Origin of the sequence: Actinoplanes awajinensis subsp. mycoplanecinus (assembly GCF_001509495.1) — a bacterium.
GTDB classification, from domain to species: domain Bacteria; phylum Actinomycetota; class Actinomycetes; order Mycobacteriales; family Micromonosporaceae; genus Actinoplanes; species Actinoplanes palleronii.
On the sequence record NZ_LLZH01000318.1, the window covers coordinates 171,578 to 229,248 of the forward strand.

The 57,671-nt window shown below is 72.4% G+C and carries 47 protein-coding genes and 2 pseudogenes (2 of these 49 running past the window's edge); 21 read left to right on the forward strand and 28 right to left on the reverse strand.

Annotation, left to right across the window (positions count from 1 at the left end; translation table 11 throughout):
- On the forward strand, positions 1-656 hold the 3' portion of the coding sequence (locus tag ADL15_RS42270) for a TVP38/TMEM64 family protein (protein ID WP_083972435.1). 124 nt of this gene lie to the left of the window's left edge; only the last 656 of its 780 coding nucleotides appear in the window; its start codon lies beyond the left edge, outside the window; its stop codon occupies positions 654-656.
- A 192-nt stretch (positions 657-848) separates the two neighbouring features.
- Here ADL15_RS42270 and leuS read toward each other — a convergent pair whose 3' ends face one another.
- On the reverse strand, positions 849-3,644 hold the full coding sequence (gene leuS / locus ADL15_RS42275) for a leucine--tRNA ligase (RefSeq protein WP_083972455.1): 2,796 nt from the start codon (positions 3,642-3,644) through the stop codon (positions 849-851).
- Positions 3,645-4,071: 427 nt separating this feature from the next.
- Between leuS and ADL15_RS42280 the strand changes: the two genes are divergently transcribed.
- Genes ADL15_RS42280 through ADL15_RS42290 form a run of 3 tightly spaced genes read left to right on the forward strand, consistent with a single transcriptional unit; the run spans position 4,072 to position 8,881 of the window.
- Positions 4,072-5,112, forward strand: a complete 1,041-nt coding sequence (locus ADL15_RS42280; protein WP_067704497.1) for an AAA family ATPase — start codon at positions 4,072-4,074, stop codon at positions 5,110-5,112.
- Between the two features lie 2 nt (positions 5,113-5,114).
- Positions 5,115-6,413, forward strand: coding sequence for a DUF58 domain-containing protein (locus ADL15_RS42285; RefSeq protein WP_067704499.1), 1,299 nt, complete (start codon positions 5,115-5,117; stop codon positions 6,411-6,413).
- Complete coding sequence (locus tag ADL15_RS42290; RefSeq protein ID WP_067704502.1) at positions 6,410-8,881, forward strand: transglutaminaseTgpA domain-containing protein; 2,472 nt, start codon at positions 6,410-6,412, stop codon at positions 8,879-8,881. The genes ADL15_RS42285 and ADL15_RS42290 overlap by 4 nt, the downstream gene beginning before the upstream one ends.
- 507 nt (positions 8,882-9,388) lie before the next feature.
- On the opposite strand, the gene ADL15_RS42295 is transcribed toward ADL15_RS42290, so the two are convergent.
- From ADL15_RS42295 to ADL15_RS42335, 9 genes and pseudogenes are all read right to left on the reverse strand, one after another.
- Positions 9,389-9,781: a DUF3040 domain-containing protein gene (locus ADL15_RS42295; RefSeq protein ID WP_067704505.1), complete on the reverse strand. Its 393-nt coding sequence runs from the start codon at positions 9,779-9,781 to the stop codon at positions 9,389-9,391.
- A 251-nt stretch (positions 9,782-10,032) separates the two neighbouring features.
- Entirely contained in the window at positions 10,033-11,289 is a 1,257-nt protein-coding gene (locus tag ADL15_RS42300) for an alkaline phosphatase family protein (protein ID WP_083972436.1), read from the reverse strand.
- Complete coding sequence (locus ADL15_RS42305; RefSeq protein ID WP_067704508.1) at positions 11,286-12,020, reverse strand: methyltransferase domain-containing protein; 735 nt, start codon at positions 12,018-12,020, stop codon at positions 11,286-11,288. The genes ADL15_RS42300 and ADL15_RS42305 overlap by 4 nt, the downstream gene beginning before the upstream one ends.
- A gap of 59 nt (positions 12,021-12,079) precedes the next feature.
- A complete protein-coding gene (locus ADL15_RS42310; protein ID WP_067704510.1) occupies positions 12,080-12,457 on the reverse strand; it encodes an SSI family serine proteinase inhibitor in 378 nt (125 codons plus the stop codon).
- Positions 12,458-12,538: 81 nt separating this feature from the next.
- A complete protein-coding gene (locus ADL15_RS42315; protein ID WP_067704928.1) occupies positions 12,539-15,787 on the reverse strand; it encodes an error-prone DNA polymerase in 3,249 nt (1,082 codons plus the stop codon).
- A 291-nt stretch (positions 15,788-16,078) separates the two neighbouring features.
- Positions 16,079-18,238: a DNA polymerase Y family protein gene (locus ADL15_RS42320; protein WP_232344893.1), complete on the reverse strand. Its 2,160-nt coding sequence runs from the start codon at positions 18,236-18,238 to the stop codon at positions 16,079-16,081.
- 354 nt (positions 18,239-18,592) lie between these two features.
- Positions 18,593-19,352 (reverse strand): annotated as a pseudogene (locus tag ADL15_RS42325) (hypothetical protein); the annotation flags it as partial.
- Between the two features lie 324 nt (positions 19,353-19,676).
- On the reverse strand, positions 19,677-20,150 hold the full coding sequence (locus ADL15_RS42330; RefSeq protein WP_067704930.1) for an SAV_6107 family HEPN domain-containing protein: 474 nt from the start codon (positions 20,148-20,150) through the stop codon (positions 19,677-19,679).
- Between the two features lie 525 nt (positions 20,151-20,675).
- A complete protein-coding gene (locus ADL15_RS42335) occupies positions 20,676-21,647 on the reverse strand; it encodes a winged helix-turn-helix domain-containing protein (protein ID WP_067704932.1) in 972 nt (323 codons plus the stop codon).
- A 68-nt stretch (positions 21,648-21,715) separates the two neighbouring features.
- Here ADL15_RS42335 and ADL15_RS42340 point away from each other — a divergent pair, with 68 nt between their 5' ends.
- From ADL15_RS42340 to ADL15_RS42370, 7 genes and pseudogenes are all read left to right on the forward strand, one after another.
- Entirely contained in the window at positions 21,716-22,906 is a 1,191-nt protein-coding gene (locus ADL15_RS42340; protein WP_067704513.1) for an MFS transporter, read from the forward strand.
- Between the two features lie 235 nt (positions 22,907-23,141).
- Positions 23,142-23,957 (forward strand): SDR family NAD(P)-dependent oxidoreductase, encoded by an 816-nt coding sequence (locus ADL15_RS42345; protein ID WP_083972437.1) that lies wholly within the window; start codon positions 23,142-23,144, stop codon positions 23,955-23,957.
- 77 nt (positions 23,958-24,034) lie between these two features.
- Complete coding sequence (locus ADL15_RS42350) at positions 24,035-24,634, forward strand: monooxygenase (protein WP_232344905.1); 600 nt, start codon at positions 24,035-24,037, stop codon at positions 24,632-24,634.
- An 11-nt stretch (positions 24,635-24,645) separates the two neighbouring features.
- Complete coding sequence (locus ADL15_RS42355; RefSeq protein ID WP_067704520.1) at positions 24,646-25,224, forward strand: GNAT family N-acetyltransferase; 579 nt, start codon at positions 24,646-24,648, stop codon at positions 25,222-25,224.
- Between the two features lie 3 nt (positions 25,225-25,227).
- A complete protein-coding gene (locus ADL15_RS42360; RefSeq protein ID WP_067704523.1) occupies positions 25,228-25,980 on the forward strand; it encodes a carotenoid biosynthesis protein in 753 nt (250 codons plus the stop codon).
- On the forward strand, positions 25,977-27,065 hold the full coding sequence (locus ADL15_RS42365) for a glycosyltransferase (RefSeq protein ID WP_067704526.1): 1,089 nt from the start codon (positions 25,977-25,979) through the stop codon (positions 27,063-27,065). The genes ADL15_RS42360 and ADL15_RS42365 overlap by 4 nt, the downstream gene beginning before the upstream one ends.
- A gap of 53 nt (positions 27,066-27,118) precedes the next feature.
- Positions 27,119-28,525: pseudogene (locus ADL15_RS42370) on the forward strand (phytoene desaturase family protein).
- Between the two features lie 3 nt (positions 28,526-28,528).
- On the opposite strand, the gene ADL15_RS42375 reads toward ADL15_RS42370, so the two are convergent.
- From ADL15_RS42375 to ADL15_RS42385, 3 genes are all read right to left on the reverse strand, one after another.
- Positions 28,529-30,256, reverse strand: a complete 1,728-nt coding sequence (locus tag ADL15_RS42375) for a substrate-binding and VWA domain-containing protein (RefSeq protein ID WP_067704528.1) — start codon at positions 30,254-30,256, stop codon at positions 28,529-28,531.
- Positions 30,257-30,367: 111 nt separating this feature from the next.
- On the reverse strand, positions 30,368-31,123 hold the full coding sequence (locus ADL15_RS42380) for a class I SAM-dependent methyltransferase (RefSeq protein WP_067704531.1): 756 nt from the start codon (positions 31,121-31,123) through the stop codon (positions 30,368-30,370).
- Positions 31,124-31,177: 54 nt separating this feature from the next.
- Entirely contained in the window at positions 31,178-32,101 is a 924-nt protein-coding gene (locus tag ADL15_RS42385) for a LysR family transcriptional regulator (protein ID WP_083972439.1), read from the reverse strand.
- Positions 32,102-32,244: 143 nt separating this feature from the next.
- On the opposite strand from ADL15_RS42385, the gene ADL15_RS42390 reads away from it, so the two are divergent.
- Genes ADL15_RS42390 through ADL15_RS42400 form a run of 3 tightly spaced genes read left to right on the forward strand, consistent with a single transcriptional unit; the run spans position 32,245 to position 35,605 of the window.
- Positions 32,245-32,913 (forward strand): succinate dehydrogenase cytochrome b subunit, encoded by a 669-nt coding sequence (locus ADL15_RS42390; protein WP_269748434.1) that lies wholly within the window; start codon positions 32,245-32,247, stop codon positions 32,911-32,913.
- 2 nt (positions 32,914-32,915) lie between these two features.
- Positions 32,916-34,862: a fumarate reductase/succinate dehydrogenase flavoprotein subunit gene (locus ADL15_RS42395; RefSeq protein ID WP_067704536.1), complete on the forward strand. Its 1,947-nt coding sequence runs from the start codon at positions 32,916-32,918 to the stop codon at positions 34,860-34,862.
- On the forward strand, positions 34,862-35,605 hold the full coding sequence (locus ADL15_RS42400) for a succinate dehydrogenase/fumarate reductase iron-sulfur subunit (protein ID WP_067704538.1): 744 nt from the start codon (positions 34,862-34,864) through the stop codon (positions 35,603-35,605). The genes ADL15_RS42395 and ADL15_RS42400 overlap by 1 nt, the downstream gene beginning before the upstream one ends.
- A gap of 114 nt (positions 35,606-35,719) precedes the next feature.
- Here the strand turns inward: ADL15_RS42400 and ADL15_RS42405 are convergent, their stop codons facing one another.
- Entirely contained in the window at positions 35,720-36,124 is a 405-nt protein-coding gene (locus tag ADL15_RS42405; protein WP_067704541.1) for a nuclear transport factor 2 family protein, read from the reverse strand.
- 69 nt (positions 36,125-36,193) lie between these two features.
- Between ADL15_RS42405 and ADL15_RS42410 the strand changes: the two genes are divergently transcribed.
- On the forward strand, positions 36,194-36,763 hold the full coding sequence (locus tag ADL15_RS42410) for a TetR/AcrR family transcriptional regulator (protein ID WP_067704544.1): 570 nt from the start codon (positions 36,194-36,196) through the stop codon (positions 36,761-36,763).
- Positions 36,764-36,844: 81 nt separating this feature from the next.
- Here the strand turns inward: ADL15_RS42410 and ADL15_RS42415 are convergent, their stop codons facing one another.
- Positions 36,845-37,525 carry a TetR/AcrR family transcriptional regulator gene (locus ADL15_RS42415; RefSeq protein ID WP_083972457.1) on the reverse strand — a complete coding sequence of 227 codons (681 nt, stop codon included), beginning with the start codon at positions 37,523-37,525 and terminating at the stop codon, positions 36,845-36,847.
- A gap of 69 nt (positions 37,526-37,594) precedes the next feature.
- Here ADL15_RS42415 and ADL15_RS42420 point away from each other — a divergent pair, with 69 nt between their 5' ends.
- Positions 37,595-39,010, forward strand: a complete 1,416-nt coding sequence (locus ADL15_RS42420) for an FAD-dependent monooxygenase (protein ID WP_067704546.1) — start codon at positions 37,595-37,597, stop codon at positions 39,008-39,010.
- 400 nt (positions 39,011-39,410) lie between these two features.
- Here the strand turns inward: ADL15_RS42420 and ADL15_RS56100 are convergent, their stop codons facing one another.
- From ADL15_RS56100 to metF, 7 genes are all read right to left on the reverse strand, one after another.
- Complete coding sequence (locus ADL15_RS56100) at positions 39,411-40,799, reverse strand: MFS transporter (RefSeq protein ID WP_232344894.1); 1,389 nt, start codon at positions 40,797-40,799, stop codon at positions 39,411-39,413.
- A 123-nt stretch (positions 40,800-40,922) separates the two neighbouring features.
- Positions 40,923-41,615 (reverse strand): hypothetical protein, encoded by a 693-nt coding sequence (locus ADL15_RS54725; protein WP_198171258.1) that lies wholly within the window; start codon positions 41,613-41,615, stop codon positions 40,923-40,925.
- A 662-nt stretch (positions 41,616-42,277) separates the two neighbouring features.
- The gene (locus ADL15_RS42440) at positions 42,278-43,876 is read right to left on the reverse strand and encodes an MFS transporter (protein ID WP_083972441.1); all 1,599 of its coding nucleotides are present in this window, start codon (positions 43,874-43,876) and stop codon (positions 42,278-42,280) included.
- 50 nt (positions 43,877-43,926) lie between these two features.
- Complete coding sequence (locus tag ADL15_RS42445; RefSeq protein WP_067704556.1) at positions 43,927-44,397, reverse strand: MarR family winged helix-turn-helix transcriptional regulator; 471 nt, start codon at positions 44,395-44,397, stop codon at positions 43,927-43,929.
- A gap of 97 nt (positions 44,398-44,494) precedes the next feature.
- Positions 44,495-44,932: an HNH endonuclease gene (locus ADL15_RS42450; protein WP_067704559.1), complete on the reverse strand. Its 438-nt coding sequence runs from the start codon at positions 44,930-44,932 to the stop codon at positions 44,495-44,497.
- A 112-nt stretch (positions 44,933-45,044) separates the two neighbouring features.
- Positions 45,045-45,674: a CDP-alcohol phosphatidyltransferase family protein gene (locus tag ADL15_RS42455; RefSeq protein ID WP_083972442.1), complete on the reverse strand. Its 630-nt coding sequence runs from the start codon at positions 45,672-45,674 to the stop codon at positions 45,045-45,047.
- Positions 45,671-46,594, reverse strand: a complete 924-nt coding sequence (metF, locus tag ADL15_RS42460; RefSeq protein WP_067704565.1) for a methylenetetrahydrofolate reductase [NAD(P)H] — start codon at positions 46,592-46,594, stop codon at positions 45,671-45,673. The genes ADL15_RS42455 and metF overlap by 4 nt, the downstream gene beginning before the upstream one ends.
- A 60-nt stretch (positions 46,595-46,654) precedes the next feature.
- On the opposite strand from metF, the gene ADL15_RS42465 reads away from it, so the two are divergent.
- Positions 46,655-47,725 carry a polyprenyl synthetase family protein gene (locus ADL15_RS42465; RefSeq protein WP_067704569.1) on the forward strand — a complete coding sequence of 357 codons (1,071 nt, stop codon included), beginning with the start codon at positions 46,655-46,657 and terminating at the stop codon, positions 47,723-47,725.
- Here ADL15_RS42465 and ADL15_RS42470 read toward each other — a convergent pair.
- From ADL15_RS42470 to ADL15_RS42480, 3 genes are read right to left on the reverse strand one after another with little or no spacing between them, the layout of a single operon-like run.
- Positions 47,706-48,065 carry a lycopene cyclase domain-containing protein gene (locus ADL15_RS42470; RefSeq protein ID WP_067704573.1) on the reverse strand — a complete coding sequence of 120 codons (360 nt, stop codon included), beginning with the start codon at positions 48,063-48,065 and terminating at the stop codon, positions 47,706-47,708. The two genes, ADL15_RS42465 and ADL15_RS42470, sit on opposite strands and share 20 nt — an antisense overlap.
- Entirely contained in the window at positions 48,062-48,388 is a 327-nt protein-coding gene (locus ADL15_RS42475; RefSeq protein ID WP_067704576.1) for a lycopene cyclase domain-containing protein, read from the reverse strand. Before ADL15_RS42475 ends, ADL15_RS42470 begins: the two co-directional genes overlap by 4 nt.
- A 4-nt stretch (positions 48,389-48,392) precedes the next feature.
- A complete protein-coding gene (locus tag ADL15_RS42480; protein WP_083972443.1) occupies positions 48,393-48,743 on the reverse strand; it encodes an Rv2175c family DNA-binding protein in 351 nt (116 codons plus the stop codon).
- A 37-nt stretch (positions 48,744-48,780) separates the two neighbouring features.
- Between ADL15_RS42480 and ADL15_RS42485 the strand changes: the two genes are divergently transcribed.
- The 4 genes from ADL15_RS42485 (at position 48,781) to ADL15_RS42500 (ending at position 54,309) form a co-directional block, all read left to right on the forward strand.
- Complete coding sequence (locus ADL15_RS42485) at positions 48,781-49,524, forward strand: hypothetical protein (RefSeq protein WP_067704577.1); 744 nt, start codon at positions 48,781-48,783, stop codon at positions 49,522-49,524.
- A 123-nt stretch (positions 49,525-49,647) separates the two neighbouring features.
- Complete coding sequence (pknB, locus tag ADL15_RS42490) at positions 49,648-51,654, forward strand: Stk1 family PASTA domain-containing Ser/Thr kinase (RefSeq protein ID WP_067704580.1); 2,007 nt, start codon at positions 49,648-49,650, stop codon at positions 51,652-51,654.
- Positions 51,645-52,508 (forward strand): deoxyribonuclease IV, encoded by an 864-nt coding sequence (locus ADL15_RS42495; protein WP_198171259.1) that lies wholly within the window; start codon positions 51,645-51,647, stop codon positions 52,506-52,508. The genes pknB and ADL15_RS42495 overlap by 10 nt, the downstream gene beginning before the upstream one ends.
- 121 nt (positions 52,509-52,629) lie before the next feature.
- Positions 52,630-54,309, forward strand: coding sequence for a LamG-like jellyroll fold domain-containing protein (locus ADL15_RS42500; protein ID WP_067704583.1), 1,680 nt, complete (start codon positions 52,630-52,632; stop codon positions 54,307-54,309).
- 61 nt (positions 54,310-54,370) lie between these two features.
- On the opposite strand, the gene ADL15_RS42505 is transcribed toward ADL15_RS42500, so the two are convergent.
- The 3 genes from ADL15_RS42505 to ADL15_RS42515 form a co-directional block, all read right to left on the reverse strand.
- Positions 54,371-55,621, reverse strand: a complete 1,251-nt coding sequence (locus ADL15_RS42505) for an IPT/TIG domain-containing protein (RefSeq protein ID WP_157441955.1) — start codon at positions 55,619-55,621, stop codon at positions 54,371-54,373.
- Positions 55,622-55,635: 14 nt separating this feature from the next.
- Complete coding sequence (locus ADL15_RS42510; RefSeq protein ID WP_198171260.1) at positions 55,636-57,072, reverse strand: IPT/TIG domain-containing protein; 1,437 nt, start codon at positions 57,070-57,072, stop codon at positions 55,636-55,638.
- Between the two features lie 115 nt (positions 57,073-57,187).
- A protein-coding gene (locus tag ADL15_RS42515) for a threonine aldolase family protein (RefSeq protein ID WP_067704592.1) crosses the window boundary here: on the reverse strand, positions 57,188-57,671 show its final stretch. 536 nt of this gene lie beyond the right edge of the window; only the last 484 of its 1,020 coding nucleotides appear in the window; its start codon lies off the right edge, out of view — the gene reads right to left on this strand; it ends in the stop codon at positions 57,188-57,190.

Consider the following 57,671-nt stretch of genomic DNA (forward strand, 5'->3'; position numbering starts at 1 on the left):
GCCGGTTCGCCCGGCTCGGCCTGCTGGCCGCGGCGATCACCGGCCTCGCCGTCGCCGCCGCCACCCTCCCGCTGCGCGACATCGGTGACGCCGTGGTCGCACTCGGCCCCGGCGCGGCCGTCGCCGTCGCCGTACTGGGTGGTCTGCTCCTGTCGGTCCTGGTCCCGCGGACCGCGGTGACCGTCGCCTGCGGTGCCCTGCTGGGCGCCGCGACCGGTATGGTCGCCGCCCTGGCCGCCGCGGTGATCGCCGCGATCGCCACCTACTACGCGGGCCGCTGGGCCGGGCGCGGTGCGCTGCAGGCCAAGGCCGGTGGCCGGCTGGCCCGGCTGGACGGCTGGCTGAACCGCCGCGGGCTGGCCGCGGTGCTGCTGGTCCGCTTCCTCCCGCTGGCACCGTTCGGGCTGGTCGGCTACGCCTACGGCACCACCAGCGTGTGCCGCAAGCGCTACCTGCTCGGCACCACGATCGCCGCCATCCCGTCGACGGTCACCTACGCCGTGATCGGTGCCGCGGTCGCCTCCCCCGGCAAGATGAGCCCGGTCACCATGGCCCCCGCCGTGATCGGCTTCCTGCTCTCCACCGCGATCGTCCTGCGCTGGCGCCAGACCTCCCGCCGCGCCGCGGCTGCCGCGGTCGTCCCGGCCGCTGCCTGACCCCGCGCGTCCGGACCGCTTCCCTCCAGGTCAGTTCACCATCCTTCGGTACGACCAGAGCGCACACCCCGCAGCCGACTTCTTCGCGGCCGCCACCCGGTGAGCGCGGACGGGGCTCCCCGTCGTACCAAAAAAGGGGTAAGCGCGACGGAGCCGCCGGCCTGGACCGGCGGCTCCTCGGTGTTCCGTGTGTCAGACGACGACGCTGACCAGGCGGCCCTTCACCACGATGACCTTCTTCGGGGTGCGGCCGTCCAGCGCGTCGGCGACAGCGGCCAGCGCGGCCTCGCGCACCTCGGCCTCCCCGGTCTCCGGGCTGACCTCGACCCGGCCACGGACCTTGCCGTTGATCTGCACCGGGTAGGTGATCGAGTCGGCGACCAGCTGGGCCGGGTCGGCCTGCGGGAAGTCGGCGTAGGCCAGCGTCCCCTGGTGGCCCAGCCGGCCCCACAGCTCCTCGGCCAGGTGCGGCGCGAACGGCGACATCATCAGCACCAGCGGCTCGACCGCCTCACGGGACACCCGGGGCAGCGGGGTCAGCGTGTTGGTCAGCTCGATCAGCTTGGCGATCGCGGTGTTGAAGCGCAGCTCGCCCATGTCCTCGCGGACCCCGGCGATGACCTTGTGCAGCACCTTGCGGGACTTCGGGTCCAGCGGCTCGTCGGTGACCCGGTTCTGCCCGGTCTCCTCGTCGACCACCAGGCGCCAGGCGCGCTGCAGGAAGCGCTGCGAGCCGATCACCGCGCGGGTGTCCCAGGGACGGGACACGTCCAGCGGGCCCATCGCCATCTCGTAGACCCGGAACGTGTCGGCGCCGTACTGGTCACACATCTCGTCCGGGGTGACGACGTTCTTCAGCGACTTGCCCATCTTGCCGTACTCGCGGTTGACCTTCTGGTCGCCGTAGTACCAGGCGCCGTCACGCTCGACGACCTCCTCGGCCGGGACGATCACGCCGCGGGCGTCACGGAACGCGTACGCCTGGATGTAGCCCTGGTTGAACAGCTTGTGGAACGGCTCGAAGGACGAGACGTGCCCCAGGTCGAACAGCACCTTGTGCCAGAAGCGGGCGTACAGCAGGTGCAGCACGGCGTGCTCGACACCGCCGACGTACAGGTCGACGCCGCCGGAGCCGCCGGGCTCGCGGGGGCCCATCCAGTAGGCCTCGTTGGCCGGGTCGACCAGCTCCTGCTCGTTGTGCGGGTCCAGGTAGCGCAGCTCGTACCAGCAGGAACCGGCCCACTGCGGCATGGTGTTGGTCTCGCGGGTGTAGGTCTTCAGCCCGTCGCCCAGGTCCAGCTCGACCTCGACCCAGTCCTTCTTGCGGGACAGCGGGGTCTCCGGCTCGGACTCGGCGTCGTCCGGGTCGAAGGTGCGCGGCGCGAAGTCGTCGGTGTCCGGCAGCACCACCGGCAGCATCGCGTCGGGCAGCGCGATCGGCAGGCCGGTCTCGTCGTAGACGATCGGGAACGGCTCGCCCCAGTACCGCTGCCGGCTGAACAGCCAGTCGCGCAGCCGGTAGGTGGTGGCGCCGGAGCCCTTGCCCTGCTCCTCCAGCCAGGTGATCATCGCGGCCTTGGCGTCGACCTTGGTCAGCCCGTCCAGGAAGCCGGAGTTGATCACAGCGCCGTCGCCCGTGTAGGCACCCTCGACGCCCTCGGGCGTCTCGATGGTGCGGACCACCGGCAGCGCGAACGCGGTGGCGAAGTCGAAGTCCCGCTCGTCGTGCGCGGGCACCGCCATGATCGCGCCGGTGCCGTACCCGGCCAGCACGTAGTCGGCGATGAAGACCGGGACGCGCTCGCCGTTGACCGGGTTGGTCGCGTAGGCGCCGGTGAAGACACCGGTCTTCACCTTGCCGTCGGCGGTCCGCTCCTCCTCGGTCTTGGCCGCGGCCGTCGCTCGATAGGCGGTGACCGCCTCGGCCGGGCTCGCGTGCCCGCCGGTCCAGACGTCCGGCACACCGGCCGGCCAGGCGGCCGGGATGATCGACTCGACCAGATCGTGCTCCGGGGCCAGCACCATGTAGGTCGCGCCGAACAGCGTGTCCGGGCGGGTGGTGAAGACCCGGATGTGGTCGTCACCGATCGGGAAGTCGACGTGCGCGCCCTGCGAGCGGCCGATCCAGTTGCGCTGCATCAGCTTGACCGGCTCCGGCCAGTCCAGCGTGTCCAGGTCCTCGACCAGGCGGTCGCAGTACGCGGTGATCCGCATCATCCACTGCTTCAGGCTGCGCTTGAAGACCGGGAAGTTGCCCCGCTCGGAGCGGCCGTCCGGGGTGACCTCCTCGTTCGACAGCACGGTGCCCAGGCCCGGGCACCAGTTGACCGGGGCCTCGCTCATGTACGCCAGCCGGTGGTCGTCGATCAGCTGACGCTTTTCCGTGGCCGACATAGCGGTCCATGCCGGATTTGTCGGACGGGAACCGGACTCGAACTCGGCGATCAGCTCCGTGATCGGCCGCGCCTTCTTCAGCTCCGGGTCGAACCAGGAGTTGAAGACCTGCAGGAAGATCCACTGGGTCCAGCGGTAGTACTCCGGGTCGGTGGTGGAGAACGAGCGGCGCTCGTCGTAGGCCAGGCCCAGCCGGCGCAGCTGCTGGCGGTAGCGCTCCACGTTCGCCGCGGTGGTCACGGCCGGGTGGGTGCCGGTCTGCACCGCGTACTGCTCGGCGGGCAGGCCGAAGGCGTCGAAGCCCATCGGGTGCAGGACGTTGAAGCCGTTCATCCGCTGGAAGCGGGTATAGCAGTCGGTGCCGATGTAGCCCAGCGGGTGACCGACGTGCAGGCCGGCGCCGGACGGGTACGGGAACATGTCCTGCACGTGCAGCTTCGGCGCGCCGGCGCGCGGGTGGTCCGGGTCGGCCAGCTCGCCGACCGGGTTCGGCGCGTGGAACGTCCCGTTCTCCGCCCAGTACTGCTGCCAGCGCAGCTCCATCTCGCCGGCCAGCGCGGCGGTGTAGCGGAACGGATTCTCGGTCTCGCTCATCTTCAACACCATCTCGTCTACGTCATGTGGGCTGGGGTCACGCGCTCCGGGCATAAAAAAGCCCCTCACGCAGGAGGGGGCGCCGTGCTGTCACCGATGCGTGATCAGCACGGCCGGCTAAGGAGCAGAACACGCCGAGCCATGCGCGCCATGATACCCGGCCGTCGTCACGCACGGCGACCGGTATGCGCTCGTAGTACCGATCGAGTCCGGAACCTGATCACCGTCGGTAAATGGACCATGTTCGTCCCGTTTTCTCGAAAGCCTTGGTCGTTCCGGCCTTTCGGAGGGGTGTACAGACGGGGATAACCTGTCAGGACGGGCGGCGAGCGCCGGAGGTTCACGGACCGCTGGGCGCCCGCAAACTTGGGGTGCCCTGACGGTGGGTAAGCCGTCACCGGGGGTACGTATTACTGGGAGGAAGCCCGTGACAACGCCGACCTGGGGCGAGCCGACAGGGCCGCTGCCGAGCGCCGAATTCCGCGCCGCTACACAAGCCATCATGGCCAACATCGAGCAGGTCATCGAGGGCAAGAGCGCGACGGTACGCCTGGCCGTGGCCGTACTGCTGGCGGAGGGGCACCTGCTCATCGAGGATGTGCCAGGCGTCGGCAAGACCAAGCTCGCCAAGGCGCTGGCCCGATCGATCGACTGCTCGGTGCGCCGGATCCAGTTCACCCCCGACCTGTTGCCCAGCGACGTCACCGGGGTGAGCGTCTACAACCAGGAGACCCGCGACTTCGAGTTCAAGCCGGGTGCCGTGTTCGCCAACCTGGTGGTCGGCGACGAGATCAACCGGGCCTCGCCGAAGACCCAGTCCGCCCTCCTGGAGTGCATGGAGGAGCGGCAGGTCACCGTCGACGGGACGACCTACGAGCTGCAGGCGCCGTTCATGGTGGTGGCCACGCAGAACCCGATCGAGATGGAGGGGACCTATCCGCTGCCGGAGGCGCAGCGCGACCGGTTCACCGCCCGGATCGCGATGGGATACCCGGACCCCAGGGCCGAGCTCGCGATGCTGAGCGGCCAGAGCGACCACGACCCGCTGAACGACCTGCGTGCGGTGGCCGACGCCGCGATGGTCCGCCGGCTGATCGAGACGGCGCGCGCCGTACACGCCGCCGACGCCGTCCAGCAGTACGCGATCGCCCTGGTCACCGCGACCCGGGAGTCCCCGGAGATCCGCCTCGGCGCGTCACCGCGGTCCACCCTGCAGCTGATGCGCACCGCCAAGGCGGTCGCCGCGCTGGAGGGCCGGGACTACGTGCTCCCGGACGACCTGCAGGCCCTGGCGGTGCCGGTGTTCGCCCACCGGATCATCCCGACCGCGGACGCGCAGCTGGCCCGCCGGACCACCGACACCATCGTGTCCGAGATCGTTCACCGGCTGCCACTCCCGGTCGCGAACCGCAATCCGTACGACGCACCCCGGGACGGCCGCGCGCCGTACGAGTCCCGGGGGCGGTGACCATGCGGGAGGCGCTTCGGGGTCTCACCACGCGCGGGCGCTCGTTCCTGGCCGCCGCGATCGCCGCCGGCATCTCCGCGCTCATCCTGGGCGAGCGGGACCTGCTGCGGGTCGCCGTGCTGCTGGCCGCGCTGCCGTTGCTGGCCGCGGCGTACGTCGGGCGGAGCCGCTACAAGCTGGCGTGCACCCGTTCGCTGGAGCCGGGCCGGGCGCCGGTCGGTTCCAGCGCGCGGGTCATCCTGCGCCTGCAGAACCTGTCCCGGCTGCCCACCGGCACCATGCTGCTCGAGGACCGGCTGCCGTACGCGCTGGGCAGCCGGCCCCGGGTGGTGCTGGAACGGCTCGGCGCGCACCAGGCCAGCTCGGTGGCGTACACGGTGCGCGCCGACGTGCGCGGCCGGTACCCGATCGGCCCGCTGGTGATCCGGCTGACCGACCCGTTCGGGCTGTGCGAGCTGACCCGCTCGTTCCCCAGCGTCGACCAGCTCACCGTGATCCCGCAGGTCCTGCCGCTCCCCCGGGTGCGGCTGGCCGGGGAGTACGCCGGTTCCGGCGACAGCCGGGCCCGCTCGGTGGCGGTGCACGGCGAGGACGACGCGGCGACCCGGGAGTACCGGCGCGGCGACGACCTGCGCCGGGTGCACTGGCGGTCCACCGCCCGTACCGGTGAGCTGATGGTCCGCCGCGAGGAGCAGCCCTGGGAGAGCCGGGCCACCGTGGTCCTGGACACCCGGCTGAACGCGCACCGCGGCGAGGGCCCGACGGCCAGCTTCGAGTGGGCGGTCTCGGCGGCCGCCAGCATCGCGGTGCACCTGCGCGAGGCCGGGTACAAGGTGCGCCTGGTGACCGGCGGCGGCACCGACATCGACGCGTCCGAGGGCGGCGGCGAGGGCCTGATCCTGGACACCCTGGCCGACGTGAAACTCGCCGCCACCAGCGACGTGGCGGCCCTGGTCGAGCACGTCCGGCGGCGGTCCGACGGCGGTCTGGTGATCGGCCTGTTCGGCTCGCTCACCACCGCCGAGGCGCACCTGCTCAGCGGGCTGCGCGGCAACGGCGCGACCTGCCTGGCGTTCGCCGTCGACAGCGCCACCTGGGTGCCGATGACGGCCGGCGACCGGCAGGACTCCGATCAGGAGCACGCGGCCGCGTCGCTGGCCCTGGTCCGCAGCGGCTGGCGGTCGGTGCGGGTGTCGCACGGTGAGACGTTGCCGGCGCTCTGGCCCACGGTGGGCCGCGGGGCGCAGGGCTTCGCGTACCGCGCGGCGATGGCCGAGACGGTCAGCGGGGTGACCCGATGACCGGCCGCCGTCGTCTCGGCATGGTCGCGGCCGGCGCCACGCTGCTCGGCTCGGCGCCGCTGACCGCGATCTTCGACTCGTGGACCTGGCTGCTGCAGGTGCTGCTCACCATCGTCATGATCGCCGGGGCGGCGGTGCTCACCCGGACGCTGCGGTTCCCGAGCTGGGCGCAGGCGCTGGGCATGGTGGTGGCCCTGGTCGTCACGCTGACCTGGATCTTCCCGAGCGGGCACGAGACGCTGGTGCCGATGCCGGCCACCTTCGCCCACTTCGCCGAGCTGATCAAGCAGGCCGGCGAGGACACCCGGGCGTACGCGGTGCCGGTGCCGGACCGGGACGGCCTGCTCTTCGTCGCGGCCCTCGGGCTGGGCGTGGTGGCCATCGTGATCGACCTGCTCACCGCGGTGTTCCGGCGGCCGGCGCTGGCCGGTCTGCCACTGCTGGCGATCTACTCCATCCCGGTGGCGGTCTACCTGGACAGCGTGCCGGTGACCCCGTTCGTCGTGGCCGCCTGCGGCTACCTCTGGCTCCTGGTCGCCGACAACGTCGACCGGGTCCGCCGGTTCGGCCGCCGGTTCACCGGCGACGGCCGGGACGTGGACGTCTGGGAGCCGTCCCCGCTGGCCGCGGCGGGTCGGCGGCTCGGCCTGGCCGGCGTGATCGTGGCCGTGCTGCTGCCGCTGGCCGTGCCGACCGTCACCGGCGGCCTGCTGTCCCAGCTGACCCAGAACGGCCCCGGTGCCGGTGGCGGGCTGGGCACCGGCGGCGGCGGGAAGATCAACCTGTTCGCCTCGCTGAGCGGTCAGCTGAACCAGACCGCGACGGTCAACCTGCTGACCGTGAAGACCACCGAGAAGGACCCGTTCTACCTGCGGTTCGGTGTCGCCGACCTGCTCACCTCCGAGGGTTTCGGCAACCAGCCGCCGGGCGGGACCCCGCTCAACCGGGGCAGCCTGCCGGACCCGCAGCGCGAGGGCGCCAGCAGCCAGGCCCGGTACCAGCGGTACCACGCCGACATCCAGGTCTCCGACGCGCTGCGGCAGAACATGGCGCCGGTCTACTCGTACCTGGTCGGGATCGACAACATCTCCGGCAGCTGGGCGTACGACCCGAACCAGCTGGTGCTGTTCTCCAGCCGGAGCACCACCCGCAAGCAGAAGTACTCGATCGACTATCTGCGGCCGCAGTACACGCCGACCGAGCTGCGCAGCGCCCCGTCGCTGCCGAAGGACGACCCGGTCCGGCAGATGTATACGAGCGTCCCGGACAACGCCTACGTCGAGACCCAGGTCGCCAAACTGATCAAGGGCAAGCGCACCGATTACGACAAGGTGCGGGCGATCTACGACTTCTTCTCGGTGAAGAACAACTTCGCGTACAGCCTGTCGACCCAGTCCGACGGCGGCCTCTCCGCCATCGAGTCGTTCCTGCGGAACAAGATCGGGTACTGCCAGCAGTACGCGGCCGCGATGGCGTGGATGGCCCGGGTCGCCGGTGTTCCGGCCCGGGTGGCGTTCGGCTTCACCCGGGGCACCGCGGACGGTGACTCGTACGTGATCACCAACCGCAACGCGCACGCCTGGACCGAGGTCTACCTGCAGGGCTTCGGCTGGGTGCCGTTCGACGCCACGCCGACCACCGGGGTGGCCGGTTCGGCCCGCGGCAACTCGGACTGGGCGCCGGACACCGACCGGGCCACGACGCCGACCGCCTCGTCCTCGGCCGCCCCCGCTCCCGGTATCGGCTCCTCCGCCTCACCGGGCCTGAACAACCGGCCCGAGGCGGGGAACGACGGGGACAACTCGGCACTGGCCGACCCGGCAAGCGCCGACACGCAGAACTGGACCGGCCTGCTGATCTTCGGCGTGATCGCCACGTTGATCGCGTTGCTGCTGGTCCCGGCGTTGCGCCGGGTCCTGCTGCGCCGCCGTCGGCACGCGGCGACGGCAGGTCCGCCACCGGTCCTGGCCACGGCCGACCCGACCGAACCGGGGCCGGCCGGCGCGATCACCGCGATCGCGGTGAGCACCGAGACCGTGCAGGCCCGCGCGGATGCGCACGCGGCCTGGGACGAGCTGGTCGACACGATGGTCGACTATCGGATCACGATCGATCCGACGGAGACCCCTCGGGTCACCGCGCAGCGTCTGGTGAAGGAGGCCCTGCTCGGTCCGGAGCCGGCCACGGCGGTCGAGTTGCTCGGCACCGCCGAGGAGCGCGCCCGGTATGCCCGGCAGCCGATGCAGGGCGCCGAGCTGACCTCGGCGCTGCATCAGGTCCGGGCCGGGCTGTCCCACTCGGCGACGCTGCGCAACCGGCTGCGGGCCGTGCTGTTCCCGCCGTCGATCCTGCTCGAGTGGCGCCTGGCGATCTCCGAGGCGTCCACCCGGATGATGGAGGCGGCGACCCGGCTCCGGGACGGCATGACCCGGTTCAACCCGCGCCGGCTGCTGACCAAGAGCCGCTGATCAGACGAAAGGGCCGCTGCTCCTCGGTGTCGAGGAACAGCGGCCCTTTCCCTGTCCCGCAGAACCCGGCCCGCGGCGGGGGCGGGGTGGGGTGGCTGGTTCTCAGGGGTGCCTCACCGGCGTTGAGGCACCCCTCAGCACCAGCCGCGCTCCGCACCGGCGCAACGGGCCCGCGGCGTGCCGCGACGCCAGGCGTGGTGGCTGGCTTTCAGGGGTGCCTCAACCGGGTTGAGGCACCCCTGAAAGCCAGCCACGCTCCGAGCCAGCCACGCTCCGAGTGGGCCCGCACGCGCGCGGAGCAGACGCACGCGCGGAGCAGACGCACGCGTGAAAGAGACGCACGCGTGAAAGAGACGCACGCGTGGAACGGGGCGCACGCGTGGAACGGGGCGCGCAAGAACGGTGGGAGGGCAGCACGAGAGAACGCGCGACCGCTATCGCGGCCGCGTCAGACAAACGACGACGGCGGCCGTCGGCCGCCGTTCGTCTCCGCGTCGGCCGGGGCCGTCAGCGATGCCCTTCCGGCCGCTGCTTCCAGCGGTCTTCCAGGCGGTCCAGGAAACCGCCGTTACCGCGGCGCCCCTGACGTGTCCGCCGTGCGGCGGTCCCGCCGACCGACCTGAGGTCGGGGGCCTGACCGCGCTTTCGTGACTGCATCGCGAAGGCTGCCGATCCGAGCATCACGACGAAACCGGCGACGCCGAGCAGCGTGTTGCTCGCCACCGTCCCGTACACGACGAGAGCCAGACCAAGCACGATCACGAACGCGGCGATGATGAGCCGGCGCCGTGCATGGAAACGCGGGTCGCTGGCCCGCACAGCCGAGGCGAATTTGGGGTCCTCGGCAAGCGACCGCTCGATCTGATCGAACAGCCGCTGCTCGTGGTCCGAGAGCGGCACGGCTTTCCTCCCCGGGCGCATGTCCGACCCACGTGGGGCCGGGGCAGCCGTCGGCTGCCTTACCACGCAAGTCTACGAGGGGGTCGGCGGGTCGGAAAGCGGGACGACGGCTGAGTGCGGGTGATTTTCCATGTCCGGAAGATCGTTTCGTCCGAAAAGCCCGGCTCACCAGGCCAGTTACCCCTGGTAGAACATTCGAACACAGCGCGCGCACAGCGAAGAAAACATCGAAGGATCCGGATGCGCGTCGGTCAGCGGGCGATCAGCAGCGGCACGGTCATCTCGGCTGCGGTCGCCGAGCCGTGATATGCCACCAGCTGTCCCGCCTTGACCGGTTCCCACCCAGAAGCAACCGATATCGTACGACCCCAGCAGATCACCACCACGTCACCGATGCGGTCGGCGTGCCCGGCCGGCACCGGCCCGAACCAGCCCGCGCCGATCGCCTCCTCGCGGGTCAGCACCGAGGCCTCGTGGCCGAACACGCCCCGCCAGTTGGCCAGCACGTCGTCCCGGGCGCCGTCCTCGGCGTAGAGATAGCGGACCCGCGGCTCGCCGGCCACCCCGATCACGCCGTCGCGCAGCTCGGCGATCTCGGCCATGTCCCGGCGGCCCTCGAGCGGCACGTTGAGCTGCCCGTGGTCGGCGACCACCAGCAGCGCGGACCGTGGTGGCAGCCCGTGCACCACCCGGTCGAGCAGCTTGTCGACCCCGCGGGCGGCCTCCCGCCAGCTCTCCGAGTCGACACCGTCCTCGTGGCCGAAGTGGTCGAGGTCCGGGTGGTAGCCGTAGACCAGCGCCCTGCCGTCCGCCTCGCGCAGCGCGGCCAGCATCCCGTCGGCGACCGCCGTGCCGTCCGCGGCGCCGCGGTACGTGCCACCCCGGTTCGCGGCGAGCGAGAGGCCACTGCCCTCGAACTGCGGACGGCTGACCACCGTGGTGCGTACCCCGGCCGCGGCCGCCAGCTCCAGCCGGGTCGGCACCGGCTGCCACTCGCGCGGGTCGGGGTCGTCGCCCCAGGAGATGTGGGTGAGCGGGCGGCCGTCCGGGCGGCGCACGGTGAAACCGAGCACGCCGTGCGCGCCGGGCGGCACCCCGGCGCCCAGGGTGACCAGGCTGACCGGGGTGGTGGACGGGAACCCGGCGGTCAGCGTGCCGGCGTGCCCGCGGCCACCGGAGGCCAGGTCGGCGAGGACCGGGGCGTGCGGTGCGGCCACCGGCAGCTGGTACGCGCCGAGCCCGTCCACCAGCAGCACGGCGATCTTGTCGACGCCGTCGAGGCGGGCGCCGAGGCCGAGCACGTCGGCCGCGCCCGGGACCCCGAGCACCGCGCTCGCACTGGGCAGCAGGTCGGCCAGGCTGCCGGTGCCATAGGCGGGATGCACCCGGTGAAACGCGTCCGGGTGCAGGCGATCATCCGGGAACGGGACCGGCCCGCTCGCCGCGGACGGCAACGGGTCCGGGCCGCCGGCCGAGGCCGAGGACGAGGACGGGGACGCCGAGGTCATGGGCGGCGGGCGAACAGGTGCAGCTGGGAGGCGATGTCCCGGAACGGGAGCTGTGCGCTCAGCGCGAGCTCCAGGTCGAGCACCGCCTGCGGGTCCTGCTCGACGACGGTGGCCGGCAGCAGGTCGGTCACCACTCGTACCCCATGGGTCTCCTCGACCTGGAGCCCGGCGGCGCTGAGCAGGTCAGCGGCGGTCTCCGCGTCGTATCGTCGGCGCAGCGTGTCGCGCGGCCCCGAGCGGCCCTCCGGGTCGGTGACCAGCGCGGACGCCGCCCGAAGGTGGCCGTTGACGGCTCGCGCCAGGATCGCGGCCGCGCGGCTGGCGACCAGCAGGCTGACCGCGCCGCCGGGCCGGAGCGCGGTGGCGATCGCGGCGACCACCCCGGACGGGTCGTCCACCACCTCGAGCACGGCGTGGCACAGGATCAGGTCGGCGCTGCCCGGCTCGACCAGGCCGGCGAGCGCGTCGCCGTCGCCCTGCACGGCGTGCACCCGCTCGGCCACGCCCGCGTCGGCGGCGCGGCGGGTCAATGCGGCCAGCGCGTCCGGGCTGGCGTCGATCACGGTGACGGTGTGCCCGGCCTCGGCCAGCGGCACGGCGAACCCGCCGGTGCCACCGCCCACGTCGAGGACGGTCAGCGTCCGGCCGGCGTTCCGGTCCAGCTCGCGGCGCAGGACCGCCCAGACCGCCGCGGTGCGGGCGGTGACGTGCGGGCGGCCGGTTCGTGCCATTGCGGTGTCCACCCGGGCAGCCTATCGGCCGGGTCGAGTCCTGACCCGGAACGGCATCCTCAGAACGCGAACAGGACGCCGGTGGCGCGGTTCATCTCGCAGCTGTTGCCGTAGGTGTGCGTCCATTTCACCGTGCGTCCCCGCCAGGTGCCGCTGAGCCGCGCGGTGATCGGCTTGTAGAGCAGGAAGCAGTAGCGGTCGGCCGGCTTGAGCCGGGCCGGGTTCGCCCCGGTCCGGGTGAGCGCGGCGCAGGCCTGCACCGGTTGCGGGTGGGCGCCGCCGGCCGGGTCGCAGGTGAGTTTGACCGCCGTCGCGTATCCGGCTTCGGCCGTGTAGGTGAGTACGACGCGTGAACCGCCGGCGGCGGCCAGGACAGGTGAACCGGTGGCCAGGACCGCGGTGGCGGCGGCCAGACCGGTGCAGATCCGGAACAACATGATGCGCTCCCCCGATGGTTGTTCGGTTGCGCACCCTATGCCACTAAGCCCCCGATATCCGGCATTTCCGAAAAAGCCACTTCAGCGGAAGTCCCGGGACGCCGGCGTCACCGGCGGCGTGATCGCCTCCAACCGGTCCGCCACCAGGTTCACCACACCCTCCACCTTCTCCAGCTTTCCCCGCACCAGCAGCGCCGCACTGCTCCGCGCCACCCGCCGGTACCGCGCCCACAACCCCGGCGAGCAGGTCACGTTCAACATCCCGGTCTCGTCCTCCAGGTTCACGAACGTCACCCCGCCCGCGGTCGCCGGCCGCTGCCGGTGCGTGACGATCCCGCCGACCAGCACCCGGGAACCCGCCTCCACCTCCGGCAGCGAGGCGATGGTCACCGCACCGGCCCGCTCCATCCGGTCGCGGATGAACCGCGCCGGATGCGTCTCCGGCGACAGCCCGGTCGCCCAGACGTCCGCGATCAGCACGTCCACCTCGCTCATCCCGGGCAGCATCGGCGCCTCGGTGCCGGTCACCGTCCCCGGCAGCCGGTCCGGTTTGTCCTGTGAGGCCGCGCCGGCGGCCCAGAGCGCCTCGCGGCGGGACAGGCCGAAGGCCGCGAAGGCGTCCGCGGTGGCGAGGGCCTCCAGGTGGGCGGTCGAACATCCGGTCCGCCGTGCGAGATCGGTCATCGACCGATACGACCCATGGGTTCGCCGTTCGCTCTCGATCCGCTCGGCAAGTTCCATTCCGATGGTACGAACGGAGCACAGCCCCTGGCGCACCGCCGGACCGCCCAGGCCCCACACCTGCGGCGACTCACCGGCGCCCGCCTTGAGCCGGCTCTCCGGTGTGGTCTCCAACGTGGCCATCGCGTCGCTGCGGTTGATGTCCGGGCGGCGCACCTCGACCCCGTGCCGGCGCGCGTCGTCGACCAGGGTCTGCGGCGAGTAGAAGCCCATCGGCTGCGCGTTCAGCAGCGCCGCGCAGAACGCCGCCGGGTGGTACCGCTTCAGCCAGGCGCTCGCGTAGACCAGGTAGGCGAAGCTCATCGCGTGGCTCTCCGGGAAGCCGTAGCTGGCGAACGCGGAGAGCTTGTGGAACAGGTCGTCGGCCAGTTCCCCGGTGATCCCGTTGCCGGCCATGCCCGCGTAGAGCCGCTGCCGGATCCGCTCCATCTTCTCCACGGAGCGTTTGGAGCCCATCGCGCGCCGCAGCTGATCGGCCTCGGACGGATCAAAACCGGCCACGTCGATCGCCAGCTGCATCAGCTGCTCCTGGAAGAGCGGCACACCCAGCGTCTTGGCCAGCGCGTTCTCCATCAGCGGGTGCGGCACGCTCGGTTTCTCCAGGCCGTTCTTGCGCCGGATGTACGGGTGCACCGACCCGCCCTGGATCGGCCCCGGCCGGATCAGCGCCACCTCGATCACCAGGTCGTAGAAGGTGTCCGGCTTGAGCCGGGGCAGCGTCGCCATCTGGGCCCGGCTCTCCACCTGGAACACCCCGACCGAGTCGGCCCGGCAGAGCATCGCGTAGACCTCGGGGTCGTCGAGCGGCATCGTCCCGATGTCCAGCTCGTCGTCGATCATGTCGTACGCGTAGTGCAGCGCGGACAGCATGCCGAGCCCGAGCAGGTCGAACTTGACCAGGTCGACGGCGGCGCAGTCGTCCTTGTCCCACTGCAGCACGCTGCGGCCCGGCATCCGGCCCCACTCGACCGGGCAGACCTCGATGATCGGCCGGTCGCAGATCACCATGCCGCCGGAGTGGATGCCCAGGTGGCGGGGGAAGTTCTGGACCGCATTGGCGAATTCGATCACTTGCTCGGGCATGTCGCCGTCGCCGGTGGCCACGTCACCCCAGCGGTCGATCTGCTTGCTCCAGGCGTCCTGCTGGCCCGCCGAGAAACCGAACGCCCGGGCCATGTCCCGCACCGCCGACCGCGGCCGGTAGGAGATCACGTTGGCGACCTGGGCGGTGTGCTCCCGACCGTACTTCGTATAGACGTGCTGGATCACCTCCTCGCGGCGGTCCGACTCGATGTCCACGTCGATGTCCGGCGGGCCGTCCCGCTCCGGGGCGAGGAACCGTTCGAAGAGCAGGTTGTAGCGCACCGCGTCGACGTTGGTGATCCGCAGCGCGTAACAGACCGCCGAGTTGGCCGCCGAGCCCCGGCCCTGGCAGTAGATCTTCTCCTGGACGCAGAACCGCACGATGTCGTAGACGACCAGGAAGTAGCCGGGGAAGCCGAGCTCCTCGATCATCCGCAGCTCGTGCTCCAGCTGGGCGTACGCCTTCGGGTGGTGGTCGCCGTAGCGGTCCCGGGCGCCGCGCATGGTCAGCTCGCGCAGCCAGCTCATCTCGGTGTGACCGGGCGGCACGTCGTAGTCCGGCAGCCGGGGGGCGACCAGGTTCAGGTCGAAGGCGAGGCCGTGGCCGTACATCGCGGCGTTCTCCACCGCGCCCGGGTAGTCCGCGAAACGGCGGGCCATCTCGGCGCCGCTGCGCAGGTGGGCGGTGCCCGCCGCGGGCAGCCAGCCGTCCATCTCGTCCAGGCTGCGACGGGCCCGGACGGCGGCGAGCGCGGTGGCCAGCCGACGGCGGGCCGGCGTCGCGTAGTGGACGTTTCCGGTCGCCACCACCTCGAGGCCGCGCCGGTGCGCCAGGGTGAACAGGGCGTCGTTGCGGTCACCGTCGTACGGGTCGCCGTGATCGGTCAGCTCGACCGCCACGTTCGGGGCGCCGAACAGGTCGATCAGGCGGTCCAGTTCCCAGGCCGCCGCGTCGACCCCCTCGGTGGCCAGGGCCAGCGGGACCGGGCCCTTGCGGCAGCCGGTCAGCACCAGCACGTGATCCCGCAGGGTCTCCGCGACGTGCTCCAGGCCGCGGTAGTCGGGCCGGCCCTTCTCCCCGCCGATCAGCTGGGCCTCGGAGATCACCCGGGCCAGCCGGGCGTAGCCCTCGTGCCCGTGCGCCAGGGCCAGCAGGTGGGCGCCCTCCGGGTCGGCCTCGCCGTTCTGCGGCCGGGTCAGGCCGAGCGACAACTCGGCGCCGAAGATCGTGGGCAGGCCCAGCTCACCGGCCGCCTGGGAGAAGCGGACCACACCGTAGAACCCGTCGTGGTCGGTGACCGCCAGGCCGCTCAGGCCGAGCCGGGCGGCCTCCTCGGCCAGCTCCTCCGGGTGGCTGGCGCCGTCCAGGAAGCTGAAGTTGGTGTGGCAGTGCAGCTCGGCGTAGTCAATATCGGTCTCGGTCCGCACCAGGCCGGCGGCGCGCCGGTACGGTTCGCGCTTGCGGCTCCAGGCCGGCGAGTCCCCGCCGTCCCCGTCGATCGCCAGCGGATCGACGACCGGTGCGGGCGGGAGGTCCGCCCAGAGGGCGTGCTTTCCCGGGTGGCGGTCGTCAGGCCGGTGTTCGTCCGGGCGCTGCTCGCCCGGGCCGCGCTCACCCTGGCCGCGCTCGCCCGGCTGGTGCTCGTCCTGACGGCGCTCGCCCGGCTGGTGCTCGTCCTGGCGGTGCTCGTCCTGGCGGCGCTTGTCCGGCTGGCGTTTTTCCGGTCGGCCGGAGAGTTTGCGCTCCAGTTCGGCCCAGGGGACGTCGGGGTTGTGGAAGCTCATCGGGCCACCCGGTCAGTCATAGATCGCCTCCACGGTCCACTGGCCGGCGGCCAGCGAGAGCAGCAACGCCCGGCCGTCGGCCAGGGACATCTGGAACCGGGCCCGCCGCCGCCCTTCCTCGGGCGTCCACCAGCGCTCGTCGATCGGCCACGGCCCGGCCCAGCCGGTGATCACCAGCGGCCCGGAGTGGTCGACGGTCAGGGCGGCCGGAACCCCGGTCAGCTCGAGACGGGCCGAGACCCCGATCGGCAGCCCGGTCTCGTCATGGACGACCGCCGGGAGCGGCTGCGGAAGCACCATCGCGGGCGACGGCCGCGGCAGACGCCCGGGCCAGGGCGGCAGCAGCGGAGGCCGGCGCGCTTTACGCCCCCGCACCACGGCAGGCTGCCCCGGCGCCGGGGTTACCTCCGGTCGGCCGGCCATCGGTCCGCCGGCAACTACATCCTGCGGGCCCGGCCTCTCCCGGTGTTCCCTCTCCGGCTCAGGCACGTCTTGTCTGACGATCGGCCGCAGGTGGGAGACCGAGGCCAGCCGTTCCCCGGGCTTCTCCGCCACCTTCCGGCCCGCCGCCACAGCCGGCGCCGGGCTCACAGCCTCGGCCCGACTCGCGATCGGGCCGGAGTCCACGGCATCGACCCGGCCCACAGCAACAGCCCGACTCACGGCCGGGGCCGGGGCCGCGCTCACGGCCGCAGCCCGACTCACGGCCGAGACCGGGGGCGCGGGCGCGGGCGCGGCCAGGAGTGGGCGGGCCGGGGTGACCGGGGCCGCAGGCGGGGCCGGGCTTGCGGGCGCGGTCAGGGGTGGGCGGGACGGTGTGATCGGGACGGGGAAGTGGCGGGTGCTGAGGGTGGCCGGTGACGCGGGCAGCTCCGGGGCGATGGTGCGGTCCAGCACCGGGACGGTGATCAGGCCCGGAATCGGGTCGGCGTGTGCCGCGGCCGGGTGGGCCGGTGAGCGCTCGTCGCCCCACGGCACCAGCCGGATCTGGTCGTCGCCGGAGCGGCCACCACCGATCACCGGTGTCACCACCGCTTCCGGGCCGAGCAGGCCCTGCACCCGGCTGAACGCCCGGTGCGCGCGGTCCCATTCGGCGCCCGCGTCGCCCCACAGGCCGGGTTGCAGGCCGGCGTGGACCAGGATCCCGTCCGGGATCAGGCTCAGCTTGACCAGGCCCGCGGTCGGCCGCGCCGGACCGGACCGGCGCGCACCGGTCAGCCAGCCGTCCAGCTGCCAGCGCACCCGTTCGGCGATCGCGGCCGCGGTGAGCAGGCCGTCGTGCCGCCACACCCGGTGCAGCTCCTGGCCGTCCGCGGTGACCGCTTCGACGCCGAGCCGGGTGCAGGCCAGCCCGTATCCGGCCAGCCGCTCGTGCAGCCGCTCGGCCAGCACCCGGCCGGCGAAGGCGGCGGTGTCCACCCGGTCCAGCGGTTCGTCGTAGGTGTCCGAGACGGCCAGGTCGGGCGGCGGCTGCCGGACCGCGAGCGGCCGGTGATCGGACCCGCAGGCCAGCCGGTGCGCCAGCGCCCCGTCGAACCCGAACCGGGTCAGCACGTCCCCGGCCGGCAACGCCGCGAACTCCCCCAGCGTCGTCACCCCGAGCCGGCGCAGCAAGTCGTTGAGCTCGGGCCGGTCCAGCGCACCGACCGGCACGTCCGCCAGGAACGCCGGGGTCCCGCCGGGCGCCACGATCCGCCCGGCGCGGGCCGCGATCCCGGCCGCGAACACCCCGTCCGCGATACCCACCTGGCTCTCCACCGCACAGGTCTGCCCGACGTGCTCGACGATGCGCTCGGCCGCGGTCTCCTCACCGCCGTAGTACCGGGACGGCCCGCGCGCGGCGAGCGCGCACGCTCCCGGCCGGATCACCTCGACCCCGGCCGCGACCTCCTCGACCGCGGCCACCACCGGCTCGAACGCCCGCGCGTCCCGCCCCGGATCGTGCTCCACCACGACCAGCTGCGGGCACCGCCCCTGCGCGTCCCGGCGCCGGAGCCCCCGCCGCACGGTCTCCCGCCGCGCCGCCTCCGAGCAGGCCAGCACCCGGTTGTTCGCGAACACCGCGATCGGCTCCGCAGCCGGCACCCCGAGCACGATCTCCGCGGCGACCACCGGCCAGTCCGGGCACCAGAGCAGCAGGGTCCGCAACCCGCCCTCCACGTCAGCCCTCACCCGACGTCACCGGCACGGGCACTCCCGCCGCCCACACCTCCGCGACGCGAATGCCCACCACCGACTCCGCCGCCGCTATTTCACACCGCTTCCGCCCACCCGCCGGCCGAGCCCCCGAGCCTCCGCCCCGCCCCGCCATCGGCCAAGGCCCCGAGCCACCGGCCCTGCCTGGCCTGACCTCATCCCGCGCCCGCTCCTCAGCAGAAAATCCCGCCTTCCCGGCACCAGAACGTGACGAACCAGTACGAATCACCGCAGCGTCCGCACCAGACCGAGACAAAACCGACCGGACAAGCGCAACATCCACCCCGGACCGAGGCGAACCCGAGCGGACAGGCACGGCGTCAGCAGCGGACCGGGACGAACCCGGGCGGACGGGCGCGGCGTCCGAACCAGGGCGGGGTGCGGCGTCCGCACCAGGGCGGGGTGTGCCGGGGCGAGCCGCCGGAGTCGATCCGGGGAGGGCGGTCAGGCCCGGCATCCAGAAGGTGAGTTCCCTGGGGCGGGCCGCCGCGCCCCGGCCGTTGGCGACCACGGTGACCTCGCGGCGGCGCAGGCGGCCGCGACCGTCACCGAGGCCCTCCCACTGGCCGCGGCTGACCTGCAGGGTCACGTCCGCGCCGGACCAGGCGCCGAACGGCATCAGCACGCTGCCCCGCTGCCGGGCCCGGGCGCCCAGCCGGCTCGCGATGGACGCGGACACCGGACCGGGCACCGCCGTGACCACCACGTCGACACCGTCGATCAGCGCGGCCACCACGGTCGGCCAGTCCGGTCCGGGGTCGGGGATCAGCGCCAGGCGTTCCAGGGCGATGCCGGTCTCCGCCGCGGCGAGCGCGCCCAGCGCGGGCAGCCCGACGACCGCACACCACGAACCGGCCCGGGACGCGGCCGCGAGCAACGCCAGCATCAGCGAGGTCCCGCCACTGGCCCGCCCGGCCCGGCCACCGGCGACCGCCACCGTGCTGCCCCGGCGCAAGCCGCCGCCGGGCAGGAGTTTGCCCAGCTCGTCCGCTACCGGCAGCATCCGGTGCGCGCCCGGCGCGTCCACCTCGCTCGCCGGCCGGACCAGGTCCGCGAGGGCGGCCGTCCCGCTGATCATGCGCCCTGCCATCGTGCCCCGCCTGTTCCCCGTGTATTTCCACCGCGGCGACACCGCGCCGCTGAGACCGCGAGCCCCATGCCACCCGGGACCGCGTGAAACCTGCCGATCCGCGACCGCGCAGCAACGACCCGCACGGGCTGATCCGATCCGGTCAGGACAGCGTCGATCGCGTTGGCCGACGAACTCGATCAGGCCCTTGCGGACCGGCGGGAACCGGCGTTGCCGGCGCGCCTCCGGAGCGGCCAGTCAACCGATGAGCACGGTCCATCGCCGCGGGCCGGGGAGGGCGGTCAGCTGATGAACGCGACCGGTCGCCGCGGGCCGCAGGGCAGGTCAGGCTGCCAGCGGCGGCTGGTAGGACACCCCGATCGAGGACTCCGCGACCGTCACGAACTGTTCGGCCGCGCGGAGCAGGTCGTCTGCCTCGCGGGCGCTCACCACGTGCGGGATGCCGGCCTCGGCGGCCGCGCGTTTGCCGGCGCCGAGTGCGAAATAGCCGGCCCAGTCACTGAACTCCGGCGCCACCATCGCCAGCAGCGACCAGACGCTCGTCGCTCTGGTGCGCCGCCCGGGTGCGGCCGGGCGAGCCCGGGCGGCGAGCAGGGCCGCGGCCGCGCGCAGGGCGGCCAGGTGGGCCGTCGCATACCGCAGGCCGTCGGGGGTGGTGTGCGTCGCCTCGGTCAGTCCCTGACGGGCGATCGCCAGCAGCTGGGTGGGGGTCCGGTGGGGCAGCATGTGCGCCGGGACCGTGGGCGCTTCGGCCCGGGCGGTCGCGCCGGGCGTCTGCGCCGGATCGGGAGCCGGCATCAGGCCGCGGGCCGTGGTGCTCGCCATCGTCGTTTCTCCTCGCCTGTTCCGCATCCGACATGGTGGCCGAACCGGACCGCCGCGGAGGAAGACGCAACGGGCCATACCGGGGCCGCTCCCGCAGGAGTGGCCGGTGGTGCCGGGGCTCCACGGGCAGTGGGAGCCCCGGCTGCAGACCGGCCGGATGTGAAGCTTCCCCACACCACACCCGGCCGGCCACTGCCGGCTGGTCCGCCGCTCGCCACCGGGGGTCGGGGGCAACGAGCGGCGGCCTGCCTTGTCACGAGGCCCGAACCCGCGAATGCCCGGACCTCGCATGCGGCACTTCGCGGGCGCCGCACCCGGTCGACGCGCCGCGAAACGCGCTCCCGGGGCCAGAGCGGAGGTCTTTCGAACATCCGTTCTAACTACTGCAGAGACTAACACCCGCCTACGACAAAAAGGCAACCTTCACGGCCCCGCGCCACCCACTTTTTCGAACAGATGATCGACTTTCTTCGCCCGGTAAATCACCCGAAAAGCGGATCAAATGCCCCGCGCGGCGCGTACCACCGCTTCCCCCGCCGCGGTCCGCGTGTAGAGCACGCTCCGCCCGGCCCGGCGTCGCGCCACCAGACCGGCCTCCAGCAGCACCCGCAGGTGCCCGCCCGCCGACCCGAGCCCCGTCCCGGTGATCGCGACCAGCTGGCTGGTGCTCCGTGGCTGTTCCAGCTCGACCAGCACCCGCGCCCGCCCGGCGCCCAGCAGCCGCTCCAGCGCACCGGGCACCACCCTCCCCGGCTCCGCGAGCATCCCGGAACACCGGTACGTCAGCGCGTACCGCGACGGGTCCGGCTCCAGCCACGCCGCCCAGCCGCTCGCCAGCGTGGTCGGTACGAAGAGCAGCCGGGCGCCGGAGATGTCCCGCGGTGGATAGTCGTACGCGTTGATCTGCAACCGCCCGCCGCCGAGCCACCGCATCCCGCCGCGCATCCCGTCCAGCGCCGACTGCCAGCCGCCCAGGCTGAGCTGCCGGGTCCGGGCCAGTACGTCGGCCTCCAGGATCCGCCGGCGCCGCGGCCAGTCCGGCTCGATCGCCTCGTGCCAGATCCAGGTCAGCAGGCCGGCCATCCGCTCGCCGAGGTCGTCCCGGTCCAGTTCCGGCGGCAGCCGGCCGGCCAGTCCCTCCGCGACGTGGCCCCGGGCCGCCGCGGACGGGATGTCCCGGACCGCCGCGATCTCCTCCGCGAACGGCCGTTCCACCTCGGTCGGCGGGGGTGCGACGAAGTCGGCGATCCAGCGCGGCCGCAGCGCCGCCTCGACCAGCCGGGCGGTGATCGGGTCCGCGGCCAGCCGGGCCAGGTACGCCGGCCGGTGTGCCCGCAGCCACTCCCGGTCGGACGGGAGCTCCGCGGTGTCCCAGCGCAGCCGGAGCAGCCCGGCGGTCGCCTCGGCCAGCGCGGACACGACGAACCGGCTGGTCGCGAGCGTGTCGGCGTCCACCCGCCACCAGCCCATCGGCACCACCTTTCGCGGCTGACCGAAACATTAACGGTCACCCGGCGGCGGGCCGAAGACTGCGGGCCATGCGGACCTATCGCCAGCTCTTCCGTGCCCCGGAGTTCACCGCGCTGTTCCTCGCCACCTGCCTGCAGTGCGCCGCGGTCACCGTGATCGGCCTGGCGCTGGCCACCGGCGTCTACGCCCGTACCGGATCGTCTTTTCTGGCGGCGGTGAGCATGTTCGGTCCGTCACTGGCGCAGCTGGCCGGTGCGACGCTGTTGATGTCCGCGGCCGACCGGTGGCCGCCGCGCGCCGCGATCACCGCGCTGGCGCTGCTCACCGCGGCCCTGACCGCCCTGCTGGCGCTGCCCGGACTGCCGCTGGCCGGGATGTTCGCGGTGCTGCTGGCGATCGGCCTGGCCGCCTCGGTGAGCGGCGGGGTGCGTGCCGGGCTGCTCACCGACGTGGTCCCGGACGCGTATCTGCTCGGGCGTTCGACGCTGAACATCGCGAACGGGGTCATGCAGATCGTCGGGTTCGCGACCGGTGGCCTGCTGGTGACCGTGCTGTCGCCGGCCGGGACGCTGCTGACCGGTGCCGGGCTGCATCTGGTCGCGGCGCTGGTGGTCCGGGTGGGTCTGGCCCGGCGCGCCGCCCGCTCCGCGGGCCGGGCCTCGGTCGCGGCGACGTGGCGGGTCAACGCGCGGTTGTGGGCGATTCCCGGGGTACGGCCGGTCTACGTCGCGCTCTGGCTGCCCAACGGTCTGATCGTCGGGTGCGAGGCGCTGTTCGTGCCGTTCGCACCGTCCGGGGCCGGGCTGCTGCTGGCCGGTTCCGCGGTCGGCATGCTCGCCGGGGACGTGCTGGCCGGCCGGTTCCTGCCGCCGCTCTGGCGGCACCGGCTGGCGCCGTGGCTGCGGCTGCTGCTGGCCGTGCCGTTCCTGCCGTTCGCTCTGCACCCGTCGCTGCGCACCGCGGTGGCGCTCGCCGTGGTGGCGGCCGTCGGGTACTGCTCCACGCTGCTGCTGCAGGAACGGCTGGTCGCGATGGCCCCGGCAGAGAACCGCGGGCAGGCGCTCGGCCTGCACTCGGCCGGCATGCTCACCATGCAGGCGGTGTGCGCGGCGGTGGCCGGCGCGCTGGCCGAGCTGCTCTCGCCGGCCACCACGATCACCGTGCTGGCCGCGGCGTCGGTGGTGGTCACCCTGGCGCTGGCGCCGTTCCTGCGGGAGCCGGCCCCCGAGGCAGCCGGCTGGCGCTCAGAGGTGTCTTGACCGCGCGGAGACACCCCTGGAAGCCAGCCGACGACCGGGAGGCGCGCTGCGGTCCGGGGCGGCTACGGTGTCGCGGAGCCCCCGCGGATCGGGAGGCGCGCTGCGGTCCGGGGCGGGCCGCGGCCCCGCGGCGGCCTCACGGGCGGGACTCGGCTCGTAGCCTGCGGACGGGCGCTGGAGTATTCGTACCCTATGGGTTTGGGCAGGAACAGCGGACCTTGGGTAAAGAGGCGGCATGACGCAGACGATCGTGATCACCGGGGCGAGCTCCGGTGTCGGGCTGGCCACGGCCCAGCAGCTGACCGCCCTGGGCAATGAGGTGGTGCTGGTCGGGCGGGACCCGGGGCGCCTGGCGGCGGCCGTGCAGAAGGTCCGGGAGGCCGGCGGCGGACGCGAACCACGCCATTTCCAGGCCGATTTTGATCGGCTCGAGGACGTGCGGGAGCTGGCCGACCGGCTGCTCGCCGACTACCCGAAGATCGACGTGCTGGCCAACAACGCCGGCGGGATCATCGGCGGATACCGGGCGACCGCCGACGGCTACGAGTCCACCATGCAGGGCAACCACCTGGCCCCGTTCCTGCTCACCCACCTGCTGCGGGACCGGCTGACCGGCGGCCGGGTGGTGAACACCGCCTCCCGCGCGCACATGCGGGGCCAGCCCGGCACCGACTTCACCGACGACCCGCGCGGCTACAACTCGTGGCGGGCCTACGGCGCCAGCAAGTCGGCGAACATCCTCTTCGCGGCCGAGGCGGCCCGCCGCTGGCCGGAAGTGCTCAGCCTGTCGTTCCACCCGGGTGTGGTCCGCACCAACTTCGGGGCCGGGCGCCTCACCCGGTTCTTCTACAAGCACGCCCCCGGCCTGGTCACCCCGGAGGCGGCCGGCGCGCTGCTGACCTGGCTGTGCACCGCACCGGCCGTGGAGCTGTCGAACGGCGCCTACTACGTGGGCCGCGAGGTGGCCCGCCCGGCCGCGCACGCCCGCGACCCGAAACTGGCCGCCGACCTGTGGGAGGCCAGTACGGCCGCGACCGGTCTCGACAAGTGAGCCAAGCGAGCCAAGTGAGCCAAGCGAACGTCACGCTGCACGTCTGGCGGGTGCCCCGGCACGCGATCGGCTCGGCCATGGTGCGGATGGCCTTCGCCCGGAAGCACCTGGCCGGGCTGCGGTTCGGCAAGTTCCTCGGCACCGGCACCGGTGAGACGTTCGGGCCCGGCGACTCGGACCTGACCCGGTGGGCCGCGATCACCGTGAGCGACGCGCCGGTCCGGTTCCCGACCTGGGAGAAGATCGCCACGAGCCAGGCCCGGATCGAGCTGGAACCGCTGATCAGCCGGGGTACCTGGTCGGGGCGGAGCCCGTTCACGCCGACCGGCCGCAAGTCCGAGGGCATGGTGCTGGCGCTGACCCGGGCCCGGCTGCGACCGGCCCGGGCGCTGCGGTTCTGGCGGGCGGTACCGGGTGTGGCGCGGGAGATCGCCGCCGCGCCCGGGCTGCTCGCCCGGTTCGGGGTCGGTGAGGCACCGATCGGCTGGCAGGGCACGGTCACCGTATGGCGCGACGCGACGGACCTCACCGCGTTCGCGTACCGTCAGCCGGAGCACCGCGCGGCGATCGCCCGCACCCCGGCCGATCGCTGGTACGCCGAGGAGCTGTTCGCCCGGTTCGCGGTGCACGACATCAGCGGCGACCGGACCGTGCTGGGCTGGTCCGCCGGGAGATGAGGGTGCAAGCGATGAGGCTCGTAGCGTGGCAGCCGGACGACCTCCTGCGGCGGCTCGACGACGTGGTCACGGTCTACGGCGAGGCGATGGGCTACCGCCCGGAGCTGCTGCAGACCCGCCGGGGTTACATCGGCTCGCACGTGCGCCGGCCAGGCTTCCGGGCGGTGGCCACCCTGACCACCGAGGGCCGGGTGGCCGGTTTCGGCTACGGCTACACCTCCGCCGCCGGCCAGTGGTGGCACGACCAGGTCCGGTACGCCCTGGGCGAGGACTCCCGCCGGCAGTGGCTGACCGACTGCTTCGAGGTGGTCGAGCTGCACGTCCGCCCGGCCGCTCAGGGCCACGGTGTCGGCGCCCGGCAGCTGCGCGCCCTGCTCGCCATGGCCAAGGGCAAGACCGTGCTGCTCTCCACTCCGGAGGCCGACGAGCAGGCGTCCCGGGCCTGGCGGCTGTACCGCCGCTACGGTTTCGACGACGTGCTGCGCGATTTCTACTTCCCGGGTGACGAGCGCGCGTTCGCCGTGCTCGGGCGGGAGTTGCCGCTCGTCGAACGGCCCCTCGAGGACGCCTCCGGCGCGGCCGGCGCCTGATCCGTGCGCCGTTCGCTGCCCTGGGTCCTGCTCGGCACGCTGGTCCTGGCCCAGATCTGCTATCCGCTCACCGGCGGTGACACCCGTGCCCGGCTGACCGTGCTCACCGTGCTGCTCGGTGTGGCCTTCTCGGTGACGCACGCCCTGCTCACCCGGGGGATGCGGGCGGCCGGCGCGCTGGTGCTGACCGCGACGCTGGGTGGTTTCGCGGTCGAGGCCATCGGGGTGGCCACCGGCTTCCCGTTCGGCACCTACGAATACTCCGGGCGGCTCGGCCCGCGTCTGCTCGACGTACCGCTGATCATCCCGCTGGCCTGGACCTGGATGGCCTGGCCGGCCTGGCTCGCCGCGCTGCGCGTCGCCCGGCGCCGGGTGCCGCGGATCCTGGTCGCCGCGGCCGGGCTGGCCGCCTGGGACCTGTTCCTGGATCCGCAGATGGTCGCCGAGGACTACTGGCGGTGGCTGGACCCGATTCCGGCGCTGCCCGGCGTGCCCGGCATCCCGATCGGGAACTACCTGGGCTGGGCCGGTTTCGCGGTGCTGCTGATGACCGCGCTCGCCGCCGCCACCGCCCGGTCGGTGGCAATGCCGATGCCGGCCGACTCGCCCGCGCTGGCGCTCTGGCTGTGGACCTACGCGTCCTCGGTGCTCGCCCATGCCGTCTTCCTCGGCCTGCCGGCCTCGGCGGCCTGGGGTGCCGTGCTGATGGGCGCCGCGGTGCTGCCTCTGCTCCCCCGCCTGCGCGCCGCCCGATGACCCTGGCCTGGCTCACGCTGCTGCCGGTGCTGCTGCTCACCGCACACACCGCGGTGAACGCGCTGCTGCTGCGCCGGCCGGACCGGGACGCGACGGTTGACGAGCGCGTCGCGGTGCTCCTTCCGCTCCGTAACGAGGCGGAGCGGGTCACGCCGTGCCTGCGGTCGCTGCTGGATCAGCGTGGGGTGCCGGGACTGACCGTGCACGTGCTCGACGACGGCTCGACCGACGGCACCGCCGAGGTGGTGCGGGCGGTGGCCGGTGACCGGGTCCGGTTGCACGCCGGGGTGGCGCCGCCGGCCGGGTGGCTGGGCAAGCCGCACGCCTGCCATCAGCTGGCCGGGTGGGCCGGGGACGCCGACGTGCTGGTCTTCGTGGACGCCGACGTGGTGCTGGAGCCGGACGCGGTGGCCGGGGCGGTGCGGTTGCTACGGCGGGGCGGGGTGGTGCTGCTCAGTCCGTACCCGAAAATCGTCGGCGCCGGACGGCTGGTGCAACCTCTGCTGCAGTGGTCCTGGCTCACCTTCCTGCCGCTGCGTGGCATGGAACGCTCCGCGCGGCCGTCGCTGGCGGCGGCCGGCGGTCAGTGGCTGGTCCTGGACCGGGCCGGCTACCGCAAGGCCGGCGGGCACGCCGCGGTCCGCGACGAGATCCTCGAGGACATCGCGCTGGCCCGCGCGGTGAAACGCTCCGGCGGGCGGATCGCGCTCGCCGACGGATCGCGCCTGGCCACCTGCCGGATGTACGACTCCTGGGCCGAGCTCGCCGACGGCTACGCCAAATCGATGTGGGCGTCCTTCGGGTCCGCTCCCGGCGCGGCCGCCGTCGTGGTCCTGCTTCTTCTTCTGTACGTCGTCCCGCTCCTGACCGCGGCCGCTGTGCCGGCGTTCGCGCCGATCGCCGTGGCCGCCTACCTGCTGGGCGTCACCGGCCGCGCGATCAGCGCCCGCGCCACCGGCGGCCGGGTGCTCCCGGACGCCCTGGCCCACCCGGTGTCGGTCGTGCTGTTCGGACACCTGATCGCCCGGTCGTTCCGGATGCGCCGCCTGCGCCGCCTCACCTGGCGCGGGCGCGCCCTCCCCTGATCCGCACCGGCCCGGTGCACCACGACGGCCGGTCATCGCGGATCATCCTGGGGATGAGTGACATCGTGGTGGTCGGTGCCGGCGTCGGTGGATTGGCCGCGGCGATCCAGCTGGCCGAGGCCGGGCACCGGGTCACCGTCTTCGAGCAGTCCGGGCAGGCCGGCGGCAAACTGGCCGGCTACGAACGCGACGGTTTCCGCTTCGACACCGGTCCGAGCCTGCTCACCCTCCCGGACGTCTTCACCCCGCTCGGCCTGGGCCTGCGTCCGGAACCGCTCGATCCGGTGGTCCGGCACGTCTTCCCGGACGGCACGGTCCTGGACTCCTCGTCCGACCACGCGACGTTCCTCGATCGGATCACCGCGGCGCTCGGATCACCGCGGCGCTCGGCCCGGACGCGGCACACGACTGGGCCCGGCTCTGGCGGCGGGCCGAACGGATCTGGCACGCCTCCTGGGACTCCGTGCTGCAGCGCCCGGTCACCGCGGCGACGCTGGCCCGGCTCTCCTGGCGGGTCGGTGACCTGGCCGCGATCGCGCCGGGCCGGTCGCTGCGCTCGCTGGGCCGCCGTTACCTGCGGGATCCGCGGCTGCGGATGCTGCTGGACCGCTACGCGACGTATGCCGGTGCCGATCCGCGCCGCGCGCCTGCGGCGCTCGCCGCGATCCCCTACGCCGAGCTGGCTTTCGGCGGCTGGTACCTGCCGGGTGGTCTGGTCACTCTCGCCGAGGCGCTGCGCGCTCGGTGCACCGATTTAAATGTACGAATAGAGCTGGGCGCCCCGGTCGCCGCCATCGACGCGGACCGGCGGGTGCACGGCGTCCGCCTGGCCGACGGCCGGCACGTCCCGGCGGATGTCGTGGTGTCCGACGTGGACGCGGTGACGCTCTACCGGGACCTGCTACCCGCGCCGAAGCCCCTCGCCGGGCTGGCCGACCGCAGCCTGGCCGGGTTCGTGCTGCTGCTCGGCGTCCGCGGGGAGACCCCGGAGCTGGCCCATCACACCGTGTTCTTCCCGCGGCACTACGACGCCGAGTTCGACGCGGTGTTCGGCGGGCCGGGCCGGCGGGCGCGACCGGCCGGCGACCCGGCGGTCTTCGTCACCCGGGCACCGGACCCCGCCGTCCGGCCAGCCGGGCACGAGGCGTGGTTCGTGCTGGTCAACGCGGCACGGCACGGCACCGACTGGTCCGCTGTGGACTGGCGGCGGCCGGGGCTGGCCACCGCGTACCGGGATCGGATCCTCGACGTGCTGGCGGCGCGCGGCCTGGACGTGCGGGATCGCCTGGTGTTCGCGGAGACCCGGACCCCCGCCGACCTGGCCGAGGCGACCGGGGCGCCGGGCGGCGCGATCGATCCCCGGGTTGTTCCTGGTCGGCGGGTCGGCGCACCCGGGCGGCGGGCTACCGATGGTCACCCTCTCCGCCCGGATCGTCGCCGACCAGATCGGCACCGCCTAGCCGTTACGAGGTGGCATGCGCGGCCAGGAACGCCTGGGCTATTCCGGACGCGAGGTCGGCCGGGTTCGTGGCGGCTATCGTGCGGCCGCCGGTCGCCTTGGCCATCCCCTGCAGCGCGGGCATGTTCGCGTCCGGTCCGTAGCCGACCGCGATCACCGGGACCGGCCGCGCCGGGTCCACGCCGGCGGTCAGCTTCTTCAGGAAGTCCGCGTTGGTCATCGTGAACCGCGTCCCGCCGTCCGCGCCGTCGGTGAGCACCACCACCACGGTGGCGGTGTTCGGCTTGACCCGGCCGCGCATCTCGTCGACCCCGTCCAGCACGGTCTGGTAGAGCGGGGTACCGGCCGTCGCCACCGGCCGGTACGAGCCGATCTTCGCGGCCAGCTGGAGACGCCGGGACTTGCCGTCGGTCGCGTCGGTGATCCGCCCGAACGACACCTCCTCGGTGTGCGCCGGTTCGCTCGCCCGGGACGTGCCGAAATACCACATCCCGATGCTGGTCTCCGCGCCGAACAGCTGTGCCGCCGCCGCACCGGACTCGCGCAGCAGCGACGCCTTGGTGGCGGTCCGCCCGGCCCGGTCGGTGATCTTCTCGTTCATCGAGCCGGACGCGTCGATCAGCAGCAGCACCTGGAACGCCACCGCCTTGTAGTCGGACCACTGCTTGGCCGGGCCGAGCAGCAGCCGCACGTCGGCCGGCGGTCGCAACGCGCCCTTGGTGGCCGCGACGCGGAACCCGGCGCCGGTGACCGACTCCGTGGTGATCGCCGCGCGCAGGCGCTTGACCAGGTCAGCCGGTGCGCCCTTGCGCGAGGCGTACGGATAGTCCGCATCCACCTGGACGTCAGCGGGCGCCGAGCCGGACATCCGGACCCGGTGTTCGGTCTTCTGGTACGTGGTGAGCTGCTGCTCGGTGGTCGGGAAGACACCCACGTCGTAGCTCGCGGTGTTCGAGTCGGACTCGGCCGCCATCTGCCGGAAGATCTCGGCCTGGTCGACGGCCGCGTTCTCCAACCGGCTGCGCAGAGTGAGCGCCTGCAGCTTGGCGATGCCGGCATCCGGGGTGACCTTGGCGGTCGCCTGGTTCAGCGCGTACACGCCGAGCAGGCCGGTCGTGGTGACCGTCGGATCGGACATCCGCACGGCCGGCAGTCGCTCCTGGACCGCGGCCTGCATCAGCCCGCTCCAGGACGTCTTGCCCTCCGGGGCGAACAGCGTGCTGATCGCCTCCGGCCCGGCGATCACCAACGGTGACCAGGCGAGCGGCGTGCCGCTGGTGGCCCAGGTGCGGCCCTGCGCCTTCGCGATCGCCAGCCAGCCGCTGCTGGACGGCACCCAGACGTCCGGCTGCGGCTTGGCGGCCAGCACCAGACCCGGCTCGACGGCCTGCACCTGAACCTCCGAGCAGCGCTGCCCCGCCTTGCTGAGCGTCGCGGCCGCCTGCTCGATCACCGGGGCGATCTCCGGCGCGGCGGCGACCCGCAGTTTCGGGTCGGGACAGGGCGGCGCGGTCTGCTGCGGTGAGGGCACCGGGGCCGCACTGGGTTCGGCCACCGGGGTGCCCCGGTTGCTCATCAGACGCCAGGCGAGCCCGCCGGCGGCCAGCAGAACCAGCACGACGACCGCGGCCGCCAGCAGGGCACGGCCCCGGCTGGGCGGCGGTTCGTGATGCGGCTGGCTCCACTCCATCCGGTCGGGCAGGCGTGGGTCGGACCACTCGTTGTCGGACATGCACCTTACCTCGCGTAACGGTCACCACCGATGGAGCGGATGGTAGTCCGGGATTTATGTCTCGCAATGGCTCCTAAGGTTCCCGACAACATCTAGGCACATCCGTGACCGTCAGGACATCAATCGCGGGGTCGCCACCGCGATCACGATGAACTCGCCGTCCCCGCTGAGTCCGACCGGTTCACGCCCCCAGCCTCCGTAGATCCGATCCACCCGGAAACCCGCCTCCCGCAACGAATCCCGCAGCTCCGGCTCGGTGCGGAAACGCAGCGTGGCCGAGTTCGCCAGGTCCCGCCCATCGTCGAACCGGTAGCGCTGGGTGACGTGCACGGTGTTCGGTCCGGTCTCCTCGGCCTCACTCCACGCCTCGACCGCGGCGCCGTCGTCGAGCACCACGGTGCGCCACGAGTCCTCCGGGTTCCACAGCTCCCACGGCTCGTCGGCCGGGTCCCGGCTGTCGAAGACCAGGCGGCCCTCCGGGATCAGCGCCCGGCGCAACCCGCGCAGCACCGCGTCCCACTCCTCGTCGTCCACGAACGACTGCGCGACGTGACTGGTCATGAACGCCGCGTCGTACGACCGCACCGGCAGCTGCTCGACCGAGCCGTGCACCCACTGGACGCGCTCGCTGCCGGGCTTGCGCCGGGCCGCCGCCAGCGCGGCCGGCGCCGGGTCGATCGCGGTGACCTCGTGCCCGGCCTCGGCCATCGCGATCGCGAGCCGGCCGGTGCCACAGCCCAGGTCGATCACCCGGTGCGCCGAGCGCTCGGCGAGCACGGCCATGAAGAAATCGTCGTCCCAGCCCCAGGGACACTCGGCGTCGTAGACATCGACCAGCCGCGGGTCACGAAACTCGCCATGCCACACACCCAGGACTGTAAACGGAGTGTAGACACTTGACTACCCGATGTGGACAGTCGATCAGAGAGCGCGCACCCCGAACGGCAGCCGGCCGGAGGTGATGTGCTCGAGAACCACCTCGCGCAGCGCGGCGGCGGCGTGCGGCAGCACCACCCCGCGACGCTGGGCGAGCGCGATCGTCCGGCGCATGCCGGGTGGCGCCAGCGGGGTCGCCCGCAGCAGCGGCCGGTTGGCCAGCACCATGCTGGGCACCAGCGCGACACCGAGGCCGGCCTCGACGAAGGCCAGCACCGCGTCCATCTCACCGCCCTCGACGGCGAACTTCGGCGTGAACCCGGCCCGCTCGCAGGCGTGCAGGGTGACCTCGCGGATGTCGTAGCCCTCCCGGAACATCACCATCGGGGTGTGCCGCAGCTCGGCCAGCTCCAGCTGCCGGGCCACGGTGGGCGGCGGGCCGTCCGCGACCGACGCCACCACCAGGCTCTCCCGGACCAGCTCGGTGGCCTCCAGCGCCGGGTCGACACCCTGCTCGGGCTGGATGATCAGGGCAAGGTCGAGGGCGTGCGCGAGCAGGCCGGAGGTGAGGTCCTGCGAACTGCCCTCGCTGATGTGCAGGGTCACCCCGGGGTGGTCGGCGCGGAACGTCCGCAGCACGGCCGGCACCAGGGAGGAACACAGGCTCGGGGTAGCGCCCAGCCGGATCTCGCCCCGGCGCAGGCCGACGATGTCCTGCACGGCCTCGATCGCCGCGTCCGCGTCGGCCACGATCCGCCGTGCCATCGGCAGGAGGGTCTCACCGGCCACGGTGAGACCGACCGCGCCACGCATCCGCTCGAACAGCGGGGCGCCCAACGAGGTCTCCAGGGTGTGAATCTGCTTACTCAACGTGGGCTGCGAGACACCCACAATGTCCGCAGCTTGGGTGAAATGCCTGGTCTCGACTACTGCCAGGAAGTATCGGAGTTGTTGCAGCTGCACCGTAATAGCTTATAGCTATGGGGACCTGCCCGATCATGCATTAGACGAATCGTTCAGGACTTTCTACCGTCCAGGTTGTGGCGGTAGACACTCCAATTCCCCAGACCAAGCACGCGGCGGGGGCGCCGGCAACGCCCCCCGCTCGTCAGGTGGTCCGGCCCTCGTCGGTGATCCTCAAGATCACCATGGCGGTCAGTGGCATCCTGCTGGTCCTCTTCCTTTACGTCCATATGATCGGCAACCTCAAGATCTTCTTGGGCGCCGTCGACTTCGACCACTACGCGCACTGGCTGCGGGCGCTCGGCACGCCCCTGCTGCCGAACATGTGGTACCTGTGGATCCAGCGGGCCGTCCTGACGCTCGCCGTGCTCGCGCACATCTACACGGCGGCCGTGCTGACCATCCGGGCCAAGAAGGCCCGCCCGGTCAAGTACGCGCACCGGCCCAAGGTCCAGGGCAGTTACGCCGCCCGGACCATGCGCTGGGGCGGCGTGATCGTCCTGCTGTTCATCGTGTTCCACATCCTCGACCTGACCACGGGCAACCTGAACCCGGTCGGGGACCACGAGCACCCGTACGCCAACGTGGTCGCCGACTTCGCGCCCGAGCGCTGGTACGTGACGCTCTTCTACGCGCTGGCGATCATCTCGGTCGGGTTCCACCTGTGGCACGGCATCTTCAGCGCGGCCCGGACGCTGGGCCAGCAGACCATGAAGGGGCAGCGGCGGGCCAAGGCCATCGCGCTGGCGCTGTCCCTGGTGCTGGTCGTCGGGTACCTCTCGGTGCCGTTCGCGGTGCTGGTCGGATTGGTGGACTGAACATGACGAACACGGACTTCTGGACCGAGGGCGAACCGGTCGTCGACAAGGCCGCCCCGGACGGACCGATCGAGACCCGCTGGGAACGGCGCAAGTTCGCCGCCAAGCTGGTCAACCCGGCGAACCGCCGCAAGCTGACCGTGATCGTGGTGGGCACCGGCCTGGCCGGTGGCTCCGCGGCCGCGACGCTGGCCGAGCAGGGTTACCACGTCAAGTCGTACTGCTACCAGGACAGCCCCCGGCGCGCGCACTCGATCGCCGCGCAGGGTGGCATCAACGCCGCGAAGAACTACCGCAACGACGGTGACTCCGTCTACCGGCTGTTCTACGACACGGTCAAGGGCGGCGACTTCCGTGCCCGCGAGTCCAACGTGTACCGGCTCGCCCAGGAGTCGGTGAACATCATCGACCAGGCCGTGGCGCAGGGTGTCCCGTTCGCCCGCGAGTACGGCGGCCTGCTGGACAACCGCTCGTTCGGCGGCACCCAGGTGTCCCGGACGTTCTACGCCCGGGGCCAGACCGGTCAGCAGCTGCTGCTCGGCGCGTACCAGGCGCTCGAGCGGCAGATCGGCCTCGGCAACGTCGAGATGAACACCCGGCACGAGATGCTCGAGCTGATCATCGTGGACGGCAAGGCCCGCGGCATCGTCGTCCGGGACATGATCACCGGCGAGATCACCACCGAGTTCGCGGACGCCGTGGTGCTCGCCTCCGGCGGGTACGGCAACGTGTTCTTCCTGTCCACCAACGCCAAGGGCTGCAACGTCACGGCGTCGTGGCGGGCGCATCGCAAGGGCGCGCTGTTCGCGAACCCCTGCTATACGCAGATCCACCCGACCTGCATCCCGGAGTCCGGCTCGCACCAGTCGAAGCTGACCCTGATGTCCGAGTCGCTGCGCAACGACGGCCGGGTGTGGGTGCCCAAGGCGCAGAAGGACACCCGCAAGGCCGCGGACATCCCCGAGGACGAACGCGACTACTACCTGGAGCGCATCTACCCGGCGTTCGGCAACCTGGTGCCCCGGGACATCGCGTCCCGCGCCGCCAAGAACGTCTGCGACGAGGGCCGTGGCGTCGGCCCCGGCGGTCTCGGCGTCTACCTGGACTTCGCGGACGCCATCAAGCGCCTCGGCCAGAAGGCGGTCGAGGCCAAGTACGGCAACCTGTTCGAGATGTACCAGCGGATCACCGGCGACGACCCGTACGAGACGCCGATGCGGATCTACCCGGCCGTGCACTACACGATGGGTGGCCTCTGGGTCGACTACGACCTGCAGTCCACCATCCCCGGCCTGTTCGTGGTCGGCGAGGCGAACTTCTCCGACCACGGCGCCAACCGGCTCGGCGCGTCCGCGCTGATGCAGGGCCTGGCGGACGGCTACTTCGTGCTGCCGAACACGATCAACAACTACCTCGCGTCCGGCCCCTTCCCGAAGGTGACCGCGGCCAGCGCCGAGGTCGTCGAGGCCCGCAGGCAGGTCGAGGACCAGATCGAGAAGTTCCTCTCGATCGACGGCGACCGGACCGTGGACTCCTTCCACCGCGAACTCGGCCACATCATGTGGGAGTACTGCGGCATGGAGCGCACCGAGGAGGGCCTGACCAAGGCGATCGGCCTGATCCGGGCGCTCAAGGAGGAGTTCTGGACCCGGGTCAAGGTGCCGGGCAAGGGCGAGGAGCTCAACCAGAACCTGGAGAAGGCCGGCCGGGTGGCCGACTTCATCGAGCTCGGTGAGCTGATGTGCATCGACGCGCTGCACCGGCGGGAGTCCTGCGGCGGTCACTTCCGGGCCGAGAGCCAGACCCCGGACGGCGAGGCGCTGCGCCACGACGACGAGTTCGGCTACGCCGCGGCGTGGGAGTACTTCGGCGCCGACGGCAAGCCGACCCTGCACAAGGAAGAGCTCGAATTCGAGTACGTCCACCCGAGCACGCGGAGCTACAAGTAATGAACATCAAGGTCAGGGTGTGGCGTCAGTCCGGCCCCTCGGACAAGGGCCGGATGGTCACCTACGACGTCAAGGACATCTCCCCGGACGCGTCGTTCCTCGAAATGATCGACGTGCTCAACGAGACGCTGATTCTCGGCGGTGACGACCCGATCGCGTTCGACCACGACTGCCGCGAAGGCATCTGCGGCGCGTGCAGCATGGTCATCAACGGGGTGGCGCACGGCCCGGAGAAGGCCACCACCACGTGCCAGCTGCACATGCGGCACTTCAAGGACGGCGACGTGATCGACGTCGAGCCGTGGCGCGCCGCCGCCTTCCCGGTGATCAAGGACCTGGTGGTCGACCGCACCGCGTTCGACCTGATCATCCAGGCCGGCGGTTACATCAGCGCCTCGACCGGCACCGCGCCGGACGCCCACGCCGCGCCGGTGCCGAAGAAGGACGCGGACGCCGCGTTCGAGGCGGCCACCTGCATCGGCTGCGGCGCCTGCGTGGCGGCCTGCCCGAACGGCTCGTCGATGCTGTTCACCGCCGCGAAGATCACCCACCTCGGGCTGATGCCGCAGGGCCAGCCGGAGCGCGACAGCCGGGTGATCGACATGCTGCAGGCGCAGGACGACGCCGGTTTCGGCGGCTGCACCAACATGGGCGAGTGCACCGAGGTCTGCCCGAAGGGCATCCCGCTGAGCCTGATCGGGCGACTGAACAGCGATTACCGCAAGGCGATCGCGAAGAGCTGAGAGGCTCACCGAGGTACTCCAGGTGTCCGGCACAACGGCGTGCCGGGCACCCGGTCCTGGTCCTGCGGCGGTTTGCTGCGGGTTTGTAGCGGGTTTGTTGTGACGACCCCGGGCTCAGCCCGACGTCAGCGCCGCCGCGATCGCCATCGTGTGCTGATACTCCCGCCAGCCCACGAGCAGCCCGTCCCGCGTCCGCAGCACCCCGATGAACGGCGCCGAAGCCCGCACCCCGGTGCCCAGATGGGTGCCGGCCAGCTCGTACTCCACGATGATCACGTCAGGGTCGGCGGTCTCGTGGACGACCACGTTGCGGCAGTCATCGAAGCGAACCGGAAAACCCGCCCGCCCCACCCGGGTCTGCTCCAGAACGCGCTCCCGCCCCTCAGTCCGGGTCGCCCGGCCGGGCGCGGCGAACGGCGTCTCCACCACCACGCCCTCAGCGAGCATGTCCCCGTCGTAGGTCGGCTCCCCGGCCAGCCACCGCTCCTGCATCCGGGCGAAGATCTGCTGCGGTGTCACTCGGCACCTCCGTTAAGGTGAGTGAGTACTCGACTTAGCGCCCCTGAGAATAGTGAGTGGAGACTCAGCTTGTCACCCCTCTCCCCCTCCGACGACGACGGTCCGCCGCTGCGCGCCGACGCCCAGCGGAACCGTGCGCGCATCCTGGACGCGGCCGAGGCGGTGTTCGCCGAGTTCGGCGCGGGTGCGTCGACCGAGGAGGTGGCGCGGCGCGCCGGGGTGGCCATCGGGACGGTGTTCCGCCACTTCCCCACCAAGAACGACCTGCTCGCGGCGATCATGAAGCGGCTGCTGGCCCGGCTGGTCGCGGAGGCCGGCGAGCTCGGCGGCGGCGACGGGCTGTTCACGTTCTTCAGCCGGCTGGTGGCACAGGCGGCCGGCAAACGCTCCGTGGTGGACCTGCTGGCCCGGGCCGGGGTGGAGATCCGGCTGCCGGACACGGTGGGTCACCTCGAGCAGGCGGTGGGCGAGCTGCTGCGGCAGGCCCAGGAGGCCGGGACGGTGGCGACCGCGGTACGCCTGCCCGAGGTGATGGCCCTGCTGATCAGCGTGTGCCAGGGCGCGCTGCACGGCGACTGGGACGCTGGGCTCCAGGAACGCACGCTGGGCGTGATCTTCGGAGGTCTGCGCGGTCATTGACCGCCGATTTTTCCTTCGGTACGACGTACCGAAGGAAAAATGAGCGTGCCCTGCGCCGCGGCAGTCACCGGGAGTGAGCGCCTAGCTCGCGCCGCCCAGCCCGGCGTGCAGGAACGTCGTCAGCGTCTCGATCGCCTCGTCGTCGCTCAGCTCGCGGCCCAGATCGGGGCGGTTGGCCCCGGAGAGCCAGGTGGCGGCGAACCCGCTGATCGTCACGGTGAACAGCGACGCGGAGACGAGCCGGTCGCCGGGCAGGTCGAGCGCCGCCAGATGATCCGCGATATGACCCAGGTCGGGTGCGAGCATGTCGCGGCTGCGCTGGGCGAACGTCTCGTCGACGAGCGCCGCCTGCTCCAGCGCCACCATGATCGCGCGATGCCGGCGGTAGAAGCCCCAGAACGCCGCGACGTGCCAGCGCACCGCCGCGCGATCGCGGAAATCCGTGCCGTGGCCGGCCATCTCGGCGCTCGCGTCACCCTCGGCCAGCAGGTCCGCCAGCAGCGCCTCGAGCAGCGCCTCCTTGCTGGCGAAATGCTTGTAGAACGAGCCGGTGGCCCGCCCCGCCTCCGCGGTGATGTCCGTGATCTTGGCGGTCAGGTAGCCGGAGCGCTCGAAGACCCGGATCGCGGCGGCCTTGAGCTCCGCCTCGGTCTGCGCAGCCTGCTGCTTGCGGAGCCCGGCCTGAGCGCCCGGCCGAGTGCCGTGCCAGGTATCTCGCCCCTCAGCCTGACCCTGCGCCGCCTCGTCCTGCGGCCTGCCCAACCCGGTCACCAACGTCCTGTCACCGCCATTCCTCTTGACCGGAGACTATCAGCGCTCTACGGTGAATCCATGTTCACTGAATCAAGATTCACTCTGCTCGCCGGATTCACTGTGATCGCCGGCGCCGGCCCGACCGGGCTCGCCGTCGCCCGCCAGCTGCAACGGCATGGCGTGCCGTTCCGCATCGTGGAAAGATCCGCCCGCCCGTTCGACGGTTCCCGCGGCAAGGGTCTGCAGCCGCGCACCCTCGAGGTGCTCGACGACCTCGGCCTGATCGACCGGTTCCAGGAGTCCGGCAGTGACTACCCCGCGTTGCTGGTCCACCGGCCCGACGGCGCGACCGTCGAGTGGCGGATGGACGAGCTGCACGAGCCCACCCCCGAGGTGCCCTATCCCAATCTGCTGATGGTCCCGCAGTGGCGCACGTCCGAGCTGCTCGCCGAGGGGGTGCCGATCGAGTTCGGTGTCGGCGTCACGTCGCTGGAGCAGGACGCCGACGGAGTCCGGGTCACCCTGGACACCGGCGAGGTGGTCACCGCGCGTTACCTGGTCGGCGCCGACGGCGGCCGCAGCACGGTCCGGCAGGCGCTCGGCGTGGAGTTCCTCGGCTCCACCCACGAGGACGAGCGGATGCTGATCGCCGACGTGAAACTGTCCGGCCTGGATCGTGCGCATTGGCACGTCTGGCCCGGCGACCCCGGGTTCCGGCTGGGCCTGTGCCCGCTGCCCGGCGGCGACTGGTGGCAGCTGACCGCGCCGCCCACCGACACCCCCGTCGCGGAGCTGGTCGCCGCGACCGACCCCGCCATCACGATCACCGAGGTCGGCTGGACGTCGCAGTTCCGGGCCAACATCCGGATGGCTGACCGGTTCCGTGTCGGCAACGTCTTCCTCGCCGGCGACGCCGCCCACGTGCACTCCCCGGCCGGCGGACAGGGCCTCAACACCGGCATCCAGGACGGCTACAACCTCGGCTGGAAGATCGCCACCGGCAACACCACGATCCTGGACACCTACGAGGCCGAGCGCCTCCCGGTCGCCGCCGACGTGCTCGGCATCAGCACCACCCTGCACCGCCGCCACGTCGCCGCCGACCCCGACGCGATGCGCCGCGACGACCCCGCCCTACGCCAGCTCACCCTCAACTACCGCGGCGGCCCACTGACCGCCGAGCACCGCCCCACCCCCGGCCGGGTCCAGGCCGGCGACCGCGCCCCGGACGCTCCCCTCACCACCGGCCACCGGCTCTTCGACCTGATGCGCGGCGCCCACCCCACCCTCCTGGCCTTCGGCTGGCCGGACACCCTGCCCCACCTGCCAGAGTCACTCCCGGTCCACCACCTCCCCGCGGCGGAGAAGCAGGCCTGGCACGCCTACGACACCCAGACCCCCACGTTGTTCCTGATCCGCCCCGACAACTACGTAGGCTGCGCCACCCACAACCCCCAGGACGTCATCAACTACCTCAAACAGATCGCCCAGTAAGCCCCGCCAGCCCCAGGCCCGGCGCATGCCCGGTCGAGTCCCCCAGAATCTCCGCCTCGACCACAGCCGCCGTCGGCGCCACCAACGACGGCATCGACCGCCGCGCTTCGCCGCCGCTCCTGCCATCCACCTCGAATGACACCCTCCGCATCGGTCCCGCCCCACCCTCGGTCAACCCGCCCACTTCAGCGACGCCACCCGAGGCGGCCGACCGTCCGCCTCGGATAGACCAGTAGCACCTGCCCTGGAACGCCGTGAGGCTTGCGGATCTCCGGCTTGGCTTCACCCACTGGCTGGCTTCGGGCCGCAGGCACGACCCCGGGCCGCAGGCACGACCCCGGGCCGCAGGCACGACCCCGGGCCGCAGGCACGACCTCGGCCTGATTGAGAGCAGGTGGCTTCAACGGGCCGGGGCGGTGCGGCGGTGGGTGGAGGCTGCGGCGGCGGTCAGGGCCAGGGTGGCGCCGAGGAGCAGCGGCGGGCGGGCGCCCAGCTGGGCCAGGGCGGCGCCGAGCGGGATGGCCAGGGTGATCGGGCCGAACATGACCATGTTGCCGGTGGCGGCCACCCGGCCGAGGAGGTGATCGGGAGTGCTGGTCTGGATCACGGTGATTCCGGCGATCAGGGTCCAGGGCAGACCCAGGCCGGCCAGGACGCTACCGACGATCATCGCGGGCCACCACGGCAGCGACCAGGCGACACAGGCGACGGCGAACAGCGCCGCACCGAGCGCGGCGACCCGGGCCGCCGCGAGACGGGCGAGCAGCCGGCCCACCAGCAGTCCGCCGACGATCGACCCGGCGCCCTGCGCGCTGGAGAGAATGCCCAGGTGGGTGGCGGGATGGTGCAGGCCTTCGACGAGGTGGAGCAGCACCGCGGCGTTGGTCATGCCGGAGACCGCGATCGCCACGGCGGCGACCAGGACTGGCGTCCGCAACGGCTCCCGCCACAGAACCGTCAACCCGGCACGAACGCTGGTCCAGCCCAGAGTCACCGGCCGTTCGGCATCGGGGTCGGCGGGCGTGGCAGACGACTGCCGGGCTGCGCCGTCACTACCGTCGACCGGCTCGGAGCCGCCGCGGTCATCGGAGGCGAGTCGCGCGGCGCCGTCACGGGCTGAGGCGGGTATCCGCCCTGCGGACGGCGCATGAGGAGTCCCCTGCTCCATGGCTTCGGCATACGCGTCATCGGCCGGGGATGCCGGGTCAGACAGTTCCCGTCGCGGCCCGACAGCATCCGCGCCGACGGCGGGGCTTGGAAGGTGTGCCGGGTTGGGTGGGTGGAGAGGACTTGGAAGGTGTGCCGGGGTGGGTGGGTGGAGGTGGACCAGGGCGTACAGGAAGGCGGTGAGAAGCGGGAGGGCGGCGCAGACAAGGACCACCGCATGGGGGCCCTGCCAGGCGTAGAGGGCCGCGCCGGCCAGTGGGGCCAGAAGTTTCATGCCTTCCTGGGCGCTGGAACGCCAGCCGTTGACGTCCCCGAGCAGGCGCGGCGGCAGAGCGGCCGGGAGCAGAGCGGTCTCGCCCGCGTCGAGCAGGACGTAGCTGAATCCACGGACCAGCAACACCAGGTAGATCCAGCTCGCGTCGGGTGCCGCGAGCAGGGCCAGGATCGCGGCGCTGATCACCAGGTCGACCGTGATCACCAGGGGCCGGCGCGGGAACCTGTCGACCAGGGCACCGAGCCAGGGCGCGGCCAGCGCCGGTGCGTAGGTCCCGAGGCCCGCCAGCGCGGCCAGGCTCGCCGAACCGGTGAGGTCGAGGATCCACAGCCCCGCCGCGAGACTCATCGCGGTGCTGCCAAAACCGGAACAGAGGGAGATCAAGACGAACAACACGGCGTTCCGGCGCATGCGTCCACTCCAGAATTGAGTCAGGTGGACTCACATCCTGCGGAGTTGAGCGCCCTACTGTCAACCCGGCCTTGCCTCCTCAAACCTGGCACGCAGCCGGCCCACCGCGGCCCGCAGCGACACCGGAAGCCCCTGAGCTCGCCCACCGCGCGTCCCACCCGCCCCCGCGGGCCGCGCGGCCGAGCCCGCAGGCGACGCAGTCGAGCCGGCGGCCAGGTCCGCGGGCAGCTCGGCCGAGCCGGTGGGCATCGTGGGCGGGTGAGGGAGGGAGTGGGTGGACAGGTCGGCGAGGGCTTCGGCGACCAGGTCGTAGAGAGCGCCGGGTGGGGCGTCCGGAGCGGCTGACAAGGTTTCGCGGACCAGGGCGGCGCGGGGGAAGCGGGCATCCCAGCGGCGGTCGGCGCCGATGCGCAGGTACAGGTCGACGGCGGATTTGCGCAGGGCGGCCAGGGTCTCGCCGTAGCCCTGATCGAGCTCGGCCCGCTGCGGCCGGGAGTCACGCTCGGCTGCCTGCGCCAGGCGGTGCCTACGTTGCTCCGCCGCCTGACGGCTGGACAGACCCAACGCCGCGGCGATCGCCGGCCAGGTGGCTCCGGAGCGCCTGGCTCGGTCGATCAGCGCCAGCTCGTCGGCGTCGAGCTGTGCCCGCCGCGCCTGGATCTCACGGAGCTCCGTAAGGCCAGACCCTCCGCCATGCCGCTTGAACGCCTCCGCCGCGGCACCGGATGACTTGTCATCGGACTGCGCGGTCACGGGCTCGGCACCTTGAGCGGCAGGTTCCGACGAAGCGAAGCCATGGTGAGTGGACACCAGGCCAGGCTATCAAATGTCAATGTTCTGTTGACATCACTGAAGGCGCTGCGGGTTCGCAGTCATAGCGCCCGCGGAGGTCAGCGAACAACAACGAGCCGCAACGGCCGCGAGCGACCGACCACGCCCGCACGGGACAGCGGCCCGCACGGGACAGCGGCCCGCACGGGACAGCGTGACCGCACGGAACAGCGGCCCGCGTGGCGGCGGGCGAAGGCGTTATGTCGGCAGCCTTCGGCCTACCCGCCCCGGCCGTTGGAGGGCGGTGCGGGTCCGCGATGACCGATTGCGTGCGCGCACAGCCCACAGGGGGCGGGGCGCGCACGCACTGTCGGATCGCGGCCTGCCACCGCCCTTGCCTGGGCGGGAATCGCACGCATCACCCGATCGCGGGCAGTTGCCGCCCCGCGCCCCGGCCCCTCGCGGACTCCTACCGCCCCGCGAGTGCGAAGTGCGGGACCCCACCGCCCCATGAACGCCCAGCGAGTGCCTCTGCCGCCCTGCTGGCGCGGTGCGTGTGCCCCCACCGCCCCACCGATCTCGGGCCGCGCTGCGACGGAGCGCTCGGGAGATGCGGGTGCGGACCGCGCCCCAACTTCACACGCTCACTTGCCCGGCTCAGCAGCCGCGGGCGGCCTGGAGGCGCTCGGGGCCGAACCAGAACCGACAGAGCCGGAGGCAACCGAAGCAGACGCGGCGGCACCAGGAACGGCCCGGACCGGAGCAGAGACGGCTGGAGCAGAGGCCGCCGAATCAGTAACAGCCCGGACCACAGCAGAGGAGGCAGCGGCAGGGGCAGCGGCGCCAGGAACGGGCGGGGTGGGCGGCGGCTGGCGGAGGGCGGTGGCGGTGATCAGGGCGGCGGCCGCCACGAAAGCGGCGCCCACCAGGAAAGCCGAGCTGTACCCGTCCCGCAGCGCCAGCGGCTCCGCCACACCGGCGGCCAGACGGGAGGATGTGCGGCTGGCGGCGACCGCGGCCAGGACCGCCAGGCCCAGCGCCGCGCCGGCCTGCTGTGCGGTGTTGTTCAGGCCGGACACCAGGCCGGTGTCCTCGGAGGACGCGCCGGCCATGGCCAGCATCATGATCGCCGGGACGGTGATGCCGACGCCCAGGCCCATGATGATCAGAGCGGGCAGCAGGTCGACCACATATGACGGAGCCGCCGGAATCCGGGAGAGCAGCGCCAGCCCGGCCGCGAGCAGCAGCAGGCCGGTCAGCAGCACCCGGCGCGGGCCGAAGCGAGCGGTCAGCCGGGCCGCCACGACGAGGGACACCAGGCCGATGACGATCGGGGTGGGCAGGAAGCCCAGACCGGTCCGCAGCGTGTCGAAGCCCATCACCCGCTGCAGGAAGAGCGTGTTCACGAACTGGAAGCCCATCCCGGCCGCCATGATCAGCACCATGGTGGCGCTCGCGGCCAGCAGCCACGGGCGGCGGAGCAGGCGGAGCGGGATGAGCGGTTCGGGCGCCTTTCCCTGTCGTACCAGAAAAAGGACGACGAGCAGGAACGCGCCCGCGGCCAGGGACCAAGCAGGAGCCGGCGAGGTCGGCTCGCCGACCGCGACGATGGCATAAACGCCGAGCGACAGACCCGCGGTGATCAGCAGCGCACCGAGGACGTCGACCCGACCGGCGAAGCGGTCACCGTCAAGAATGAACCGGCGGCCGAAGAACCAGGCGGCCACCCCGAACGGGACGTTGATCAGGAAGATCGCGGGCCAGCCGGCCAGATCGGTGAGCACGCCGCCGGCCACGAAGCCGATCGCCGCGCCGCCGGCCTGGGTGAAGCTGAAGATGCCCATGGCACGGGCCTGCGGGCCGGGTTCCGGGAAGAGCCGGACGATCATGCCGAGGATGACGGCGGAGGCCAGCGCCCCGCCGGCACCCTGCACGAAGCGGCCGGCGACCAGCAGGCCGGCGTTCGGGGCGACGCCGCAGAGCAGGCTGGCCGCGGTGAAGACGGTCAGGCCGGTCAGGAAGACCCGGCGGGCGCCGAGGAGATCACCGAGCCGGCCGGCGAGCAGCAGCAGGCCGGCGAAGGCGACCAGGTAGCCGTTGACCACCCAGGCGACGCCGGCCGGGGTGAAGCCGAGATCCCGCTGAATGGCGGGGATGGCCACGGCGACGATGGTGCTGTCCAGAACGATCATCAGCGCGACGGTGCAGAGCACGGCCAGCGTTGCGCCACGGGAAGGACTCATGATCCGACCGTAGCAGATAATCCGGAAGCGGACTATCTTGAAGGGACCTATCAAGCACCACGCGGCCGGCGGACCGCATGCGGACCGGCGACCTCGTCGCGAGAAAGCGCCAGCGCGCCGAGCAGATCGAGGAAGACCGCGCGTGACTCCGCCGGGAAGGCCGCCAGCGCGTCCCCGTGCACCCGGTCCACGATCCGCTGGCCCTCTTCGGCGGCCAGCCGGCCCTTCTCGGTGACCGCGATGATCCGGGCACGCCGGTCGGTGGCCGACGCCCGGCGCTCGGCCAGGCCGCGTTTCTCCAGCTCGTCGACGGTCCCGACCATGGTGGTCTTGTCCAGGCCGGCGAGCGCGGCGAGCTGGATCTGGGTGCGGTCCTCCTCCAGCGCGTGGATCAGCACGCACTGCGTCCGGGGTGTCAGGTCGACCTCGGCGAGCGCGGCGGCGAGCCGGTTGGTCAGCGCGTGACCGGCCTCGTTGAGCAGGCGGCTGACGTCGAGCTGGGTGCGTTCCGGAGCGGACATGGAACAAGGCTATCTCCGGATCGTCCAGTAGCGGACGATCCGGAGATAGCCGAGGGGCGACCGGCGAATCCCCGTGTTAACCCGCCGGCCCCCGGTATCAGGCGAAAGACACCCAGGCCGGCGCGTACGGCGTCACGCGCAGCGGCATGCGGGCTTCCGCGGGCGTACGGTCGCCCTTGCGGTTGTTGCATCGGCCGCAAGCCGCGACGGTGTTGAGCCATTCGTTGCCGCCACCGCGCGAGCGGGGGAAAACGTGGTCGATGGTGGTGGCCGGGGCCCCGCAGTAGGCGCAGGTCCGCTTGTCGCGCGCCAGCACGCCGGTGCGGGACCAGCCCGGGCCACGGCCGAACCGCCAGCGGGTCACCACGTAACTGACCAGCCGGACCACGGTGGGCACCGGGAAGACACCGATGGTCGCGTCCGGCTGCGCCTCGTGCACGACCGCCACCTGACGGAACAGCATCCGGATCGCGTGCCGGAGGCTGACCCGGTGCAGCGGCCCGCAGTCGGCGTTCAGAACCAGAACCGCGCTCATTGGGGTTTCACCTCCGTCAACTCTATTTTCATCCCGAATCAGCAGGTCAGATGGCGTTCCTGCTGAGAAAGAAAATAGGCGCGGCATCGACGCCCGACAACCGAATAAACGGTCAGCGCAGGGCGCGGCGGACCGCCACCGACAATTGCGCCAGACCGGCGAATTGCAGCGCGAGCCAGAGCGCGACGGGCAGCCACGGCCGGTCGATCACGGTGATCAGAACCAGTCCGAGGCCGGCGATCAGGGCACGGGTCGGCCGCTCCCCGACGGTCACCACGCCGATCTCCGACATCCCGGCGGCCGAGGCGCGGGCCCGCACGTACTCGTGCAGCCAGCTGGCCGCGCCGGCCGCGGTCACCAGCCAGCCCGGGGCGCCGGCGACCCAGAACGCGGCGAGCCAGGCCAGCTCGCCGATCCGGTCGGCGACCGAGTCGTACACAAATCCGATTTTTGTCACGCGATCGGTGATCACCGCGACCGCGCCGTCGAGGCCGTCGGCGGCCGCCGCCACCAGGATCAGGAACGCGGCGAGGAGCAGGCTGCCGCGGGCCGCGAACGGCACCGCGACACAGACCAGCAGACCGATAGTGGTCACCGTCATCGGCGACACCCGGCGGCGGCCGAGCCACACCCCGACGGTGTACGCGGTGAGCACCCACCCCCGCACCACCGGCGACGCCCGCCGAGGGTCGAACCCGCCGTGCAGCCCGGACCAGGCCTCGGCGTAGTCGTCCCAGGTCACGCGGCTGCGGCGACGTCCGACGGGGCCAGCCGCTGCCAGACCTCACGGGTCGCGGTCGAGCGGTTCATGGTGATGAAGTGAATGCCCGGCACCCCCTCGTCGAGCAGCCGCGCGCACATCTCCGAGCAGACCTCGACGCCCAGCTCCCGCACCGCGGACTCGTCGCCGGCGACCCGGTCGAAACGGCGCAGCAGCTCCGGCGGGAACGGCGCACCGGAGAGCTGACTGGACCGCGCGATGGTGGCCATCCGGGTCACCGGCATCACCCCGGCCACGATCGGGGTGTCGCAGCCGGCCGCCGCCACCCGGTCGCGCAGCCGCAGGTAGTCCTCGGCGTCGAAGAACATCTGGGTGATCGCGTAGTCGGCACCGGCCCGGCACTTGCGGATCAGGTTGAGCGTGTCGCTCTCGACGTCGGCCGAGCGGGGATGTTTGTACGGGAACGCCGCCACCCCGACGCTGAAGTCCCCCGACTCGCGGATCAGCCGGACCAGGTCCTCGGCGTAGCGCACGCCCTCGGGGTGCCGCACCCACTCGCCCATCGGGTCGCCCGGCGGGTCGCCGCGCAGCGCCAGCACGTTGCGGATGCCGGCCCCGGCCAGCCGCCCGATCACGTTGCGCAGCTCGGCGACCGAGTGGTCGACCGCGGTGAGGTGGGCCATCGCCAGCAGGGTGGTCTCGGTGGCCACCCGCTCGGTGACCGCGACGGTGGTCTCCCGGGTGGTGCCGCCCGCGCCGTAGGTGATCGACACGAAGCTCGGCCGCAACGACTCCAGCTCACGGATCGCCTGCCAGAGCAGCCGCTCGCCGTCCGGGGTCTTGGGTGGGAAGAACTCGAACGAGAACGTCGGCGCCGCGCCGCGGATCAGCTCGCCGATCGCCGGGGTGCCGGGCAGCTTGGAGGGAAGTCCGAGAGACACACCGGAACTCTACCGGGCCGGTCTGCGGGCCGACCTTCTCGAACAAGTAGCGTCGCGGGTGTGACGAACTCCCCGCTCGAACTGGCCGGGCTGCGGCCGCGTGTCGACAAGGCGCTGACCGTGTTCCTGGCCGGGCAGCGCGACCGGCTGCTGGCGATCGATCCGGCGCTGGCCGACGTGTCCGGCACAGTGTCCGAGTTCGTGCTGGGCGGCGGGAAGCGGCTGCGGCCGGCGTTCGCGTACTGGGGTTTCCGCGGTGCCGGCGGCACCGACTCGGAGGAGGTCGTCGCGGCGGTCGCGGCGCTGGAGCTGGTGCAGGCCAGCGCGCTGATCCACGACGACCTGATGGACCGGTCGGACACCCGGCGCGGGGAGCCGTCGGTGCACCGCCGGTTCGAGAAGCTGCACGCCGGCGCGGGCTGGCGGGGCAGCGCGGCCGGGTTCGGCGACTGCGCCGCGGTGCTGCTCGGCGACCTGGCGCTGGTCTGGTCGGACGAGCTGCTGCACCGCTCCGGCATGCCGTGGGCCGATCTGGCGCGGGCCCGGCCGGTCTTCGACGACATGCGCACCGAGGTCACCGTCGGTCAGTACCTGGACGTGCTCACCCAGGCGACCGGGGACACCTCACTGGAGCGGGCCGGCAAGGTCGCCCGGTACAAGTCGGCGAAGTACACCGTCGAGCGGCCGCTGCTGCTCGGCGCGGCGCTGGCCGGGGCCGGTCCGGAGGTGTCGGACGCGTACACCGGGTTCGGGCTGCCGCTGGGCGAGGCGTTCCAGCTGCGCGACGACGTGCTCGGGGTGTTCGGCGACCCGGCGCAGACCGGCAAGCCGGCCGGGGACGACCTGCGGGAGGGCAAGCGGACGTACCTGGTGGCCGCCGCGTTCGGCGCGCTCGGCGAGGCCGGGCGGGCCGAGCTGGACGCGGCGCTCGGCGATCCGGCGCTGGACGACGCCGGGGTGGAGCGGCTGCGCGTGCTGATCCGGGACAGCGGGGCCCTGGCGGCGACCGAGGCGCGGATCGGCGAGCTGATGACCGGGTCGCTGGCCGCGCTGGCCGCGGCGCCGATCGACGAGGAGGCGCGGGACGCGCTGCGCCGGCTCGCCGACGCGGCTACCCGCCGTTCCGTCTGAGTCTCCTCAGCAGCCGGCTGCCCTCACCAGCCGCCGGGGTGCGCTGGATGCCGCGCCGGCCCAGCGCCACCCAGATCGACAGCGTGAGCAGCACCAGCGCGAACCCGAACAGCAGGTCCTCGACCGGCGCGTAGACCAGCCGCCAGCCGATGATCGCGTCCGGGTCGTACCGGACGATGTTCCGGCCGGTGAGGATGCCGTTCGAGATCAGCTGGAACGTGAAGATGATCGGGTAGGTCGCCCAGAACACCCGGCGGGTGACCAGCCGGGTCCGCAGGATCAGCAGGTCGACGAGCACCGCGGCGACGACGCCGAGCAGCGCCGCCGTGGTGTAACTCACTCGTCGCCGGCCGGGCGTCGCAGCACCGCCCGCACCGCCTCGAAGCCGAGAATGGCACAAATCGGCACGACCAGGAAGAACAGCACCTCGTCCAGCGGCAGGCCGCCACCCAGGAAGATCCCGGTGATCTGCGCCGGGTCGAAGGTCCAGTGCCCGGCGGCGATCGCGGCCAGGTCCCAGAGGACGAACACGACCGCCACCGGCAGCACGGTCAGCAGCAGCCGGCGCCACCGCCGGAGCACGTTGACCCGCAGGATCGGCTCCAGCCAGAGGGCGCCGGCCAGGCATCCGGCGAGCACGGCGACGTACGCCAGATGCCGCATCGGCTCAGAAACCCAGCGCCTGTGCGCGCCGCTTGACCTCACGGGCCTGCCAGGTGCCGAGCGCGGCCGCCGCGCTGCCGCCGACCTCCGGGTCGGCCGCGTACAGCCACCGGAACGCCTCTTCGTCGTTGTACCCGGCGTCGCGGAGCACGGTCAGCACACCGGGCAGATGCTGCCGGACGGTGTCGTTGGCGATCAGCTCCTCGGGCACCAGACGGATCCCGTCACGGCGCACGGACAGCAGGTCACCGTCCTTGATCATCTGGTGCACCTTGCTGATCGAGACGCCGAGCTTCTCGGACACGTCCGGCAGGTTGATCCATCCGGTCGGTTCGGTGATGACAGGTTCGCTCACGCCGTACAGCGTGCCAGACCAGAACGGAGAACAGTTGATGAGCCTGTGGCGAAGGATCCGCGCCGAGCTGCGCGGTGCCTGGCGTTCGGTCAAGTACGACCTGGGCCGGCGCCCGGCCGAGCACACCGACGGGCCGGACGTCACCTCGACCGGGCTGAGCACGTTCCCCGGCTCGCTGATGGAGTGGCGCACCGTGCCACCGGAGACGGACGCTCGGCCACCACGGCGATTTGTCGCTGTTGCGGCGTTCTGTCTCGTGGCGCTGGTCGGCGCGATCGGGTCGTACCTCGTGGTCACCCGCAGCCTGAGCGCGGCCTTCACCGAGGAGCCGTCGGCCGTGGCCGCCGCCGAACCGGAAGTGGACGCGGCACCCACCACGGCCGCCGCGCCTGCCGTGAAAAAGACGACAAAAGCCACCGCCGAAGCCCCACCGGTCACCCCGGCCACCGGCGGCCCCACCTCGCGGATGGGATCACCCGCCGGCCCGCGCACCACCGCGCCCCGGGCCACCGCGCACCGGACCGCCTCGCCGGACGAGCACCCACGACCGAGGACGACCACTCCCCCGTGTGACTGCGTCACCCCGCCGGTGCCCACGCCGACCGCACCGTCCCCGGCCGGCAGCGACCCGGACCCGGGCAGCCCGGCGCCGAGCGGCCCGGACGGCTCCACCTCGCCCGCGGAGCCCAGCGCCTCGGCCGATCCCGGGCCGGACGACACCCCCGACGACGCACCCGGTGAGCGACGACACCGTCACCGGCAATGGCAGCGGGCCGGATAAAACCGGAATGTGGGACCGACCCTCGGCGAATCGGTGCAGGTCATCACCGTTCAGGTACCCGTTTGGACTCAGCTGTGACATCCTGGGTCACCCCCACCGGAAAGACACATACACTTCACGCCGATGGACACCACAGTCGCCGATACGTTGATCGGCACAACGATTGACGGGCGCTACCGGATCACCGGTCGCGTGGCCCGTGGTGGCATGGCAACGGTGTACCGGGCCACCGACGAGCGACTCGGGCGTCCCGTCGCACTGAAGATCATCCACCCCTCCCAGGCTACGAACGTCCACTTCGTCGACAGGTTCACCGACGAGGCGAAGACGATCGCCCGGCTGACCCATCCGAACGTCGTGGCCGTTTACGACCAGGGTCGTCACGAGGGCCTGCCCTACCTGGTGATGGAGTTCGTGCAGGGCCGCACCCTGCGTGACCTGCTGGCCCAGCGCAAGCGGCTGAGTCCGGTGGAGGCGCTGGCGATCCTCGAGCAGATGCTCGCCGCGATCGCCGCCGCGCACCGCGCCGGGCTGGTCCACCGCGACGTCAAGCCGGAGAACGTGCTGGTCGCCGAGGCGCCCAGCGGCGGCACCAGCGACCTGGTGGACGCGGTGGTCAAGGTCGCCGACTTCGGTCTGGCGCGGGCCATCGAGGCGAGCACCGTCGACGAGTCCGGCCAGCTGATGGCGACCGTGGCCTACGTCGCGCCGGAGCTGGTGCAGGCCGGCCAGGCCGACGCGCGCACCGACGTCTACTCGGCCGGCATCGTGCTCTTCGAGATGCTCACCGGCCGGGTGCCGTACGACGCCAAGGACCCGGTCGAGGTCGCCTGGCAGCACGTCGACAACGACGTGCCGGCCCCGTCGTCGCTCGCCCCCGGCCTGCCGCGGGCCCTCGACGACCTGGTCGCCCGGGCCACCCGCCGCAACCCGAGCGAGCGCCCGACCGACGCCGGCCGGCTGCTCACCGAGGTCCAGGCGGTCCGCGACACGCTGGGTACCGCGGCCAACGTGGAGACCGCGCTGCTGCGCCCGGTCCCCGGCCGGCCCGGTGTCACCGACGCCACCACGATCGTCCCCACCGTGCCGTCCGCGGACGCCACCGCGCTGGTCCCGCCGGTCCCCGGTGGTTATCAGCAGCACGGCGCCGGCCAGCGCCCGTCCTGGGCGCGGCTGCCCGAGCAGGGTGGTGGCGCGCGGCCCACGTCGTACGGGCGGTCCATGCCCGAACCCCGCCGGGAGGGCTTCTTCGCCGACCGGCGCCGGGTCACCCTGACCGCGCTGATCGCGCTGATGGCCGTGGTCGTGCTGGGCAGCACCTGGTGGCTGACCCTGGGCCGGTACACCGACGCGCCGAGCCTGGTGAACCTGCCCAAGGCGCAGGCCGAGGCGACCGCCAAGGACGCCGGCTTCGGTGTCCTCTACGCCGACGCGGGCGCCTACAGCGACACGGTCGCCAAGGACTCGGTGGTCAGCCAGAACCCGGCGCCCGGCGAGAGCGTGGTGAAGGGCGAGACACTGACCCTGATCCTGTCCCTCGGTCCCGAGGTGCACGCGGTCCCGGACCTGGGCGGCCAGGAGGCGGCGAACGCGAAGGGCTCCCTCGAGGAGCTCAACCTGAAATACAAGGAAGGCAAGGGCCAGTACAGCGACACCGTGCCGGAAGGCGTGGTGATCTCCACCAGCCCGAAGGCCGGCACCGAGCTCAAGCCCGGCGACACGGTCACCGTGGTGCTGAGCAAGGGTCGCGCGCCGATCACCGTGCCCAACCTGGTCGGGTTGAACATCAACGAGGCCCGCGGCAAGCTGCAGGCGCTCGGTCTGACCGCGTTGGAACGCTCGAAGGACAGCGACCAGCCGACCGACCAGGTGCTCGCGCAGACGCCGAAACCGGGCTCCGGGGTGGAGAAGAACGCCGAGATCACCCTCGACGTCAGCAAGGGCCCGCCGCTGGTCACCGTGCCCGCCGTGACCCAGCAGCCGTGCCAGCAGGCGAAGGCCACGCTGGAGGGCGCCGGCCTGACCGTGCAGATCGGCGGCCTCAACCCGAACGGCACCGTGTTCGCGCAGAACCCGCAGCCGAACGCGCAGGTCGCCCCGCAGTCACCGGTGCAGTTGCAGTGCTTCTAGACCGCCGGATCGGGTCGCACACGAAGACGTCGGGTGGGCTGGCCAAGGCCGCCCTCCCGTACGTCGACGCGGCGGGCTCGGAAACGCTGCAGGTGTACGTGTCCAACTCGCGTGGCTGGGCGCTGCCGGCCGGTGACCCGAAGCAGGACGTGCTGTTCCGCGACGGCATCGGCGAGCGCGAGATGCCCGCCTACATCCACGCGTCGCTGCTGGTGAACCTCGGTTCGCCGACCGAGCTGACGGTGGAGCGCTCGATCGCCACGCTGGAGCACGCGCTGCGGCGGGGCAAGGCGATCGGCGCGACCGCGGTGGTCTACCACGCCGGCAGCTCGGTCGACGAGGCGCACGCCGAGAAGGCCATGCACCAGCTGCACGAGCAGCTGCTGCCGCTGCTCGAGACGGCCGCCGCCGAGGGTCTGCCGCGGCTGCTGGTCGAGCCGAGCGCCGGGGGTGGCCGCAGCCTGGCCTCCAAGGTCCAGGACCTGGAGGCCTACCTGGCCGCCGTCGACGGGCACCCCTGGCTGGGCGTCTGCTTCGACACCTGCCACGCCTGGGCGGCCGGTCACGACCTGGCCACCCCGGGCGGGATGACCGCGACACTCGACGCGCTGGTCACCGCGGCCGGCCCGGGCCGGTTGCAGCTGATCCACGCGAACGACTCGAAGGACGACTGCGGGTCGACCCGGGACCGGCACGAGACGATCGGCGCCGGCAAGATCGGTTCGGCGCCGTTCGCCGAGCTGTTCCAGCACCCGGCCACCGCCGGGGTGCCGATCATCGTGGAGACCCCGTCGGTCGAGCACGAGGGTCACGCGGCCGACATCGCGCTGCTCAAGGGCCTGCGGAAGGTCTGACAACAGCTCCGTTCGGTGATCTTGAAGTGACCGGACGGGGGTTGGCCGGACCGCTGTTCGTCGCGTTACCTCGTGGGAGCCTGGGGCCCGTCCCCGGCGGGACCGAGGGAGGCCGGCGAAGGTGGATGGCGCGCGCGGACCGGGGATCGACACTCCGGCCGGCTACACCCGGCTGCGCCGGATCGGCGCGGGTGCCGAGGCGGACGTCTTCCAGGCCTGGGAGGAGCACGCCCAGGAGTGGGTGGTGCTGCGGATCTTCCACGGCTACGTGTCCGGCCGCCGCCAGGAGGCCGACTTCGCCGATCGGTACGAGTCGGCCGCCCGGCTCGGCGCCCACCCGGGCATCGTCGGGGTCCGTTCCGGCGGGGTGACCGCTACTGGTCGCGCCTGGCTGGCCACCGACCTGGTCCGGGGCGGCACCCTGGCCGACGCGTTGCGGTCCGGCCCGTTCCCACCCGAACGGGCGCTCGCCCTGGCCGCGGTCCTGGCCGACGCGCTGGCCTGGGCGCACGCGACACCGGTGACGCACGGGCGGCTGGATGCCGACCACGTGCTGCTGGCCGCGGACGGGCAGCCGATGCTGACCGGTTTTGCCCTCGCCGCGGCCGAGCAGTCGCCGCGCGCCGACGTGTCCGCGCTGGCCGTGCTGCTGGTGCACCTGCTGACCGGGCGGCCCGGTACCACGACACCGGAGCTGGCCCGGTATCCCGGGCTGTCCGCCGTACCAGGTCTGATCAGGTTGCTCGCCGACGGGCAGGTGCCGGGATCGGCCGCCGAGTTCGCGTACCGTCTCCGCGACATCGCCGCCCGCCTGCAGCAACCCGCGCTGTCCGCCCCGTCCGGCGCCTACCCGGCTCTCACCGCGCCGTCCGCGACGTCCGCCCGCCTCACGGTCCCGACCGCGACGCATCGCGCGCCGACCCAGGAAAATCCGCTTCTGTACGCCCGGAAGCGCCCGGCCACCGGCCGCCGCCGCGCCGGCCTCACCGCCGTCGGGCTGGTCGTGGCGGTCGCCGGCACCGTCGGCGCGGTCCACCTCGCCTCGGGTGGCACCGCGACGCCCAGTGCGCTGCCCGCCACCGCGCCCGCCACCGGAACCGGCGGCGCGGCGGTCACCCCGACCTGCCCGCCGGCCACCACCGAGGTCGCCGACGGGAGCCGCCCGGCCACCCTGTGGTGGCCGTTCGACGAGGGCACCGGCACTGTCGGCTGCGACGCCGCCGGCAGTGACACCGCCACGCTGAGCGCCGGCGCGGGCTGGCGCACGGTCGCACCCACCGCGCTGCGGCTGACCGCGGACACCGCCGACAGTTACGCCTCCGGCTCCGCGCCCGCGATCCGCACCGACCAGAGTTTCACCGTGATGGCCCGGGTCTTCCTGACCGACACCGACGCCACGCACGGCGTGCTGTCCCAGCCCGGCTCGACGAGCAGCGGTTTCATCCTCAAGTACGAGAAGCGGACCGACTCCTGGCGGCTGATCATGCCGCGCACCGACGTCGTGTCGCCGGTGGTGGACGGCCCGTCCTCGACCACCAGACCGGTGGTCGGCGCCTGGACCCACCTGGCCGCGGTCTACGACGCCGGCGCGCGGCAGATCACCCTCTACGTCGACGGCACCGCCGAGGACACCGTCGCGCACCCGCAGTCCTGGAACGCCACCGGCCCGGTGCAGGTCGCCCGCTCCTGGTACGACGGCGCCTGGACCGACCGCTTCGCCGGCGCGATCGCCGACGTGCGGGCGTACCAGGAGGTCGTGCGGGCCGCGGAGATCGACACCATCGCGAACCTGTCACGCTGAGAAAGGGGTGGCCGAAGATCGGCCACCCCTCGTCGTGCTGCGCCGCCGCCGCGGCGGGCCGTCAGTTGTCGGTGTAGCTGAACGCCGCCGCGCCGGTGAACCGGCTGGCCTTGCCGGAACCGGAGGTGAAGCTGACCCAGACCGGCCCGGCCGCGGTGGCCGGCGGCGCGACGCAGGCGAACGTCGTCGTCGCACCGGCGCCCTGCTTCAGGCAGACCGCCTCGTTCTCGCCGAACATGATGCCGGTCGAGTCGCCGATGCTCGTGCCGGCCACCTTGACGGTGACCTTGACCCCGCCGGCCAGCGTGGAGGTGTTCGCCGAGAGGGCGGTCACCACCGGCACGACCGACACGGTGGCCTCCGCGCCGACGATGCCGTCCCGGGCGACCGCGACCTGCGCGGTGTCCGCCGCGCTGGCCCCGGTGACGATCTTCAGGTGGGTGGCGTCGACGTAGGTCGCGCTGAACGCCCGCTTGTCCACCAGCACGGTGAGCTTCTGGGTGGCGAACTCCTTGGCGGAGTCGCCCAGCGTCCCGTCGGTGACGGTCAGGACCAGCGGTCCGCCGCTGGCCTTGAACGCCGGCTCGTCGCTGACGTCGACACCGAGCGGGGTCGCGTAGGTGACGCTGGTCTTGGCGCCGGCCTCGCTGCTGCCGCCGTCGGTCTTGATCGTCACCGCGGCGGCGCCGGCCACCCCGGCCGGGGCGATGGCGGTGATCCGGGTGCCGGAGAGCACGGTGAACGAGGTCGCCGCGGTGTCGCCGAAGGTGACCGCGTCCGGGTCGTCGGGGTCGACGGCGAGGAAGCCCGCGCCGTTGATCGTCACGAGCGCGCCGCCGGCCGCGCTGACCTTGGCGGGCGCCACCGTCGCGACGGTCGGGCGGTACGCCACCAGCGTGGTCGACTCGGTCTGGGCGACACCCTTGACGAACAGCTGGATCGACACCGCGGCGGCCTTGGAGTACGACGGCGCGATGACCTTGAGGTGGGTCTCGTCCACCCAGGCGATCTTGGCGGCGGTGCCACCGACCTTGGCGGTGATCTTCAGGGCGCCGAACGCGGCCGCCGTGGCGCCCACCGTGCCGCCGCCGACGGTCACCGGGATGACCGTGCCACCGGCCAGCTTGGCCGAGACCTTGTCCTCGAACTCCACGGTCAGCGCGTCGCTGTCGGCGAGCACCGACACCGTGCCGGACGGGAGGACCCGGGCCGGCGCCGCGAAGGCACTGCCGGCCGCCGACACGCCGCCGACCACGACCACGGCCGCCACGGCGATACCGGCGGCACGACGGGACTTCTTCGAGTACGTCATGACCTTCTCCATCGTCAGTCGAGGTCCGTGTAGCTGAACGTGGCAGCAGCGCTGTACCGGCTCGCGGCACCGCTACCCGAGGTGAAGCGCACCTGCACCGGACCGGCATCGGTCGCCGACGGGACGGTGCAGACGTACGTCACGGTCGCGCTGGCGCTGCCCTTCTGGCAGGTCGCCGCGTTCGAACCGAAGGTGAAGTCGGTCGCGGTGGCGGCGCCCAGGCCGGCCACCTTGACCTGGATGCTCTTGCCACCGGTGATCGGTGAGGCGATCAGCGAGAGAGCGGTCACCACCGGCGCGATCGGCACGGTCACCGCCGGTCCGGGGACGACACCCTGCAACAGGCGCACCTCGGCCGACTCCGCGTTCGAGGCCGGCACGGTGACCCGCAGGTGGGTGGCGTCCACGTAGGTCGGGGTGAGCTTGGTCTTGCCGAGCAGCAGGGTGATCTGCGCGGCGGCGAAGTCCTTGGTGCTGTCGCCGAGCGAGCCGCCGGTGACGGCCAGCACGTGCGTGCCGCCGCCGGCCCGGAGGAACTGGTCGTCGGCGATGTCGACGGCGAGCGGTCCGCGGTAGCTGAGCAGCGGCCCGTCGTCCGCGCTGGACGCGTCCGGCGTGGTCACCTTGACCACCGCGGTCCCGATGGTGCTGGTGGCCGGCACGACGGCCGTGATCAGGGTTCCGGAGGTGACCTCGAAGGAGGTCGCCGGGACGCCGCCGATGGTGACCGCGTCGGCGTTCGTCTCGTCCACGCTGAGGAAGCCGGCTCCAGCGATCTTGATGGTGTCGCCGCCCACGACGTTGGCCGCGGTCGGCGCGGTCGAGCTGACCCAGGGGAAGACGTTGACCACCGAGGTGGACGGGGTGCCGGCGTAACCGTCGTGGTTGAACTGGATGACGGCCGGGCCGGTCTTCATCGACACCGGGGTGACCACCTTGACGTGCGTCTCGTCCACCCATTTGACCTTCGCGGCCAGGCCGCCGACGGTCGCGGTGATCTTCATGGACGCGAACGCGGTCGCCGACACGCCGACCGAGCCCCCGCCGACCTCGACCGGGATCTCGGTGCCGCCGATCGCCTTGGCCGCGACACTGTCGAAGGTGGCGGTCAGCAGCATCCGGTACCCGAACTTCGGGGCGGAGCGGCTGGTGCCGCCGCTGGTCTTCACCGTGATCACGACGGTGCCGGTGCCCGGCGGGCTGACCGCGATCATCTTGGTGTCGGAGACGACCTCGATCCGGGTCGCCGGGATCACCCCGAAGAGGACCGACTCGAGGTCGGTGGTGTCGACCTTCTTGAAGCCCGTCCCCAGCAGGACGACAGCGGTGCCGCCCTCGGTCTCGCCCACCGTCGGCGAGCTGCTGGAGATCGTGGGTGCCGTCGAGACAACGGCCTGGAAGGCTCCGGTCGCCGAGAAGGCCGCGGCCGGCTCGGCAAGGGTCACTGCCACGCTGCCGGCTACGACAACAGCGGTGGCCGCGAATGCGGTAGTGGCCCTGCGGGCCCGAGAAGTCTTCGCCATCACGAAGGATTCATCGGGACCGCCGGGCCACGCCTGTGGGAAATTACGAGAGCAGAACGGTTAGCACCGAGGTCGCCTCGTCGATGTCCGCGTCGTCCACGTCCAGGTGCACCACCAGGCGGGCCAGGCGGGGCAGCATCGCCGCGATCAGCACACCGCGCTCGGCCGCCGCGGCGGCCAGCTCGACGGCGTCCAGCGGGGACTTGGTCAGGTCGAGCGGCACCAGGTTGGTCCGTACCTTGGCCGGGTCGACCACACCGAGCGGCGCCAGCCCCTCGGCGAGCCGGCGGGCCCGGGCGTGGTCCTCGGCGAGCCGCTCCACGTGGTGGTCCAGGGCGTACCGGCCGGCGGCGGCCAGGATGCCGGACTGCCGCATGCCCCCGCCCATCCGCTTGCGGATCACCCGGGCCCGGGCGATGTGCTCCCGGCTGCCCACCACGAGCGAGCCGACCGGGGCGCCGAGGCCCTTGGACAGGCACACCGCGAGGGTGTCGAAGAGCGCGCCGTAGCTGGCCAGCGGCACTCCG

Bases quoted from the DNA above. Each gene is read 5' to 3' on its own strand.
- leuS (WP_083972455.1), bottom strand. From the start codon at position 3,644: ATGAGCGAGACCGAGAATCCGTTCCGCTACACCGCCGCGCTGGCCGGC.
- ADL15_RS42285 (WP_067704499.1), top strand. From the start codon at position 5,115: ATGCGGGAGGCGCTTCGGGGTCTCACCACGCGCGGGCGCTCGTTCCTG.
- ADL15_RS42290 (WP_067704502.1), top strand. From the start codon at position 6,410: ATGACCGGCCGCCGTCGTCTCGGCATGGTCGCGGCCGGCGCCACGCTG.
- ADL15_RS42300 (WP_083972436.1), bottom strand. From the start codon at position 11,289: ATGACCTCGGCGTCCCCGTCCTCGTCCTCGGCCTCGGCCGGCGGCCCG.
- ADL15_RS42305 (WP_067704508.1), bottom strand. From the start codon at position 12,020: ATGGCACGAACCGGCCGCCCGCACGTCACCGCCCGCACCGCGGCGGTC.
- ADL15_RS42310 (WP_067704510.1), bottom strand. From the start codon at position 12,457: ATGTTGTTCCGGATCTGCACCGGTCTGGCCGCCGCCACCGCGGTCCTG.
- ADL15_RS42330 (WP_067704930.1), bottom strand. From the start codon at position 20,150: ATGCCGGCTCCCGATCCGGCGCAGACGCCCGGCGCGACCGCCCGGGCC.
- ADL15_RS42335 (WP_067704932.1), bottom strand. From the start codon at position 21,647: ATGGGCTGGTGGCGGGTGGACGCCGACACGCTCGCGACCAGCCGGTTC.
- ADL15_RS42340 (WP_067704513.1), top strand. From the start codon at position 21,716: ATGCGGACCTATCGCCAGCTCTTCCGTGCCCCGGAGTTCACCGCGCTG.
- ADL15_RS42345 (WP_083972437.1), top strand. From the start codon at position 23,142: ATGACGCAGACGATCGTGATCACCGGGGCGAGCTCCGGTGTCGGGCTG.
- ADL15_RS42350 (WP_232344905.1), top strand. From the start codon at position 24,035: ATGGTGCGGATGGCCTTCGCCCGGAAGCACCTGGCCGGGCTGCGGTTC.
- ADL15_RS42355 (WP_067704520.1), top strand. From the start codon at position 24,646: ATGAGGCTCGTAGCGTGGCAGCCGGACGACCTCCTGCGGCGGCTCGAC.
- ADL15_RS42365 (WP_067704526.1), top strand. From the start codon at position 25,977: ATGACCCTGGCCTGGCTCACGCTGCTGCCGGTGCTGCTGCTCACCGCA.
- ADL15_RS42375 (WP_067704528.1), bottom strand. From the start codon at position 30,256: ATGTCCGACAACGAGTGGTCCGACCCACGCCTGCCCGACCGGATGGAG.
- ADL15_RS42395 (WP_067704536.1), top strand. From the start codon at position 32,916: ATGACGAACACGGACTTCTGGACCGAGGGCGAACCGGTCGTCGACAAG.
- ADL15_RS42400 (WP_067704538.1), top strand. From the start codon at position 34,862: ATGAACATCAAGGTCAGGGTGTGGCGTCAGTCCGGCCCCTCGGACAAG.
- ADL15_RS42420 (WP_067704546.1), top strand. From the start codon at position 37,595: ATGTTCACTGAATCAAGATTCACTCTGCTCGCCGGATTCACTGTGATC.
- ADL15_RS56100 (WP_232344894.1), bottom strand. From the start codon at position 40,799: ATGAGTCTCGCGGCGGGGCTGTGGATCCTCGACCTCACCGGTTCGGCG.
- ADL15_RS42440 (WP_083972441.1), bottom strand. From the start codon at position 43,876: ATGAGTCCTTCCCGTGGCGCAACGCTGGCCGTGCTCTGCACCGTCGCG.
- ADL15_RS42445 (WP_067704556.1), bottom strand. From the start codon at position 44,397: ATGTCCGCTCCGGAACGCACCCAGCTCGACGTCAGCCGCCTGCTCAAC.
- ADL15_RS42450 (WP_067704559.1), bottom strand. From the start codon at position 44,932: ATGAGCGCGGTTCTGGTTCTGAACGCCGACTGCGGGCCGCTGCACCGG.
- ADL15_RS42475 (WP_067704576.1), bottom strand. From the start codon at position 48,388: ATGCGGCATCTGGCGTACGTCGCCGTGCTCGCCGGATGCCTGGCCGGC.
- ADL15_RS42485 (WP_067704577.1), top strand. From the start codon at position 48,781: ATGAGCCTGTGGCGAAGGATCCGCGCCGAGCTGCGCGGTGCCTGGCGT.
- pknB (WP_067704580.1), top strand. From the start codon at position 49,648: ATGGACACCACAGTCGCCGATACGTTGATCGGCACAACGATTGACGGG.
- ADL15_RS42505 (WP_157441955.1), bottom strand. From the start codon at position 55,621: ATGACGTACTCGAAGAAGTCCCGTCGTGCCGCCGGTATCGCCGTGGCG.